General features: G+C 50.1%; 48 protein-coding genes (2 of these 48 running past the window's edge). 28 read left to right on the top strand and 20 right to left on the bottom strand.

Features of this window, described 5'->3' with window-relative positions; translation table 11 throughout:
- The 3 genes from G3M70_08215 to G3M70_08205 form a co-directional block, all read right to left on the bottom strand.
- Nucleotides 1-1836, bottom strand: partial view of an AAA family ATPase gene (locus tag G3M70_08215; protein QPJ61859.1) — the 5' portion only. The gene continues 858 nt to the left of window position 1, outside the view; 1836 of the gene's 2694 nt are visible here — the first part of the coding sequence; its start codon is at nucleotides 1834-1836; its stop codon lies beyond the left edge, outside the window.
- A gap of 3 nt (nucleotides 1837-1839) precedes the next feature.
- Entirely contained in the window at nucleotides 1840-3096 is a 1257-nt protein-coding gene (locus G3M70_08210) for a DNA repair exonuclease (GenBank protein QPJ61858.1), read from the bottom strand.
- An 88-nt stretch (nucleotides 3097-3184) separates the two neighbouring features.
- The gene (locus G3M70_08205) at nucleotides 3185-3595 is read right to left on the bottom strand and encodes a hypothetical protein (protein ID QPJ61857.1); all 411 of its coding nucleotides are present in this window, start codon (nucleotides 3593-3595) and stop codon (nucleotides 3185-3187) included.
- A 56-nt stretch (nucleotides 3596-3651) separates the two neighbouring features.
- Here G3M70_08205 and G3M70_08200 point away from each other — a divergent pair, with 56 nt between their 5' ends.
- Complete coding sequence (locus tag G3M70_08200; protein QPJ63758.1) at nucleotides 3652-4863, top strand: aldo/keto reductase; 1212 nt, start codon at nucleotides 3652-3654, stop codon at nucleotides 4861-4863.
- Between the two features lie 265 nt (nucleotides 4864-5128).
- A complete protein-coding gene (locus tag G3M70_08195) occupies nucleotides 5129-6220 on the top strand; it encodes a response regulator (protein ID QPJ61856.1) in 1092 nt (363 codons plus the stop codon).
- A gap of 9 nt (nucleotides 6221-6229) precedes the next feature.
- On the opposite strand, the gene G3M70_08190 is transcribed toward G3M70_08195, so the two are convergent.
- Entirely contained in the window at nucleotides 6230-9397 is a 3168-nt protein-coding gene (locus tag G3M70_08190; GenBank protein QPJ63757.1) for a tetratricopeptide repeat protein, read from the bottom strand.
- Between the two features lie 327 nt (nucleotides 9398-9724).
- Between G3M70_08190 and G3M70_08185 the strand changes: the two genes are divergently transcribed.
- Nucleotides 9725-10558 carry a hypothetical protein gene (locus G3M70_08185; GenBank protein ID QPJ63756.1) on the top strand — a complete coding sequence of 278 codons (834 nt, stop codon included), beginning with the start codon at nucleotides 9725-9727 and terminating at the stop codon, nucleotides 10556-10558.
- 110 nt (nucleotides 10559-10668) lie between these two features.
- On the opposite strand, the gene G3M70_08180 is transcribed toward G3M70_08185, so the two are convergent.
- Together G3M70_08180 and G3M70_08175 are read right to left on the bottom strand one after the other, a co-directional pair.
- Nucleotides 10669-11022: a hypothetical protein gene (locus G3M70_08180; GenBank protein QPJ61855.1), complete on the bottom strand. Its 354-nt coding sequence runs from the start codon at nucleotides 11020-11022 to the stop codon at nucleotides 10669-10671.
- 107 nt (nucleotides 11023-11129) lie between these two features.
- Nucleotides 11130-11879 (bottom strand): Nif3-like dinuclear metal center hexameric protein, encoded by a 750-nt coding sequence (locus tag G3M70_08175; protein ID QPJ63755.1) that lies wholly within the window; start codon nucleotides 11877-11879, stop codon nucleotides 11130-11132.
- 41 nt (nucleotides 11880-11920) lie between these two features.
- Between G3M70_08175 and G3M70_08170 the strand changes: the two genes are divergently transcribed.
- The 3 genes from G3M70_08170 (at nucleotide 11921) to G3M70_08160 (ending at nucleotide 15913) form a co-directional block, all read left to right on the top strand.
- The gene (locus tag G3M70_08170) at nucleotides 11921-12880 is read left to right on the top strand and encodes an ABC transporter permease (protein QPJ61854.1); all 960 of its coding nucleotides are present in this window, start codon (nucleotides 11921-11923) and stop codon (nucleotides 12878-12880) included.
- A gap of 2 nt (nucleotides 12881-12882) precedes the next feature.
- On the top strand, nucleotides 12883-13857 hold the full coding sequence (locus tag G3M70_08165; GenBank protein QPJ61853.1) for an ABC transporter permease: 975 nt from the start codon (nucleotides 12883-12885) through the stop codon (nucleotides 13855-13857).
- A 109-nt stretch (nucleotides 13858-13966) separates the two neighbouring features.
- A complete protein-coding gene (locus tag G3M70_08160) occupies nucleotides 13967-15913 on the top strand; it encodes an ATP-binding cassette domain-containing protein (GenBank protein QPJ61852.1) in 1947 nt (648 codons plus the stop codon).
- 12 nt (nucleotides 15914-15925) lie between these two features.
- On the opposite strand, the gene G3M70_08155 is transcribed toward G3M70_08160, so the two are convergent.
- On the bottom strand, nucleotides 15926-17851 hold the full coding sequence (locus G3M70_08155; GenBank protein ID QPJ61851.1) for an SH3 domain-containing protein: 1926 nt from the start codon (nucleotides 17849-17851) through the stop codon (nucleotides 15926-15928).
- Nucleotides 17852-18188: 337 nt separating this feature from the next.
- Here G3M70_08155 and G3M70_08150 point away from each other — a divergent pair, with 337 nt between their 5' ends.
- The 4 genes from G3M70_08150 to pepF all read left to right on the top strand — a co-directional run bounded on the left by G3M70_08150 (nucleotide 18189) and on the right by pepF (nucleotide 25309).
- Entirely contained in the window at nucleotides 18189-18482 is a 294-nt protein-coding gene (locus G3M70_08150) for an XRE family transcriptional regulator (protein ID QPJ61850.1), read from the top strand.
- Between the two features lie 372 nt (nucleotides 18483-18854).
- Nucleotides 18855-20291, top strand: coding sequence for a response regulator (locus G3M70_08145; protein QPJ61849.1), 1437 nt, complete (start codon nucleotides 18855-18857; stop codon nucleotides 20289-20291).
- A 216-nt stretch (nucleotides 20292-20507) separates the two neighbouring features.
- Complete coding sequence (locus G3M70_08140; GenBank protein ID QPJ61848.1) at nucleotides 20508-23165, top strand: valine--tRNA ligase; 2658 nt, start codon at nucleotides 20508-20510, stop codon at nucleotides 23163-23165.
- Between the two features lie 335 nt (nucleotides 23166-23500).
- Complete coding sequence (gene pepF / locus G3M70_08135) at nucleotides 23501-25309, top strand: oligoendopeptidase F (GenBank protein QPJ61847.1); 1809 nt, start codon at nucleotides 23501-23503, stop codon at nucleotides 25307-25309.
- On the opposite strand, the gene G3M70_08130 is transcribed toward pepF, so the two are convergent.
- On the bottom strand, nucleotides 25285-25494 hold the full coding sequence (locus tag G3M70_08130; GenBank protein QPJ61846.1) for a hypothetical protein: 210 nt from the start codon (nucleotides 25492-25494) through the stop codon (nucleotides 25285-25287). The two genes, pepF and G3M70_08130, sit on opposite strands and share 25 nt — an antisense overlap.
- Before the next feature lie 26 nt (nucleotides 25495-25520).
- On the opposite strand from G3M70_08130, the gene G3M70_08125 reads away from it, so the two are divergent.
- Complete coding sequence (locus G3M70_08125) at nucleotides 25521-26231, top strand: hypothetical protein (protein QPJ61845.1); 711 nt, start codon at nucleotides 25521-25523, stop codon at nucleotides 26229-26231.
- 43 nt (nucleotides 26232-26274) lie between these two features.
- On the opposite strand, the gene dacB is transcribed toward G3M70_08125, so the two are convergent.
- Nucleotides 26275-27783, bottom strand: a complete 1509-nt coding sequence (gene dacB, locus G3M70_08120; protein ID QPJ61844.1) for a D-alanyl-D-alanine carboxypeptidase/D-alanyl-D-alanine-endopeptidase — start codon at nucleotides 27781-27783, stop codon at nucleotides 26275-26277.
- Between the two features lie 159 nt (nucleotides 27784-27942).
- Between dacB and G3M70_08115 the strand changes: the two genes are divergently transcribed.
- Nucleotides 27943-28944 (top strand): adenosine kinase, encoded by a 1002-nt coding sequence (locus tag G3M70_08115; protein ID QPJ61843.1) that lies wholly within the window; start codon nucleotides 27943-27945, stop codon nucleotides 28942-28944.
- Nucleotides 28945-29016: 72 nt separating this feature from the next.
- Here G3M70_08115 and G3M70_08110 read toward each other — a convergent pair whose 3' ends face one another.
- Nucleotides 29017-30123 carry a hypothetical protein gene (locus G3M70_08110; protein QPJ61842.1) on the bottom strand — a complete coding sequence of 369 codons (1107 nt, stop codon included), beginning with the start codon at nucleotides 30121-30123 and terminating at the stop codon, nucleotides 29017-29019.
- Between G3M70_08110 and G3M70_08105 the strand changes: the two genes are divergently transcribed.
- From G3M70_08105 to G3M70_08065, 9 genes are all read left to right on the top strand, one after another.
- Complete coding sequence (locus G3M70_08105; GenBank protein QPJ61841.1) at nucleotides 30122-30433, top strand: hypothetical protein; 312 nt, start codon at nucleotides 30122-30124, stop codon at nucleotides 30431-30433. The two genes, G3M70_08110 and G3M70_08105, sit on opposite strands and share 2 nt — an antisense overlap.
- A gap of 11 nt (nucleotides 30434-30444) precedes the next feature.
- Nucleotides 30445-31095: an HAD-IA family hydrolase gene (locus G3M70_08100; GenBank protein ID QPJ61840.1), complete on the top strand. Its 651-nt coding sequence runs from the start codon at nucleotides 30445-30447 to the stop codon at nucleotides 31093-31095.
- Between the two features lie 56 nt (nucleotides 31096-31151).
- A complete protein-coding gene (mpl, locus tag G3M70_08095; GenBank protein QPJ61839.1) occupies nucleotides 31152-32573 on the top strand; it encodes a UDP-N-acetylmuramate:L-alanyl-gamma-D-glutamyl-meso-diaminopimelate ligase in 1422 nt (473 codons plus the stop codon).
- Nucleotides 32570-33682, top strand: coding sequence for a hypothetical protein (locus tag G3M70_08090; GenBank protein ID QPJ61838.1), 1113 nt, complete (start codon nucleotides 32570-32572; stop codon nucleotides 33680-33682). Before mpl ends, G3M70_08090 begins: the two co-directional genes overlap by 4 nt.
- Nucleotides 33683-33776: 94 nt before the next feature.
- Nucleotides 33777-34685 carry a radical SAM protein gene (locus G3M70_08085; GenBank protein ID QPJ61837.1) on the top strand — a complete coding sequence of 303 codons (909 nt, stop codon included), beginning with the start codon at nucleotides 33777-33779 and terminating at the stop codon, nucleotides 34683-34685.
- A 112-nt stretch (nucleotides 34686-34797) separates the two neighbouring features.
- Nucleotides 34798-35346, top strand: a complete 549-nt coding sequence (locus tag G3M70_08080; protein QPJ61836.1) for a thioredoxin family protein — start codon at nucleotides 34798-34800, stop codon at nucleotides 35344-35346.
- Nucleotides 35337-38171: a UPF0182 family protein gene (locus tag G3M70_08075; protein ID QPJ61835.1), complete on the top strand. Its 2835-nt coding sequence runs from the start codon at nucleotides 35337-35339 to the stop codon at nucleotides 38169-38171. Before G3M70_08080 ends, G3M70_08075 begins: the two co-directional genes overlap by 10 nt.
- 315 nt (nucleotides 38172-38486) lie before the next feature.
- A complete protein-coding gene (locus G3M70_08070; GenBank protein QPJ61834.1) occupies nucleotides 38487-38924 on the top strand; it encodes a helix-turn-helix domain-containing protein in 438 nt (145 codons plus the stop codon).
- Between the two features lie 118 nt (nucleotides 38925-39042).
- A complete protein-coding gene (locus G3M70_08065) occupies nucleotides 39043-40104 on the top strand; it encodes an IS481 family transposase (GenBank protein QPJ61833.1) in 1062 nt (353 codons plus the stop codon).
- A gap of 148 nt (nucleotides 40105-40252) precedes the next feature.
- On the opposite strand, the gene G3M70_08060 is transcribed toward G3M70_08065, so the two are convergent.
- The 8 genes from G3M70_08060 to purS form a co-directional block, all read right to left on the bottom strand.
- A complete protein-coding gene (locus G3M70_08060) occupies nucleotides 40253-40687 on the bottom strand; it encodes a hypothetical protein (protein ID QPJ61832.1) in 435 nt (144 codons plus the stop codon).
- Complete coding sequence (locus G3M70_08055; GenBank protein QPJ61831.1) at nucleotides 40684-40995, bottom strand: ParB N-terminal domain-containing protein; 312 nt, start codon at nucleotides 40993-40995, stop codon at nucleotides 40684-40686. The genes G3M70_08060 and G3M70_08055 overlap by 4 nt, the downstream gene beginning before the upstream one ends.
- Before the next feature lie 147 nt (nucleotides 40996-41142).
- Nucleotides 41143-41997, bottom strand: coding sequence for an RHS repeat-associated core domain-containing protein (locus G3M70_08050; protein QPJ61830.1), 855 nt, complete (start codon nucleotides 41995-41997; stop codon nucleotides 41143-41145).
- Nucleotides 41998-42253: 256 nt separating this feature from the next.
- A complete protein-coding gene (locus G3M70_08045; protein ID QPJ61829.1) occupies nucleotides 42254-42571 on the bottom strand; it encodes a hypothetical protein in 318 nt (105 codons plus the stop codon).
- Nucleotides 42572-42871: 300 nt separating this feature from the next.
- Nucleotides 42872-44320, bottom strand: a complete 1449-nt coding sequence (locus G3M70_08040) for an amidophosphoribosyltransferase (protein ID QPJ61828.1) — start codon at nucleotides 44318-44320, stop codon at nucleotides 42872-42874.
- Nucleotides 44313-46550: a phosphoribosylformylglycinamidine synthase subunit PurL gene (purL, locus tag G3M70_08035; protein QPJ61827.1), complete on the bottom strand. Its 2238-nt coding sequence runs from the start codon at nucleotides 46548-46550 to the stop codon at nucleotides 44313-44315. The genes G3M70_08040 and purL overlap by 8 nt, the downstream gene beginning before the upstream one ends.
- Before the next feature lie 8 nt (nucleotides 46551-46558).
- A complete protein-coding gene (gene purQ, locus G3M70_08030) occupies nucleotides 46559-47245 on the bottom strand; it encodes a phosphoribosylformylglycinamidine synthase subunit PurQ (protein QPJ61826.1) in 687 nt (228 codons plus the stop codon).
- A 26-nt stretch (nucleotides 47246-47271) separates the two neighbouring features.
- Nucleotides 47272-47514, bottom strand: coding sequence for a phosphoribosylformylglycinamidine synthase subunit PurS (purS, locus tag G3M70_08025; GenBank protein ID QPJ61825.1), 243 nt, complete (start codon nucleotides 47512-47514; stop codon nucleotides 47272-47274).
- Nucleotides 47515-47808: 294 nt separating this feature from the next.
- Here purS and G3M70_08020 point away from each other — a divergent pair, with 294 nt between their 5' ends.
- Nucleotides 47809-49866: a bifunctional aldolase/short-chain dehydrogenase gene (locus G3M70_08020; GenBank protein QPJ63754.1), complete on the top strand. Its 2058-nt coding sequence runs from the start codon at nucleotides 47809-47811 to the stop codon at nucleotides 49864-49866.
- A 43-nt stretch (nucleotides 49867-49909) separates the two neighbouring features.
- On the opposite strand, the gene G3M70_08015 is transcribed toward G3M70_08020, so the two are convergent.
- Both G3M70_08015 and G3M70_08010 read right to left on the bottom strand, forming a co-directional pair.
- Nucleotides 49910-52636 carry an MMPL family transporter gene (locus G3M70_08015; GenBank protein QPJ63753.1) on the bottom strand — a complete coding sequence of 909 codons (2727 nt, stop codon included), beginning with the start codon at nucleotides 52634-52636 and terminating at the stop codon, nucleotides 49910-49912.
- A gap of 216 nt (nucleotides 52637-52852) precedes the next feature.
- Complete coding sequence (locus tag G3M70_08010) at nucleotides 52853-53461, bottom strand: acyloxyacyl hydrolase (GenBank protein QPJ63752.1); 609 nt, start codon at nucleotides 53459-53461, stop codon at nucleotides 52853-52855.
- Between the two features lie 594 nt (nucleotides 53462-54055).
- Between G3M70_08010 and G3M70_08005 the strand changes: the two genes are divergently transcribed.
- From G3M70_08005 to G3M70_07980, 6 genes are all read left to right on the top strand, one after another.
- Entirely contained in the window at nucleotides 54056-54676 is a 621-nt protein-coding gene (locus tag G3M70_08005) for a sigma-70 family RNA polymerase sigma factor (protein ID QPJ61824.1), read from the top strand.
- Nucleotides 54673-54918: a zf-HC2 domain-containing protein gene (locus tag G3M70_08000; protein QPJ61823.1), complete on the top strand. Its 246-nt coding sequence runs from the start codon at nucleotides 54673-54675 to the stop codon at nucleotides 54916-54918. The genes G3M70_08005 and G3M70_08000 overlap by 4 nt, the downstream gene beginning before the upstream one ends.
- A 161-nt stretch (nucleotides 54919-55079) precedes the next feature.
- The gene (locus G3M70_07995) at nucleotides 55080-55568 is read left to right on the top strand and encodes a bifunctional nuclease family protein (GenBank protein ID QPJ61822.1); all 489 of its coding nucleotides are present in this window, start codon (nucleotides 55080-55082) and stop codon (nucleotides 55566-55568) included.
- 143 nt (nucleotides 55569-55711) lie between these two features.
- Nucleotides 55712-56593, top strand: a complete 882-nt coding sequence (locus G3M70_07990) for an NAD(+) kinase (protein QPJ61821.1) — start codon at nucleotides 55712-55714, stop codon at nucleotides 56591-56593.
- A 31-nt stretch (nucleotides 56594-56624) separates the two neighbouring features.
- Nucleotides 56625-57518, top strand: coding sequence for an N-acetylmuramyl-L-alanine amidase (locus G3M70_07985; GenBank protein ID QPJ63751.1), 894 nt, complete (start codon nucleotides 56625-56627; stop codon nucleotides 57516-57518).
- Nucleotides 57519-57631: 113 nt separating this feature from the next.
- Nucleotides 57632-57671, top strand: the start of a protein-coding gene (locus G3M70_07980) for an SH3 domain-containing protein (protein ID QPJ61820.1). Its footprint extends 512 nt past the window's final position; only the first 40 of its 552 coding nucleotides appear in the window; the start codon lies at nucleotides 57632-57634; its stop codon lies beyond the right edge, outside the window.

Here is a 57671-nt window from a genome sequence, read left to right as displayed (position 1 = left end):
TTCTTCGAGGCGTGCGATACGACCTGTCTGCTCTTCGATGCGCGACATTAATTGACGACTCTCTTCTTCCCGTCCCCGTGCCTGATCCCAACTCTTGCAGATGAGTGACAGGTTGGCGATCAGGTCGGGTCCCGCCTGGAAATCATCAATGTGCGGTGCAATCCCCTCGACTTTATCCTGGGCTTCGTCGAGGACCTTCTGCATTTCTGCGATCCTGCGTCCGAGGTTTTCCCGGTCGGAAATCCGTCCCTTTATTTCCCGGATTCGGCCCCAGGTCAATTCAATCTTGTGCGGCGCAAGTTGTCGGGATAAGCCTTTTGCTCCAGCCCAGTCGCGCCAGCGTTCGTGTTCTATGTCACGGGCTTCCGTAGCCTGCCGACATTCCATTTCAAGATTCGCTTCGGTTAAGTCTTCGGTTTCAAAATCATCCGAACGTTTTTTAATATTGAATAAGAGCAACCCGGCCAACGCCGCAACCAACACCCCACCCAGCGCCAGACCGATAGAACCGACCACGGCGGCGCCAATGAGAAGTCCCGCCGCAACAGCGGCAAATCCATAAACAAACGAGTTGAGCCATCCGGGGATTTTACTTTTGCCGGACTCTGCGGCAGCTTTTTGCTGACGGTGGTAGTCCAGTCGCGAGGTGGCATCGCGCGCACGTTGTTCCAATGCTTGTAGAGACTGAGCAAAAGCCTCTGCTTCAGAAAGGTCCGAACCGGTGAGCGTGAACTGTTTCACCCTTTCCTCATCCCAATCCGGGTCGAATGTTTTGATATCCGCCTGAATCTGATCCTCGGCGCGGTCCTGATCGTGCTGACAGGTGATGAGGTCTTCCTTTGCAGATTTTACCTGCTCGATTTTCTGCCGCATCCACTCCACGTCATGGGATTTTTCAAGAAAGGCCTGCGGGACCTTGAGACTGCCCAACTGTGTCTGCAATTGATTCAGCCGGCCTTTCTCTTCGGAGATCTGACGCGAAATCCCGGCGAGTTCCTCTACCAGTTTTTCATGATGTTCGCGGGTGTTTTCCCGAAACGAAATTCTCGGACCCAGCGTTTCCAGTTCCCGGTGCGCCTCATCCAGATCCAGATAAACCGGGTACAGTTCGAGACGCAGTTCCAGATCGCGCTTCAGCTTTTCATCGGCAGCCAGTTTTTCTTCCAGCTCGATGCATTGTGTTTCCAGAGTATTCCGTTCTTCAACACAACGATCATAGGCCGGGAGGTTTTCGCTCAAGCCACGGATGTCTTTGGACAAGCCTTCGTATTCTTTATAGAGGGAATTTATTTTAGGTATGCTCCCCTGTTTTTTAAACAAGTCCTCTTTTTCTTTTCCCAGCCCCTCCATCACCTTGCTGAGTGATACCCGATTGAGGCCCATACCCGCGCCGTAAATCCGGTTTTTTACTTCATCCGCCCCTAGCGAATCCAGATCCTGCAATTCATCCAGAGTAAAAGCGTAGACATTGTTGAACAGGTCTTTGGAAGCGTGGCCTAGCAACTGTTTCAGAGCAGGCTCGCCCTCTAAAGATTCATTGCCGAGAGTGATCGTGACCGGTCCCCCGTGCGGGCCTTTGGTTCGTGCGATGACCGCGTTTTTTCCATCGGAGGTTTCAACTGCAAGCCGACCCCCGTAATTTTTCCCTTCAGCCTGATAGGCGTTGTGTTTGGTCGACACCTTATACCCGAACAACACCCGGCGGACAAATTCCATGACGGTCGATTTCCCGTATTCATTGGGGCCGTACAGGACATTGATTCCAGGAGCCAGTCCAGTCAGTTTCAATTCCCGGGTGGCGCCGAAACTGTCGATATGGATTTCGCGCAGTTGCATGGGTCAGCCCACCTCATCGGTCAGGTGGAGGCGGTCGAGCGTCAAATCCCGTGCCTCTTCCAGCAATTCTTTCAAGTCTTCTTCGCTGAGCGAATCCAGCGCAGCTTTGCCTTTCCATTGCGAAAAAAGATCCGCGACTACATCCCTGAGTTCATCTTCCGGTGCTGTGAGGGTTTCATCATAAAGAGAAATCAAATCGGCAAAAAAATCCTTACCCTCGCGCAGAGCCTCCAGATTGTGCAGTCCCCGGGTATGGTCGACCAGCTCAATTGAAAGTTCACGATTGCCGAAGCTATCGGCCAACTCAGAGGCAATATCGGCCAAAGCTCCGTCCTGTTGCCATTCCATGCGTAACCCGGTGCGACCCGTAAGCAACAGACGCAAAACAACGCTCCGGTCCCCGGCTCCATTCATCAGAGTCTGCAGACCATCACGCGCCGCCTGCATCATTTTTTCGAGGTTGGTGATTCCAGTGAGATCCAGATTCAACGTTGAAAACCGTACCGCATCAGTGGCAACAAACTCGATGTCGGGCTCGCTCTTCTCCCGCAGTGTTACCAGACAGCAGCCCTTGGGCTCCGCCTCTTTAAAATGGCGAGCCTGGGAATTTCCGCAATAAACGACCGCCGGATTTGCGGCAGACAAAACTTCGCGTTTATGAATGTGACCCAGAGCCCAGTAATCCATACCATCTGATTTCAAATCGTCGAGGTTGCAGGGAGCATAGCTGTCATGGTCTGTATTACCGCCGACGTTGGCGTGCAGGAGGCCGATGTTGAAACCATCGCGCGGGGTTACCTTAAACCGTTTCGCCAGGTTCTCCTGGACATCGCGCTGAGGAAAGCTGATGCCATAGATCTGCGCCAGGGCGCGCCCATCCTTGATTACCGGAAAACATTCAACCTGCTCTCCGGAAAAAACGGTCACCCCTTCCGGGAAACTGAGGGCTCGTGACCAGGAGTCGAGCGGGTCGTGATTGCCGTTGACAATAAAGGAGGGAATACCCGCCTGGGACAACTGGCTCAACCCTTCGCGGAATTTGAATTGGGCGCGGAGGCTTCGGTCGGCACCATCAAAAATATCACCGGAGATGAAAACCGCATCGACTTTTTCCTTGAGCGCGAGCTTCACAATATTGAGCCAGGCTTTGGAGGTCCCCTCCCTCAATTTAGCTGCAAGGGCAGAGTCTGATTGCATGATCCCTTTGAACGGGCTGTCGATATGCAGGTCAGAGCAATGTATGAAGCGGAATTCGTTCATGAATTATTTCTTTCCAAATATCCTTAAAACTTTTAATCTTCCTGGCTGCGCCTCCCCCTAAATTAGAGGGAAAAAATATCCAATGGTACTAAAACAATTTTTTTTGAATTGCGTGATAGGCATCGTTTAACTCCCGGGTGCGCAGACGTGCCTGTTCCTTTGTTTGCGGGTCGTCCGCATAGTGCCCCATATGAACTTCCTTTAACTTCTGCTTCCAGGCCCGGCGCACCTGATTCAGGTTGGCGGTATGTACCACACCCAGCGCTTCATAACAGGGTGAGAGATCCTCTTCCCGGTTTTCTGGAGGTACCGGGATATCAGTCGACGCCACCTTTGAATCGTGTGCCGTTTCCTTGTCCGGGCTGCTTTCCCTACCCAAAAGATTTTTCAGTGCCTTCCACATAGTCGCATCGTAAAATCTGCCATGGCTCCTGTCAAACCCTGTGACGCAAAATACCTTGTTTTTACATTGACCCACCCCCTGTAAATTGCCTAGCATGTTGGACTATGGACTCCAACCCCTTCACTCCAACATCCCCTGCCGGCACACCACAAATGGAATACCGGCGCTTTGGTAAAACCGGTGAGTCCATATCCGTATTAACTCTGGGAGGAATGCGGTTCACTCACGGATGGGATCCACCTCGAAGCCACCTGCCGAAAACCTCTATTGACAACGCTGTCCAAACGGTTCGTCATGCCTTGGATGTTGGCATTAACCACATTGAAACGGCACATGGGTATATGAAGAGTGAGCATCTGTTCGGTCTCGCGCTGGACGAATTAAAAGTTCCCAGGGAACAATACAAAATGATGACGAAGGGCGCTCCCATGACAGCTGACGATACCTTCAGGCTGGTTGAGGAACAACTGCAAACTCTTCGGTTGGACTATATCGACTTTTATGGATGGCATGGCATTAATAACGAAGAACGCCTGAATGCGGCCTGCAAAGCCGGTGGCCCGGTAGAGGCTCTTTTAAAGCTTCGGGAACAGGGATTGATACGTCACATTGGTTTTTCCACACACGCTCCGCTGAATATTTTGATGAAAGCTATCGAAACCGACCTGTTCAGTTTCGTCAATCTCCATTTCTATTATTTTTTCCAGCACAATCTTCCGGCAGTAAAACTGGCTGGTTCAAAAGATATGGGGATTCTCATCATTTCGCCAAATGACAAAGGGGGGCAGTTGTGGAATCCCTCGCAAAAAGTAGAAGAACTTTGTTCTCCTCAGTCAGCCACTCAATTTAACGGACGGTTTTGCCTGAGTCATCCCGAAGTCACCACCCTCACGCTCGGCATGCATGCTACGGAACATTTTGATTCCAACCTCAGGATGCTTGAAAACCATCAGTATTCAAGTGAGACCGATCAAGAAATCAAGGCACGGTTGGATCAACCTCTTGAGCAATTAAATTCGCGCTGCACTTATTGCCTGGAGTGCCTGCCATGCCCGGAGAACATAAACATCCCGGAAGTACTCCGTTTCCGCAATATGCTGGTTGCGTATGACATGCGCTCTTTTGGAAAGTACCGTTACAACATGCTCGAAAGAAAAGGACACTGGTTTCCCGGCGAGTTTGCATCCCATTGCACTCAATGTGGAGATTGTCTTCCACGATGCCCTGAGAACCTGGATATTCCCCGCCTTTTAAAAGAAACTCACCACAGGCTATTCAATCCCAGGCTTTGGATTAAAAATAAACTATTCGATTGGTTCGGCGGTATCTGGAAAATATTGAAACGAATCCTGAAAAAATACTGATTAAAAAACCAGATTTAAAACCCTCCCTCATCCGAATTTTTTTATCGGAAATATGCTTTTCAGGCCTATAAATAGCCTCAATCGGGAAATGTAATTTTACTTTTCCAATATAAATTTCAATTCAAAAAATTTTAAATAAAAATCTGCTTTGAAATATTGACCGTTGGGCTTTTTCCCCTTTTACTAAAAGTAACAACTATGCATCCAGCAGAAAGACTCTTTAAAAAAATTTTGCCACAACTTTAAAAAAATAATCCATTAAAAAATGTTCTCGCACACCAAAACCTCTTCAAAATTTTTTAGTGCCAAAATTCTCATTGTAGATGACGAAATTGGTAATTTAAAAGTACTGAAACGCATGCTCAACAAGGTTGGGTACCAGAATATTTTAACTGCCCAGGGTGGGCAGGAAGGCGTTGACCTTTATACAAAGGAACAGCCGGACCTGATGGTTCTCGACTTGAAAATGCCGGGTTTAAATGGCATTGAAGTGATGAGTTGTCTTAAGAAAAAGTCTCCGGTAGACAGCTACCACCCCATCCTTGCCCTCACAGCACAACAAGATGAAGAAACCCGATTGGCTGCTTTGGAAAGTGGTGCCAAGGATTTCATCGCAAAACCATTTGACCTGGCCGAAATTCTGGCCCGCATCAACAATATGCTGGAAGTCCGGATGCTGCATAATGAAATACGCGAGCAAAACAAGTCTCTGGAACAAAGGGTTCAGGAACGCGCCCAGGAATTGGAAAAAACCCGTCAGGAAGTTCTGGATCGGCTGGGGAGAGCTTCAGAATACAGGGACAATGAAACCGGTATGCACGTCATCCGCATCGGCCTGTTTACAGAAACCCTGGCTCGGGAGGTAGGGCTACCCGACAGGGAATGCGAACTGTTATTGCAGGCAAGTCCATTACACGATGTTGGTAAAATTGGCATCCCCGACGAAATTCTTCTGAAACCGGGAAAACTGAACCACGAGGAATGGGAGATCATGAAAACCCATTGCAGGATCGGGGCGGAAATTCTTTCGGGAAGCAATTCGGATCTGTTAATGAAAGCTGAAGTGATTGCCCTCAACCATCATGAACGGTGGGCTGGAAATGGTTATCCAAATGGTCTCTCAGCAGAGGAAATTCCTCTGGAAGCCCGGATCGTTTCCATCTGCGATGTATTTGATGCGTTGACCAGTAAACGCCCCCACAGAAAGCCATGGTCCCCAGAGAAGGCAATGGAAGAAATCGAATCAAAAAGCGGAAAGCTGTTTGACCCCAAACTGGTCCAGGCATTTAAAAAGTGCCTGCCAAAGCTGGCTGAAATTGCCGATCAATACTCCGATGAAAACGAGTTTTATCCTTAAGAAGCTGGGCTAGGCGGCTTCCCTGGATTTGCCCTCTGACACACCTGATTTCTCCAGAATTCGTTTGCAATCCCGCAACATTTTGAGCGCTTTTCGATAGGTGTCGTCCTTTTCAATGACCTTTTCGAAATAGGGGATAGCCTTGTCACACTGAAGTGTTTTCGCCAACATTTCAGCCATCAGGTATTGGTAAGTGATATCGTCCGGATTGACCAGCTTGTAGTGAGCCCCAAGGGCCAGAACATCGCGAGGTCTGCCCAACCCCCGGTAACTGAACATTGCGCTTTGCAGGGCCTTTTCATGCAACTGGTCCGAATCCAGAACTTTCTTCGAGAATTCAAGAGCCCGGGTGTAGTCTTCCCGCATATTATAAAACTGCGCTGTGGCCAGGAGGAGTCCCGTATCATCCGGTGATTTACTTTGTTGCTGGAGAAGTTGGATAAAAGCAATTTGTTGCAACACGGAACGCATCTGCCGGGGATCTTTGCGCGTAGCCTCCTTCAGTAACTTCTGCGCTCCCTCATATTGGCCCAATTCCATCATGTTATAACCGAGGTACAGCATCGCGGCCGGATTATCCGGTACCCTTTCCCGTACACGCCTTAATATCATCGCGCTCTTTTCATATTCTCCCAACTGATACCAGGCATGACCCAACTCGACCATAGCTTCCAGGTTTTCTGGATCCTCTTCGATGGCAGCTAACAGTCGCGCCACCTGTTCGGTCCCGGCCTGAAGGTGATAGCGAATCAGTTCGTCATTTTCCACCAGATTGATGGCCTCCAGCAGGATTTTACGATTGCCATACATCACACCCCGTTGATAAAAATCCATTGCCTTGAAATAGTCCTTAAATCGCTGGCGGTTCTCCCTATCCATGTTCCTGATTCGGGACAAAATAGTCTCGCCTGGTGTCCGGTTAAAAATCAGCCGTTCCTGGCTGGCAACACCAATGACCGGGCCTTTATCAAGATAAAACTCCAGGGAGGGGTGGTTATCCGTTATAAGACTCTGGTTTTCAGACAAGCGATGGAGGTCTTCTTCGAAAAACCAGATATTAGATAGAAGAGCCTGCGCGTTTTCGATATACAGGCTGTCGAGGGCCAGCTTGATTACCGGATCATTCATCCGTTGTTGCAGTTTTTTAAAATCAAGCTCGATAGGTTGATCAGAACCCACCAGCATGATCTCGTTGGCAACAGTTAAAAAAGCTATGGTGTGCGGGAAAACGGAAAGGAAAGTAGCAAAATTTTGATCTACTTCAGCTGCACTCTGGCTGTGAAGAGGCACCCACTGCACCATCAGTCCGCCAGGTTTCAAGCGGGCTCTGGCCATTTCGTAGTAATCCTGCGTGTACAAATTGACGGTGAATGCGGTTCTGGGGGGCGGCGGCTCACCGGTGATCACATCGTATTGCTTTCGCGTGGTCAACAGATGATTGCGCCCGTCCTGAATGATGATGTTGACTTTCGGGTTTTGGAGCACATTGTGGTTTTCCTGCCTGAACGCAGAACCCGCCTCGATCACACTTTTGGAAAGTTCCACCACATCGACCTGCCCCACACGCGGATGGAGCCCGGCGGCACCCGCAGTCTGGCCGGTACCAAAACAGATCACCAGCACTTCATCCGGGTTGTCCGACAAAAGCACAGGAACATGCGCTAATAATTTCATGTAGCGAGAGGCGATTTTGTTTGAAGCGGACATTGAAATACCGTTGGTGATCAAACGTTTTGCGTTCGGTTCCACTTGCCCCAGGGGATCCTGAAAAACGGCTACCGTATCGGTAATGCCTTCGGAAAAATGAAGGAGATGTTTAACGTCACGGTTTCCGGTACTGTCGCGCATGAAAAACCCGGTTAACATTTGATCCGGCAAAGCCAGATTCATTAAAAGAATCAAGGCTGCCATTCCAATGGTTAACACGCGGCGCATTTTGTGTGTGGCGTAGCTACCGGTGCGGAACAAAACCGGCACCATGAGGAGGTTGAGCGTGGCCACCAGAACCAGGCTGGCTTCAACGCCAAATCCGGGCAACAGGAAAAACCCGGCGACAAGAGAGCCGAGAATTGCGCCAAGAGTGTTGGCCGCGTAAATCTGCCCGGTACCGACACCAATATTTTTTTGATCACCGGCTGCCAGTTTTATCAGGATCGGAAAACTCATCCCGAGCAACAAGGTTGGTGGCAGCATCAGGGCTGCTGAATCAAAAAAATATGTAGAAAATGTGTTTAATGGTTTCTCCAGATTGTAACTGTTCCAGGGAGGAGACAAAATCTTTTGCATGTTAAATAAAGTCAACAAACTGTAAAACCCGACAAGCCCCTGAATCATAAGTAGTGGAGTCCGCAGGTTCTGCACTCGGTTCATGATTGGAACTGCCAGTCCGCTGCCGAGACTGATCCCGACTAGAAAGACAGCGAGCATAAGGCTGAATGCATACACGGTACTCGAAATACTGAACACCAGAAGCCGGGTCCACAACACCTCATAGGCCAGCGCGGTGAACCCGCAAACAAAACTGACCAACAGCCACAGTTGACTGTCTTTTGTCCATTTCAGTTTGGGAAGTGTGAGCCGTGGAAATTGAATGGTCCCGTTTTTACCCTCAGCTCTTTCCTGATACAACCGCCAGGTGCCCACCCCAATGGCAAGGTTGAGTGCCGCTGCAGCCAGAGCGGTCTCTAAAACACCAAAAGAAGCAATGAAGAAAAATCCGGTCAGCAAACAACCGGCTGCGGCTCCCAGTGTGTTCAGGGAGTAGAGCAATCCCACCTGGGTGTTCATTCGACTGTTATCGGTGACGTAATACCGGCTGATGATCGGGAGGGTGGCTCCCATCAACGCAGTGGGCAGAAAGATCAGGCCAAAAGACAGCACGGCCTTTAAACCATCCAACACCAGAGGAGACTCCGGCAACCAGTTGTGCATCCAACCATAAATAAAGTCAAACTCTGCAAACAATACGGACAACCCAGCCGCCATGATTCCGATACTGAGTTCAATAAAGGCGTAGGTCTTGAGAGCCGCCAGAGGTTCTTTGCCGGCATCCTGTTGATTTATCAAGCGGTCCATCGCATGGCCGAATACGTAGCTTCCAAATCCAAGCCCGGCCATAAAAGCAGAAAGCACCACCGAAACGGAATATACGGTGTGCCCGAATACCAGGGTCAACATCCGCGTCCAGATTATTTCGTAAACCAGGGCCGTAATCCCGGACAGGAAAAAAAACAGGTACATCAGGCGGGAAGAATGCGCTATTTCGGTTTGCCCGGGAAGCGCTTCCGACCCGGTAATTTCGTTGACTTTATCCATGGGTTTCAGTAATTTCTAGGAAGACCTACAACTATTCGGTATTCTGTTTTCAGGAGGTTCAGGACCCTCAACAGGTCCCCTATAGGCTTGTTTGTTTAAAAGATTAACATGTCCCGGGAGCCGGGGACATTATACCCTATCTCCAAATAGAGGATGTCCTCTACTCGGAGGAGATGAATTATGGAAGAAATAGACGAAAAAGCAATTGAAGAATCGGATCGCATTGATCACCCCTATGCAGACGAAAACAACGTCGAATGGACGGTTGAAGCCTGGGAGCGAGTGAAACACGCACCGGAATTCGTGCGTCCCGGTATCAGGAAGCTCATGGTCCAGCGAGCAGTAAAACGCGGCTACAAATATATCACCTCGGACTACCTCACTGAAATCCGCAACGAGTCCATGATGCTGGTTTCGAAACGGGTTAAACAATTCGGTTTCGAAGAATTGTCGATGGGCGCATTCGATGTGGCTAAACAAAAAATGTCTGAAAGTTCACGCAAGGTCGAGGTGATCGAAGAGATTGAAGATTTTCTTGCACTCAGGACAGAAAAGAAAGAAGACATCGTCGACAAGTTCAAAAACTATATGGAATCTGCGCCGACCATGGGGATGCCCTGGACCAAGGAAGCCATGGAGAAAATGGAAAAGGTCCCCCCCTTTGTACTCGGCATGGCCAAGCAGACCATTGAAGGACGCGCCCGGGAGCGCGGTGACAAAATGGTCACACCCGGAATTATCGAAGAAGTGTTCACCAACATCATGCCGGCATCTGCAAAAGAAGCCATGGGCATGGAAGTGACTGAGGAAGACAAGCAACGGGAAGCGCAGGAAGAGAACGCACCCCAGGAAGAACCGACTTTTGAGTTGCAGTGGGATGACGACGCAAAAGCCAAGGTCATGAAAATCCCGATCGCCTTCATCCGCGACATGGGCGTCAAACGTATTGAAGCTGAAGTCAAAAAAGAAAATGCGGACAGGGTGACAATGGAATTATTCGAAAAACATCGATTCACGTTTTAACAGGAGTTCACACATGACACTGCAACTTGATTGGACCATGATTTTGGGAGCATCACTCCTTGCCATCACCAGCCTGCTGATCTTCAACAGCAAACGCCAACCCGCAAAAATCAAACGGGATCATAACCGGCGCTGAATGTCTCAATCCCTGGCTTTTCCAACCGCCAGGGATTCAGTAAATTGTTCCCCCTCAGGGTTAACTCCTCCGCAACCACCTGATGGCCTTTGTGGTTCCAATGGCTGTCTATTGTCCATTTATGCCGTTGCCCTTCCCTGTTCCAGGATTCCTGAAATACCTCGGTTAAATCCAGAAACTCCAGACCAAGCCTCTCCGCTGTCTGTCGGGAATAATCATTGAACCGCGAAATGGATGTTATCGCGCCCTGCGTTTCAATCTGGGAAGGAAACCGCGCCGTGTTCATCACAAACAATAGTTTTGTTGAGGTTGGCTCCGGTTTGTCCAAAGGAAAACGGCGAATAGAACCAGGGAGGGGATTGTGACTAAAAAACTATTTTTGAGAAACTTTATCAAAGGGGTTTAATCGCAGGAAACATTTTTTGAATTTCCTGCTCACATACCGGTCGGATAATCGAGGAATACGGTCTCAACTCCAAATTGTTCTTTAAGGTGACGGCCCACTGCCTTCACACCCCCAGTCTCGGTTGCATAGTGCCCGGCAAACAGGAGCGCACAGCCTGCCTCTTCAGCTTCATGATACTGGTGGTTGGCCCCTTCTCCGGTGATATAACAATCAAGACCCGCTTCCACAGCCTGGTGAATCATGTCACCCGCCCCGCCAGTCACCAGACCGACCGTCTCCACTTCCCCCTGCCCGATCACTTTCACCGGTCCCGAAAGCTGCATCTCGAGTTTCCTGGCGATCTCCTTGACGGACTGCCTTGGAACCCGGCCTTTCAACCCGATCAACTGCCCTTCACATTCGCCAAAGGCTTCCACTTTTTCCAGACCCACCTGATCCGCGAGAGCCCGGTTATTGCCCAGTAAAGGGTGCATGTCCAGCGGCAGATGGGCTGAGTACAGGGCGATATCACCTTTAATCAGCGCTGCTAATTTCTGGTAATGCGGGCCACGTACCGATTGAAGTCCACCCCAGAACAGTCCATGATGCACAAACATCATCTGGCATCCGGCTTCCTTTGCCATTTTGATGGTAGCCAGGCAGGCATCGACGGCAAGCCCGACCTTGCGGATGGTCGCCTTGTTTTCTACTTGCAGCCCGTTGAGCGCTTTCGGATAATCCTTGATAGAATGGATTTCCAATAACCCGTCCAGGTATTGACTGATCTGGTGAATGTCCATGCCAGCCAGTATACCGGACTCCAGCTTCTGACCCAAGACACATGCTCGCGTTCATTCTTCGTAATATTGGCCAGCGTCTCATCCTGCTGGTGATCATTTCCATTCTGGCGCACACCATCGTACATCTGGCACCGGGTGAACCGAGTCTCGTCGACCCATCCAACCCCCGGATGAAAGCAGAGGACATCGAACGCATCCGCGCCGCGTTTCATCTCGATGACCCTTTGCATGTTCAATATTATTACTGGATGCGCGACCTGCTCAGCGGAGAACTGAAATCATTCAAGGACAATCAGCCTGTGCTGGAAAAAATCTGGTCCCGGTTTTTAAACTCTTTACCCTTGTTCATACTGGCAACACTCATCACATGGTGCGTTGCGTTTCCCTTTGGGATAGCCTCTGCCCTGAAACGCGGATCCACTTACGACAAAACCGGCACCTTTCTCTCCTATTTTCTGATTTCTTTTCCCGGTTTCTTCCTGTCGTCCCTGTTGATCATCTATATCGTCCAGACTTTTGATGTCCCCGTCATCAGTATGAGTACCTTTGGGTTGGAGGAAGCCAGCGCCTGGATCCGGATCAACGATCGCCTGTGGCACCTGACACTGCCCGCCATCATGACTGCCATTCTGGGGATCGCCGTGCTGTCGCGCTTTGTGCGTTCGCAGATGCAGGAGGTGGTTCATCATGATTACATTCGAACCGCACGAGCCAAGGGGCTGGATGAAGACACAGTGATTTACAAACACGCCCTGCGCAATGCCCTGCTTCCGTTCATCACCATGTTCGGATTGATGATCCCCGGTCTCATCAGCGGTTCGGTTATTTTCGAACAAATATTTGCATGGCCGGGCATGGGCAGGCTTGGTTACGATGCCATTTTGTCGCGCGATTTTCCGGTCATCCTGACCCTCAATTTAATCGCTGCCGTCCTGACACTGGTGGGGACTCTCGTTTCCGACCTTTTATATGCGCTGGCTGATCCGCGCATCAAGTTTTGAGGATGCCGACCATGGATGCAACCCTGTCTCAGGATGAACTCAAACCACACTTGACTCCAGGAGAAGAGCGCTGGGCCGTGTTCAGCCGAAATCGTTGGGCCCTGTTTAGTGGTTGGTTTCTGATTGCCCTGTTTGTCATCGCATTGCTGGGAAAAGTCCTGACGGCAGGAATGGACCCGGTGGTTGATTCCTCGACGGTACGACTCACACAGAAAATGCTGCCTCCGCTTTCACCCTATAACCCTGAAACCGTTTCAGAAGAAGATGCCCCTCTGTTCGGCATGTACCTCCTCGGCACCGATGATTTTGGCCGCGACCTGTTTGCCCGCATGCTGGAAGGGACCTTCGTTTCGCTCACTGTAGGTTTTGTCGCCGTCGGTATTTCGGTCACTGTCGGTATTTTTCTTGGTGGCCTGGCAGGTTTTTATGGACGTGTAAAACTCGGCTTCCTCACGGTCGACACGATCATCATGCGGTTTGTTGATATCATGCTCTGCTTTCCCACCTTTTTTTTAATCCTGACGGTGGTTGCCCTTTTGCCTCCCAGCATTTATAACATCATGATCGTTATCGGCCTGACAAGCTGGATGCAAACGACTCGTCTGGTGCGGGCGGATTTTCTCGCGCTGCGCGATCAGGATTTTGTTCTGGCGGCGCGTTCGCAAGCCATACCGGAATGGCGCATCATCTTTCTGCATTGTGTGCCGAACGCCATGGCGCCTGTTCTGGTCTCCGCCACTATCGGTGTTGCCACAGCGATCCTGACAGAATCCGCGCTGAGCTATCTGGGATTCGGTGTCCAGCCACCCGATGCCACCTGGGGCAATATTCTTGCCGATGGGAGGCCTCTGATATTCGACGCACCATGGCTGACATTCATTCCCGGCTTCACTATCCTGCTGGTGGTGCTGGCCTTCAATCTGTGCGGAGAAGGACTACGCGAAGCCTTCAATCCGAAACTCAGAGAGTCCCGTTAGCGCTCATTAAACTTTTTGTTTCTCTATTAATTTTATAACAGGCCGGTCGTGGGCCTCTTTTTTACAAGAGCCTCGCATTGGTCTGGAAAAAGGCACAAGGTAATTCTGAATGATAAAACTGAGTAATCTTGAAAAACGATACGGCCCAAAAATCCTGCTGAAGTCTGTCAACTTCCACTTAAGACCGGGCGATCGGGTTGGTCTCATCGGCGAAAATGGTATGGGCAAGACCACCCTGTTCCGCATCCTCACCAATAAGGAATCCTATGACGGCGGAAACGTTTCCCTGCGAAAGGGAGCTCGTATCGCTATGCTGGAACAGGAACTCAAGGATGAGGGCGGTACGGTTTTGGAGCGGGTTGTTCTGGGCGACGACCATTTTCGCAAAGTAAAAGAGGGGCTCGAGCAGTTACAGAACGATACGAAAGCACAGGAACATGATTCAGAAGCCTGGGCTCAGCGTTACGGCAACCTGCAGCATGAATTCGAACGCATGGGCGGCTACCACCGGGAAGCGACAGCCCAAACCATTCTTGCAGGCCTCGCTTTCAAAACAGACCAGATGAATCAACCGCTCGGGGAATTTTCCGGAGGCTGGAGGATGCGGGTTGAACTCGCCCGCCTTCTTCTCCAACAACCTGAAGTGTTGCTGCTGGACGAACCGACCAACCACCTCGACCTTGCCTCGGTGGTGTGGCTTGAATCTTTTTTAAAAAGTTATGAAGGCAGTCTCCTTTTGATTTCCCATGACCGTCGTTTCCTGAACAATCTGGTCACCCGCATCGCAGAACTCGACCGGGGCAACCTGACCCTCTATACCGGCAACTACGACGACTTTGAACGACTCAAGGCGGAACGCGCCGAACAACTGGAATCTCAGGCAGCCAACCAGCAAAGACGAGTGGCCGAGCTTGAACGGTTTATCGAACGCTTTCGAGCCAAGAACACCAAGGCGGCGCAAGCCAAGAGCAAGCAGAAAATCCTCGATAAGATGGAAAAAATTGAAACCACTTCCAGTTCCCGCACCGTCCGGTTCCGGTTTCCGCAACCGCCACGCATAGGTCGGATTGCACTGGACCTCGTAAAGGTTTCCAAATCATACGGAGACCTGACCGTCTATCAGGATTTTTCCATTCAACTGGAACGCGGCAGCAAAGTCGCCCTCGTCGGTGTAAATGGAGCGGGTAAATCCACTTTGATGAAACTGATGGCTGGCGTACTCCAACCCAACAAGGGTGAGGTGATCGAGGGCCACAATGTCACTCGCGCCTATTTTGCCCAGCACAATATGGAAACTCTAAAAGGAGATCGTACGGTAATCGAATCATTGGATGAAGTGGCGGGCAGCATGATGCTGACCAGAAAGCGCAGTATCCTCGGTGCGTTTTTATTCTCCGGCGACGATGTTGAAAAAAAGGTTTCCGTACTGTCTGGCGGTGAGAAAGCCAGACTGGCACTGGCTCGCCTGCTGGTTCATCCGGCACCTCTTCTGCTGGTCGACGAACCGACCAATCATCTCGATATCCGGTCCTGTGAAGTGTTGGCGGCGGCTCTTGCCGATTTCGACGGCACACTGGTCGCCATCTCACATGACCGGTTTTTCCTGGATGGCATCATTAATCAAGTGTGGGAAGTGGATGCGGGGAAAGTTCGTATCTATCACGGCAACTACACGGATTACGAGAGAGAAAAATCCAAACAGGCGGCAGCACAATCAAAGATCGATAAACAGGCCCGTGAAGCCAACAAATCAAAAGCCAAACAGGACAAACAAAGAAAACGCCGGGAAGCGGAAGAACGCAACAACCGCCACCGCAAACTGAAGCCCCTGAAAAAACGCCTGCTGGAAATCGAACCGCGACTGGAAAAGGTTCTTAAAGAAAAGGAAGATATCGAGAACAAACTCGGCGCATCCGATATCTATGACAATGAAAGAAAAGCAGACCTCAACACCCTGCTGGAAAAACAGGGGCAACTGACCAAGGAAGAACAAAAATTAATGCAGGAGTGGGACCAGTTGACCGCTGAAATCGAACCTCTCGAAGCCACGAGTTGATAGGTAAACCCTCTATCCCGCGTCTTTCAGGAAACCGGACCAGACGTAACCTTCCTTACCATCCTTTTTCACGATCACCCAGGGTTTGCCACTCAGCATAATCGTGGTTTCGCGCACCAGTTGCAGAGGTTCATCCCTCTCTGCTTTCGCAACCAGGGGAAACTTGGAACCCGGGCCGGATCGGATCGATAACATCTTTAGCCGGGTCATCACGGTTTTTCCTGTTGAGGTCTTCTGTGGTTCTGCAACGGGTTTCGGGGACTTCATAACAGGTTTCTCTGGAGCTTTGGCTTCAGGGGTTTCAACCTTCGGTTTCCGAACCTTTGCCACTTTCTCCGGCACCGTTGGTGCTGCCGGTTTCGATGGAGAAGGTATTTCCGGCTCGGCCAACTTCGGGGCACCTGGCTCTGCGGGCATTTTCACTCCCGCCGCTACTTTCTTCTCTGTAATTTCGGCAACCTGGTTTTCTATAAAAGGTCCCGATTGAAATTTTACAAAGACCGGATTCGACAAAAGCCGTCCGCCTTCCTCGGCCTCAATTTCCAGACGATAATAAACCGGTTCATTCAAATCGACTTCGAGGTCCCGCCATTTCCCCTGATAGGGCAGCGAAACCGTTTCCTGTTTTGCCAGCATCCCACTTCGAATAATATTGATTTTTGCCGCAGTTTCCTTGCCTCCTGTGGAGCTGATAGCCATGGAAATTTCCGGAAAATCGCCCGAGATCAGGGTGCCACCTGCACCCACCTGTCGTCCGCGGGTTCCGTCGGCGACAACGAACGCATCCAGAGACAACCGGCTCGATTCATTGGGTTGCGTCACCGCATACATCTGGCCGAGGCGCATGGCTTTTAAGACCGACGCCGTATCCTTGGTATCGACCTGAACCACGGTCCGTACTTCGCCCAGCTTATGTCCTTCCTGATCCTCGCAATGGTAATCGTTGGCACCGTAGCCCCAAACCGGATGTGCCCTTTGGTCGTCCAGATACTGGGTCAACGTCTGATCCCATTCCTTCCCAGGGGCGCTGGCCGGTACCGGCTTGTCATCCAGCGCCTGAAAACCGGTGTAGTTGTGAGTCAACAGCAGATCTTCGGGATGAAGAGGAGTGGACAACTGCATACTGCCTGCTTTGCGTTCACCATTGGCGGCGGGTGATTCCAGATGGTTCCAGAAAATCAAACCTCCAAGCTCATTGGCATAATCAATGGTTTCTTTATAAGGTGCGACCCCTGCATCGCCATGGTAGGCATCGAAAGGAGAGCTCCTGAAAGGATGCGCATTAAATGCCAGAACTCCCATCAACACAGCCGCTGTCATTGAAAGTCTTGGCTTCCTTTTTATGACGAACAGCACCAGGAAGAAAATAGTGCCTCCAACATATGCGAAAAAAGGCCAGTAAAATCTGGAAGCATACCTTGAGGAGGCGTTGCTGTTGAGAGCGGGCAATTGTTCATATTGATCTGGGGAATTGAGCCCGACCACCAGCAGATGCTTGTCCCAGTTGTGCGCCACCAGATTGTTGTCCAGGGGGCTGCCGGTCCAGTAATAAAACGGGGCCGTTTCCACCCCCGGTATGATGAGAACTTTTGGAAAACTTTCATTGACCTGCCGAATTTCAGCCAGGTACGTGGTCGCCCCACTTTCCAGAATCGAGGGACCGCTTTCCTTTTTTTTCAGAATTCGTTCCAGTGGTGGGAAACCATATTCCAGCGAAACCTGATCATGATCGGCAATCACCATCCCCTGGATGCCACGATGCTGGGCCAACTCAGCCAGATTCTCGATCGACAAACACCCGTCGCTGAACTTGGATTTCACATCTATCACCAGATCAAGCGGAATAGCCTGTGCTTTAACAGGCAGGATCAGCATTACGGCGACGAGTAACCCGACAATTGAAACCGGTATTTTTAACCTGGGACTGTTACGGATCATTTTTGGCGGCAGGAGATTGAATTTTTTATCGTTCGTGCAACACCGGAATGGCGCCACAAGGAATAGATCTCTATGTTAGCATTTTCTAAAGGTTGCGGCTAACAGGTTGCTGAAAAAGTCTTTATTGCGAGTTCTTCCCTGATTGTCTCATTCAAGAACGCGAATAGAGGTTCTTGAGAAGGCGTGACAAGCAGTTCTTGCAAAACCTCTCAAACTTGAAAGCCTTTATTAGGATTGGGCCTTGAAAATTGAATCGCTGTGTCATATATGGCACATTCGAATATGGTCCGGCCTAAAAAGAAAATCATTGCCGAATTAAAAAAACACTTAAAGACGAATGAGCAAAAAACCCAAAAACAAGCAAATCGGATCATCTTTCGATGATTTCCTTGGAGAGCAGGGAATTCTTGAAGAATGCGAGCACCAGGCCATTAAAGAAATTCTGGCCGATCAGGTACGCAAAGCCATGGAAGAAAACCGAATTTCCAAAACGGCCATGGCCGATCGCATGCAAACCAGTCGGCGGCAGTTGGACCGTTTACTGGACCCGGAAACGCCTAATGTGACACTTGCCACCATGGCGAAAGCCGCTCGGGCTGTTGGCCGGGAACTTCACATAGCACTGGTGTAGATTCAATATTATGGGGTCACCCATTAGCAGTATCCGTATCAAGGAATGAGCATGTCCCTTAGCTTCCAACAGACCATTCTACTGAAGTTGTTTTCTTTTAAATAAGCCGGAGTTTTTTATTACGCGTTCTGGTTCTTGTTCTGATGGATGTCGTTCCTTTCAGGAAACGCATTAGCCACCCATCTGGATCAAATCTGATGGTAAGTAAAGACCAACCCCTTCGCGAACTAACTGCCGTATCCCATTACAAAAAGTCTCAGGCAGAGCAGTATGGGTTTGCAAATCACCGCTTTTCGGATATGGCAATTCGTATGTTATAATTCAAATGGTTAAGTAGCAGCATCTATCTTTCCCATCAATGCCCAAACCCTTATGACATCCAGAATCCTGGTCGCTGACGACAGCCCCACCATCCAGAAGATTGTTGCCCTGGCATTTGAAAACGAGGACATGGAAGTGAAGGGCGCTGCAAATGGACAGGAAGCCTGGGGAATGCTGGACCAGTTTAATCCCGATATTGTGATGGCGGATGTTGAGCTTCCCGGAATTACCGGCTTTGAACTCAGCCGAAAAATCAAAAGCTCTGCGGACCATCAAAAGCGATGGGTTATTCTGCTCTCCAGCGATTTCGAAGAATTCGATGAAAAGGCGTTTGAAGCCTGCGCTGCCGAAGACCATCTTTCAAAACCTTTCAAATCTGAAGACATCGTTTCAAAGGTCCAGCAGATGTTGTCGGGTGAAGGCATCCCAAATACTTTGGACGTCGTTGAAGAAGAATCAAACACCTCGGCCAATGAATCTGCCCCATTGAACCTTTCCGCCGAAGATATGGAGGGTTACCAGGAGCCGGTTGCTTTATCAGCGGATGATATGGAAAGCCAGGCAGAGGAAGAAGCAATCGGATTGTCTCCCGATGACCTTATCGATGAACTTTTAGAAGAAACACCAGAGCGGAAAGAACCTGAAACTGAAACGGAAACCGTACCTGAACCCGAGCCGGAACCCGAACCCGTTATTGAATTGAGTGCTGAAGACATCGCCACTGAAAATGAAGAACCCATTGTCGAACCCGTGGCTTTGTCCGAGGAAGACCTCTCGGAACCTGAGGAGACCGACACCCCACCATCGGAAACTGTAGAAGATGTAGTAGAAGAAGAAACGGAAAGTGTTTACTCCTATCGACTAACTGACGATCAGATGACCGATTTTGACGAATCCAGAATGCCGCCTGATACCGTTCCGACATCGAACCCCGAGCCCGAGGCCGTTGAACCCATGGCAACTGAAACAGAGGATCCAGATCCTGCTGAAAGCCCGCCGGAGGAACAGGAAGCAGGCGACACGACTTCACCTGAGTTTATTCTGGGAGAACCGCGTCGAGATCCGGACCCTGTTGAAGACCTTGAACAGGCATTTCAATCTGTCAGCGAAGTCAATCGTGAATCAATTCAGCAGACACCTTCACCAGTAGCGGAAACCGCCTCCACCGACGCAACACCTGACCTTATCAGGGAAAGCCAGGCCTTTCTGGCTGAACAAATGGGAACGGAGCCCGCAGCAAAAACAACTAAAAAATCGCCCCCTGTTCCGCCGGGTTTTGGTGAAGAACAAATGACGGAGGCCATGGTCCAGCACGCCGCCCGGGTATTAGAGGCCGGCCTCGACCGTAACCTGAAAAAAGAGCTTTCCGGTATTTCCGAACAGGTCAACAAGGTTGTGCGGGATGTGGTTCAGGAAATGGCTCCGGACATTATCCGCGAAGTCATCCGTCAGGAAATCCAGGAAATCCGTAAAACGCACCAGACTTGAACACTGCTTATAGACAAGGGAACGTTGAATCCCCTTCGCAGCAGGGATCAGGGAAAAAAATATTTGTTTGCTGTCCGGGTAGACCGCTGTACAATGCGCCCCTGCTCAATATCGAATTGAAATAAGAATTCGCCTCTCAATTTCTAAATTCACCCAGTTAACGGTTTTAGAAATATCAGGCATTTAAAGAGTCTTCGACTCCAAGCTAAATAATCAATGATCCAGTTGGACAAACAATACAATCCGGAAAACGTCGAGGAACGGTGGATACAGTTCTGGGACGAAAAGGGTCTGGCAAAGGGAGATGAAACCCGGCCTGGCGAAACTTTTTCCATGGCGATCCCCCCGCCAAACATCACAGGCTCGCTTCATATCGGTCACGCCTTCAACAACACGCTGCAGGATATTCTGGCCCGCTGGAAACGAATGTCCGGTTTCAGCACTCTTTGGCAACCGGGTACGGACCATGCCGGAATCGCCACGCAAAACGTGGTCGAACGCCAATTAAAAGCAGAGGGTACCAACCGTCATGATATTGGACGTGAGCAATTTATTGAGCGGGTCTGGAAATGGCGCGATGAATCCGGCGGGACTATAACCAAACAACTCAGGCGAATGGGGTGCACTCTCGACTGGGAACGCGACCGCTTCACCATGGACGAGGGTTTATCAAAAGCAGTCCGTGAAGTTTTTGTCACCCTCTATGAACAGGGTCTGATCTATAAAGGCGATTACATCATCAACTGGTGTCCGCGCTGCCACACGGCCTTATCAGACCTTGAAGTCGAGCACGAAGAAAAACCGGGAAAGCTGTATCACATCCGGTACAAGTTTAAAGAAGGAGAAGGCGAACTGGTTGTCGCCACCACACGTCCGGAGACTCTGCTCGGTGATACTGCGGTTGCAGTCAACCCGGATGATGACCGGCATCAGGCTCATCACGGAAAAAGCGTTGTTCTTCCTTTGCTCAACCGTGAAATTCCGATCATTCTTGATGATTATGTCGACACCGAGTTTGGAACCGGTGCTTTGAAGGTGACCCCGGCTCATGACCCGAACGATTTTGAAATTGGGAAACGACACGAACTTCCATCCATCAATGTCATGGACATCGACGCCCGGATCAATGCCGAGGGCGGCCCTTATAAAGGGCAGGACCGGATGGAAGCACGGGACAATATTGTTAAAGATCTTGAAACCGCTGGACTGCTCGTCACAATTGAGGACCATGTTCACAAGGTCGGGCATTGCTACCGATGTCGAACAGTCGTAGAACCCTATCTATCCAAACAGTGGTTTGTGAAAACCAAACCCCTTGCAGAGCCTGCGATTGAAGCTGTCAAAAGTAAACGCATCACCATCACTCCACAGTTCTGGGAGAACACCTACTTCGACTGGATGGAAAACATCCGCGACTGGTGTATTTCCCGCCAGATCTGGTGGGGACATCAAATTCCAGCATGGCACTGTAAACAATGCGACCAATTTACCGTCACGCGTGAAGACCCGACTGCTTGCAGCGGCTGTGGTTCAAAAGAAATCACCCGTGAAACAGATGTTCTCGACACGTGGTTCAGTTCCGCCTTGTGGCCCTTTTCCACCCTTGGCTGGCCCGACCAGACGGAATCCCTCAAAAAGTTTTACCCGACTACCGTGATGTGCACGGGATTCGACATCCTGTTTTTCTGGGTAGCCCGGATGATCATGATGGGTTTGAAATTCATGGACGACATCCCCTTCGAGCATGTTTATATCCACGCACTGATCCGGGATGCAGAGGGTGCCAAGATGAGCAAGACCAAGGGAAACGTAATTGATCCTTTGGTGATGATGGAGCGCTACGGTACCGATGCCCTCCGATTCACACTGGCTGCCTTTGCTGCACAGGGTCGTGATATCAAACTGGCTGAAGACCGTATTGATGGGTATCGAAATTTTTGCAACAAACTCTGGAACGCCTCACGGTTCGCATTCATGAATCTGGAAGGCTACAACGGGACCTGCGCCCTGGAAAAATCCGATAATTGGACATTGGCTGATCGCTGGATCCTGAGTCGTCTCAATGCCACTGTTCATGAAGTTGATCGCACCTTGACCCAGTTCAAATTCAATGAAGCCGCTCATGCGATCTACAAGTTTATCTGGAACGAGTTTTGCGACTGGTACATTGAGCTTTCTAAATCCCGATTGCTCTCCGATGGTCCTGAAAAACGCATTGCACAAAATGTTCTGATCCATGTGTTGGAAGCCAGCTTGAAACTGCTGCATCCCTTCATGCCGTTCATCACTGAAGAGATCTGGCAAAAGCTTCCAGCAGAGGGCGACAGCATCATGATCGCCCCATATCCGGTGCCTGACCTGAATGCAACTTCTGCCGAGGCGGAATCCCGGATGAATATTTTGATGGCTGTGATTAATGGAGTTCGGAATATTCGAGGCGAAATGAATCTGAGTCCGAAACAGAAACTGAATGTAACTGTTCAATGCGAAAACCCGGACACTATTTCGGAGATTGAAAAATCTGCACGCTATATCAAGGAGTTAGCCAGGGTTGAGGAACTCCACCTGGGTGCCGACAAGGAAAAACCAAAGGTTGCGGCCACCTTTGTTGATGGTAACCTGCAAGGGCATGTCGACCTTGAAGGGTTGATGGATTTTGAGGAAGAAAAGAAACGCCTAGAAAAAGAGTTGAAAAAAATCGAAAAAGACTTCATAAATATTAGTAAGAAACTATCGAACCCGGAGTTCATTAAAAAGGCACCTCCCGAAGTTATTGAGAAAGACCGAAAGCGACAGGATTCACTGTCCGAGAAGCGAGCCAAACTCCAAACACATTTAGAAACGATTGAACAGGCAATTTCCTCACTGTCCTGAGTGACGTTATTCCAACCTATCGAAATTGAAATTGCCGCAGATTATCCGGGGCGCCAAAAGATGGCTATGACCCACGGACCTTTTGGCCGGCAGGTAGCCGACTAATCAAATTAGCTTACTAAACCTGAGGGAACAGAAATCCTGCTCGTATTTTCACCTCTTGCGTGTAAGCCGCCCGAAAAGGGCCAAATTGCCCAGAAGCAAAAGATTGCAGGGCACCTGAAAAAATTAATTTTGACAACGAGTTCTCCTGTAGATTTCAGGAGAAAGCGCGTTGCCAGTAATGAAAGTTTTGAATTATCTGAGACTCTTTTAAAAATGGTTTTCTTAATTTAATGAGCACTTCAACAGAACCCCTTACTCGAGATCAGGTCCGGGAACAAAACACGTGGGACCTGGATGGGTTGTACGCTTCCTCCCAGGCATGGGAAGCAGACCTGAGTTCCCTGGACTCACAGCTTAAGGATTATGCTGCCTACCAGGGAACCCTTGGAGAATCCGCAGCCAACCTCAAGGCTTGCCTTGAATTCGATATGAACTATTCCCGCATCCTGGACAAGGTATACACCTTTGCTCATTTACGGTCCGATGAAGACAAGACCAATGCGTTGCAACAGGGCAACCTGGAAAAATCAATGACGCTTCTCACCAGGTATCAACAGGCCCGAAGCTTCATAATGTCGGAAATCATGGCCATACCTGAAGATACCATCTCATCCTATCTTCAAGATCCAGAGCTTGAATTCTACCGTTTGTACCTTGAACGGCAATTACGATATCGAGAACACACCTTGTCGACAAAAGAAGAAGCGCTTCTGGCAGGTGCTTCTGAAATTGGCCGTACCCCTGGAAATGTCTTCAGCATGCTCGACAATGCCGACATGACTTTCGACAGCATCAAGGATGAGGATGGAAGCGATATCACCATCACTCATGGAAATTTCATGAGCCTGCTCCAACGGCAGGATCGTGCCGTTCGCAAAAATGCTTTTGAAACGTTCTACCAATCGTACGATTCCCATCGTCACACGCTGGCCAGCCTGCTCGGCGGAAGCCTCAAAAAGGATACCTTTTTTACCCACGCCCGAAATTTCAAGACTTCCCGTGAGCGAGCCCTGTTTGGAGAGGATATTCCGGTATCGGTTTATGATAATCTGATCGAAGCCGTTCACCGCAAACTATCGCCCTTGTATCGATATTTTGAATTGAGAAAACGCGTTCTTGATCTTGACGAACTTCATACCTATGACACCCATGTATCGCTGGTAAAAGATTGCCAATGGAATATGCCTTTTGAGGAAGCAGTCGATGAAATCACTGCGGCCCTCCATCCGCTGGGTGGAGAATACGGGGCTATCGTTCGTCAGGGTTTACTTGATGACCGCTGGGTCGACCGTTACGAAAACTCCGGCAAACGCAGTGGTGCCTACTCCTCGGGTTGTTATGATTCAAACCCGTTTATCCTGATGAATTATGTGGACGACAATATCAACAGCGTGTACACGCTGGCGCACGAAGCGGGTCACTCGATGCACTCACATTTTTCGAGGACCCACCAGACTTACCTGTATGCGGATTACACTGTTTTCGTAGCAGAAGTTGCCTCAACGTTTAATGAGGCCCTGTTGACCCGGCACCTCCTGAGCCAGGACATCAGTAAAGATATGCGCATCTATCTTGTCTGCCGGGAAATCGATAATTTCCGCGGAACACTCATCCGGCAAACCATGTTTGCGGAATTCGAATATCAAATTTATGCCGCGGCAGAAGCGGGGCAACCGCTTACCGCCGATGCCTTTCAGGAGCTTTACCATCAATTGCTGGAGCGGTATTTTGGACCGGGTGTGAAGCTGGACCCTCAGCTTGACCTGGAATGTTTCCGCATCCCGCATTTTTATTTCGGGTTTTATGTCTATAAGTACGCGACGGGAATTTCCGCTGCTTACGCCCTGGCCCAAAGGGTCCTGGATGGCGGAGCTGCGGAACAGGAAGCCTACCTGAACTTCCTCAAAAGCGGTGGGTCAAAATTTCCCATCGATCTTTTAAAAGACGCCGGTGTCGATATGAGCACACCGGATCCCGTCGAAACGGCGCTGGACACATTCACCGGACTGGTCGATCAGTTGGAAACGCTGCTCAATTGACACTGTCCCAACCATGCATTATCCACGTCGAGTTTTTTAACCCCCACGTATAAAGGATCGCGTTTTGAAAAAGCCATCTCATTCCAACAATGGCCGCCGCAGGTCTCACCAACCCCGTAAACCGCAGAACCGTACTGCGAATCCACCCACACAGCAAAACCGGCACCGGAGTCAGAACGGTTCACAAAACAAACAAGCGACTGAAATGTGGATGAAACCCACTTCAGACACATTGACGTCCCATATTCCCATGGGGAGTAAACCGGGACAACGCGAAAACAGCAACCAGAACCAGAACAGCCGCCGCCCGGGTCAGGGACAAAGCAACGGTCGGTCGCGTCCGGGACAACAACAGAACCGGTTTGGAGGATCGCGCAATTCTTCGAATGAACGCCAGTTCAAAAGCAAACCGTACACACCGCCTCCTGCCCCTTCTGCTTCACCTGCTAATGGAAACGGAAATGGGTCAGCTCCCGCAGAAAAAACTCCGGCAGCTAAAACCAGTCACAGCAATTCTCTTCCTGAAGTGGCTCCCGATATTCCACGTCCAGCAGGACTCAAAAGGCTCACAGCAGACATCGAACCTTTTGAACTGTTCTGTGCTTATCATCTGGGCATCACGCAAGACCGGGGCTACAAGCCATCTAACATTAATGAAGTTGCCAGACGTTTTCGCACGGACCCCGCCACAATAAAACAGGCTCTCAAGGAGTACAGCATGGATCCTGCGGCTCTCATGGACCGTGATTTTGACATGGCTCTGGGACAACTGGATATCCAGGTTGCGCCTGAAGGAGTCGACCGCAAGGAACTGGCAAAAAACATTTACCAGGAGTTTCTTGAGTCTGAGGTCATCAAACGGGATTGGGGAAAAATTCTGGAGGAAGACCGCAAAGAGAATCAGAAAATTTTCAAGGACTGAATAAAATATATAACTGTCAGGTTGCTTTAAAAAGATAGCCTTACTAGTTCAAATCACCTTTATTGGTTTCGGGAGCACTGTCTTCCTTTCGGGAAAACTTGAGCGCTTCTGCCATGATAGAATTTTGCAGCCGGTGCGCCCGGCCGTTGGAACACTTTAAACCGTTCATCAAAATTGAAAAGGCGAAAGCCTCACCGTCCTGGGATTGGAAAAACCCTGACAGACTGCTGACGTGATTGAGCGTCCCGGTCTTGGCGCGTATTGTCTGCGCCCTGCTGTTTCGAACCATGCGGTCTTCTACGGTTCCATCGAGCCCCATGATTGCCATGGCCGATACAAATTCAGGAAACACCGACCAGTCCCCATGGACATCTTTCAACACAGCAATCAACTGTTCCGGCGACAACCGGTTCTGTCGGGAAAGGCCGGAACCGTCTGAAATGGAAAATGCATTTTCTGCAAATCCCAGCGACTTCAAATAATCCCGTACCAGTTGCACTCCTTTCTTGGTTGTGCCCGGGGCACCAAATTCCCGTGCAGCAAGGGTCCGGACAATCTGCTCTGCAATAAAGTTATTGCTGTACTTGTTCAATCCCTGAAGAATATCTGAAAATGGCAGGCTCTTGTGCTCGTGCAGCTCCAGAGCCCCTTGAGGTACCGTACCCACCTTCACCTTCCCGGTTACCTCCACACCCGCCTGACCCAGCATTTTTTTAAAAACGGCGCCTGTGTATTCAAGTGGGTGGGTGATGTTCAGGTAATACGTTTTGCGTCCAACGTTCAGAGGTATGGAACCGGAGACGGTGACCACATCCTGCCCACCCTGATGATGACGGTTCACAATAAGTCGTCCACGCCGAGCCTTTTTTTTGGTAACGGCAGAAACTTCAAGCCGGGTATAGGGAGTGGACGGATCTATCACCACAACAGGAGCATCTCCCGACCTTTTTCCCGGAGCAATGTGTACGGCGATTGTATTGAAGTTGAAGGACAGGGCGCTGAGCGGAGCGAGATAAGCTTCCGGCCCGTTGTAACCTTTCCAACTGGCCACCTTGAGACCTCCTCCAAAATAGGATCCATCCATGATGAGGTCCCCTTCTATTTTATCCAGCGGCAGGTTCTTAATTTCATTGACCAATAGCCACATGCGTTCTGTAACCAGAAAGGGGTCCCCAAATCCTTTAAGAAACATATCCCCCTTGAGCGTGTTTTTGGAAATCGGGGCGGTGCCATACACTTTGGTGGGGAAATAATAGTCCGGTCCCAGTTTGCGCAAAGCCGCCGCGGTTGTCACCATCTTCATATTCGAGGCGGGAACAAACAACTGGCTGGAGTTTTTTTCGTAGAGGGTTTTGTTTGAGGTGAGGGATACGATCTTCACTCCGGCACGCGCTCTTCGGGAACACCGGTGGGAAAACAGGTCATCGATTTTCTTCCTGAATTTACTGGCGGAAGGGCTGTCGTCGAGTGGCTGCGCGAGGAGGAGACCGGGTACCAGCATTAAAATCAACACCAGAAGGCCCGTCACCTTATGCAATACGGGGCGTCTCATTAACTACGAGTGTACAAATTCACAGCCTCCAATTCAAATCTGATTTTACAAGGATTCCTCTGCGGTTCTTATCAGGTTCAGTTGACTTGACGGTTTCCACGCGGTTGGTATAGTGTCACTTTCAATACTAAAACCCCTTTTCCTTAGTAGGAGCGGACAATGGAATTCGATGTGGTGGGAATCGGAAATGCGCTGGTCGATATTGAGGTCCGCGTTGAAGACGATTTTATCGAGTCACTGGGAGTGGTTAAAGGTGGCATGACCCTGTCAACAGTGGACGATCAGAAAAAAATCCTGAAGGCTGTGACCGACAAACCCAAAAAAGTTTCCTCCGGCGGCTCGGCTGCGAACACGGTGCACGGCATCGGCGCTATGGGAGCCAAAGGCTATTACCTGGGACGGGTAGCAGACGACGATTATGGACGACATTACACAGAAGACATGCGGACCTGTGGCGTTGGGTTTCCTGGTCCCGATGGAGCCCCCGATGGAACCGGCACCTGTGTAGTACTGATCACCCCCGACTCAGAACGCACCATGTTCACCCACCTGGGTATTTCTTCCCAACTGCATCCGGACAACGTCGATGAGGCTATCATCGACAAGTGCGGCACGGTCTACATTGAAGGCTATTTGTGGACGGGAGAAGAAACAAAACAGGCAGCGGAAAAAATGGCCGATATCGCAAAAAAAGCAAGCGTTCCGGTTTCTTTTACCCTGAGCGACGCGTTCATCGCCAACAGTTACCGCGACGCTCTAATCGACTTCATCCGTTGGAAAGTCGATATCCTGTTCTGCAACGATGTGGAAGCCTGCGCCATGTTCCAGACGGACGACACCGAATACGCCTTCCAGCAACTCAGGGGAATGGTCGATACCCTGTTTCTCACGCGGGGTAAAGAAGGGGCCTGGGCATCCAATCTGGAAAATGAAAAAGTGGTTATTGGTTCGTTCCCAGTCGACGCGGTCGACACCACTGGTGCAGGCGATTTGTTTGCCGGCGGTGCACTTTTTGGCCTCGCCCGTTTCCTGCCTTTAAAAGATGCGGCAATTCTCGGTTCCTACTGTGCAGCCCAGGTGGTTCGACACATGGGTGCCCGTCTGCCATCCAGCGCCATTGCTTCAGTCGAGCACATCCTCAACCGTTACCCCGGCCCCTGAACAGGGAAACAATGGCGTTAATACCTGATTCACTTTCATCCCAACCTGGATCAGGCCAAGTCATACGAAAAACTATTTCGGAGGCTTATGGGTCAGATGAAAATCTGTCCAGGCTGCACAGTGACTCAGTGCATAGGCCTCAAATCCCATCATCCTGGGTTTCCATACCGGTTTTAACCGGTTATAACAATCCCGCGCCACCGCCTGGTGATAGGAATCGACAATGACCAGCGGGTCACGGGACTTTGTGGAACCTGCCGCTTCCTGAAAACGAACTGATTTCATGGCGCTGACATTTGCTTTGCGCGAGTCATAATAATATCGCAACAGTTGGCGCAGCTCATCTTTGGTTCCCGTACGCGGCCCCCGCCCCGAAAGCCAGGCGGAAAATTCCAGTTTCGATGCCCGCTGCACACCCAGGACCTGACCATAAAGATCCACCGTCTCAAAGCGAGGACCCGGAAGAGCCCGGGCCCCACCAATACCTGCAAACATCATCACATTTTCCTTTGGTAGATGGATGATGGTGTTGCCAAAGCCATGGCCGCGCCCCGGATAGATCAAATCGATTTTTTTACCACCAAAATTCAGTGTGTAGTTCTTTCGAAATGCCAGTAGCGGGACGGGCCGGGCAGTATCCTGATATCGCCTCAACAGGTACTGTGCTGATTCATGGGCAATAATCTGGGAGCCCTCTGCAAACAAGTGCGCATCCCCTATCCGGTCGAGGCCTGCACTGGAGTAAATCAGGAATTTCACCGGCAACTTCGTCACGGAAGCAATTGCCTTTTGTATGAGCGGACCTGCCCCCCGCACCGGGTCGGCGAGTATCACACCACCCGTTGTAACCATAAACAGAGTGTTGTAATGTCCAGTTGAAAAAAAATAGACATCATCCGCAAGTTTTTTTAAAAAATAACCTGAAGCAGGTAGCGCAGGCAACATTTCAACATACCCATCGCTCACTACGGGGGCACCAGACACAGTAGTTCCGCTCATCGAACCAGTTGGCGAGGTTGTAGAAGGGATGCCAGTGCCCGGTTGTTGGCCGGGAGGGGTATTACAGGCGCTCAAAAAAAGAAGTAAACCTGCCAAAAGACAGGGGATGATGGATTTGGTACACTGGGTTCCCCTCTCGCCGATATAGGCGTAGAACCCTTTTTGCTCAGGAGGTCTCATGAAAAACCTCTGGCGTTTTGGTTGTGTCGCCGCTTTGCTATTGGTTTGCATAGGTTGTGGCTCGTTTGGGAAAGACTTTGATTCGGACATGGTCAAGGAGATCAAGAACAGGCAAACTTCTAAAACGGAAATCCTCAACTGGTTCGGAGTGCCTTTCAAGGAAGGCAATGAAAACGGACTGGAAATGTGGACTTACCAATACGATCAATATTCCATGGGAAAATCAAATTCCAAGGACCTCGTTATTTTGTTTGATAAAACCGGCCTGGTCAAGGCTTACCGTTTCACATCCAGTTTTGACAAGGAATAATAAAGCCTTTAATGACACCACACCGCTTTCGCCTGCTGGCTTACGATTTTGATGGCACCCTGGTTGACACCAAGGAAGATATTGCACTTTCGGTCAATCTCGCTTTACAAGAACTCGGTCTCCAGGTGCGGGAGCAAGAGGAAATTTATTCCTTCGTCGGCCACGGTGTGTTCAACCTGATGAAAAAGGCACTCGGGGAATCCAACCGGTGTGATATCGACTTTGCTGTTGATGTTTTCCGCAAACACTACCGTGTCCATGTGTTGGACCGTACGAAGTTTTACCCGGATTGCGAACCCATCCTTGATCATTTCAATTCAAAGCTGCAGGCCATCGTCTCCAACAAACCGGTGGAGTTTGTTGAACTGATTCTAGCTGGTCTCAACCGGCGGGACAGCTTCATCAGTGTTTACGGAGGGGACAGTGTTGAAAATAAAAAACCCGATCCTGAAATGGTGGTTCATCTCCTCAAAAAGCACGACATACTTTCGAAAGACGCGCTCATCATTGGAGACAGTCCTCAGGATATAGAGGCCGGGCGTCGTGCCGGGGTGGCCACCTGCGGCGTGACCTGGGGCTTAAGACCGCGTTTCGAGATCGAAAATGCCCGCCCGGATTTTCTTATTCACAATATAAATGAACTGAAGCAACTGGTGATTTAAAAACTGCGCCCCAAGATTGACAAGTCCCAGGCTTGCCCCTACAATTGTCCGATCGAATGAATCCCAACGAAATCAAAAACTTCCACCTGATCGCCGTGTGCGGCACTGGTATGGCCTCTCTGGCAGGGCTGCTCAAGCAGGCCGGTCACAATGTTGCCGGATCGGACGCCAACATCTACCCGCCCATGAGTACCCTTTTGCAGGATTTGAATATCCCGGTAAAACCCGGCTACAAGGCCGGGAATATCACTTCCGACATCGACATAGCGGTCATCGGTAACGCGGTCTCAAAAAACAACGAAGAAGTGCAAGCGGTCCAACAGCAAAACATCCGTTACCTCTCTTTTCCTGAAACCCTGTCACAGTTTTTTCTTGAAGGAAAAAAATCCCTGGTGGTCACTGGCACTCATGGCAAAACGACCACCACCTCACTACTGGCCTGGACTCTTTATCACGCTAAACGCGATCCCGGTTTTATGGTGGGCGGCTGGCTCAAAAATTTTGACAGCAACCACCGCTATGGAAATGGCGAACACTTCGTCGTTGAAGGCGATGAATACGATACGGCTTTTTTCGACAAGGGTCCGAAATTCCTGCACTATCAGCCCCACGCAGCCATAATGACCGGCATCGAGTTTGACCATGCTGATATTTTTGACAACCTGGACCAGATCAAGGACGCCTTCTTAAAGTTTATCGCCATCATCGATCCTGACGGATTTTTACTGGTGGCCCACGGCGACCAGAACGTTCAGGATGTGATCGGCAATGCCCCCTGCAATATTGAAACCTACGGATTTTCAAAAGATGCTGACTGGGCGATAGCAGATTATCAATGGAACCGCGGTACAGGCAGCTTTAACCTTCTTCACAAGGGCGAAAAAGCAGGTGAGTTTTCTTTGCCCATGACGGGCCGACAGAACGCGTTAAATTCAGCTGCTGTCGCTGCACTGTGCCTGCGACTCGGGCTGAAGGCTGAAGAAATTGCAGCCGCTTTCAAAAATTTTGAAGGCATCAAACGCCGGCAGGAAGTGGTCGGGATAGAAAATGAGATTACGGTCATTGACGATTTTGCACATCACCCCACTGCTATCGACCTGACTCTGGCAGGAATAAAAGAGGCCTGGCCCGAGGGCCGCCTCTGGGCTGTATTCGAGCCTCGTTCAGCCACCTCGCGCCGCAACGTATTTCAGGAGGCTCTCCCTAAAAGTTTCGGGCCTGCCGACCGGGTAGTGATCGCCGCCCCGTTTGCCTCAGAAAAAGTCCCGGAGGAGGAACGGCTCGATCCCCAGGCCCTGGTGAATTCAATCAGGTCCCTTGGCAAGGAAGCCTGGCACATTCCGGATGTTCAAGCCATCGTCGATCATCTTGGCCGCGAATGCCGACCAGGGGATGTCGTCATGATCATGTCGTCCGGCGGATTCGACGGAATCCACCGACGCCTGCTTGAACTTTTGAAAAAGGTGAGTGGACAATGACCCCGTTCGGCCAACTCAAACTGGAAGTGATGGCACGTGGTGTGATTCCCGACGAAGGAGTACGCCGGGCCGCTGTCCAGGGTATTGAGGGATCTGCGGAGTTAAAAGAAATCTCCTTTGTATTAGCCGAAGATCTTTTTGTTTCCTCCCACATTGGGAATGTCGGTGGCGATGCTTTCCCCTTGAGTTGGCAAAACGATCACCCGGTTTTATACGCGCACGACAAACAGCACAGTGTTAGTCTGTTGCCGCGTCCCAGGTTTTTCCGACAGCTTCAAACTCCTTCCGGTGCCGTAACGGGAGATATCAGCATAGACGGCTATTGCCTCAATATTTATATCAAGGCCCTCCCGCAGGAGAAAAAACTAAGTCGCGCGGAAAGCCAGGTGTTGTCCTGGGTACGATCCGCATTCGATGAAGGTTCCGCTTGCTTCATCCAGATCAATATGGACTACTGCGAATCAGCAGACCGTGGGTTCCACTTTCTGGAACCTCTGGTTCGAGCCATCAAGAAAAACTTCCGCACTTTTGTTGCCCTCCGCGGCTTTGCACCAGAAGACCTCACGGGTCTGGATCGTGTCTACGCTTCCGGTGTTGATGTCCTGATTTTGCCTCTTGAAGGGTTTTCCCGATCCGCGCAACTGGAAGAAATCATGCCATCCGAACACGGTCACCGGGCACTGGAATATGCGGCGGGTGTGTTCCCCCAGGGCTCTGTCATGACCGAATTAAATTACGATGCGAGCAAACTGGACCTGCTGTACAACAAGATCGATTTACTCACTCAAAAAAATATTCTGCCTCTGATGATCCTGCCAACGGATGGAATAACGGGAGACGATTTCGAGTCGTTCCGGGATGTGGTGGATCAACTGGAACAATCGGCCGCCCGACAGCGACTCCCTTTAAAATGGCTGTTTCCTTCCGTGCGCCACGCTTCCGCTCTGGATGCCAGTTTTTATACGGACGCTCCGGCAAAAGCAAAACTGGCCCTTCGGCCAATTTATAAATCGACCCTGGGTAAAACCGCATCGGAAGGCTTTGCCGCCCTGCGGCGTGCACTTCGCGTCAAAAACATCAGCGACTCTTACGAATCCTCAGGCCTCTGATCCTCCTGTAAGGGTTTCTTCCGCCAGACGACAGATCCTTATATAGTGCAAGGTTTCTGTTTTACCCCTGCTCCCTTTTTGCTAGGCTGAACTCATGGATTTTGTACCAAGACAACCCATTCCAGAAACCGCTCCCGTGGTGGAACGCATTCCCGAGGTTCCTTTCACAGGACTCCAGACCCTGTGGCTGCAGGTCGGAGGCACGCTCTGCAACCTGTCGTGCAACCATTGTTTCATCAGCTGCCATCCTGAAAACCACAACATTCCCATGATGACTCTCGGCAAGGTTCGGGCTCATCTGGAAGAAGCAAAGGCTCAAGGTGTGCAGGACATTTACATCACTGGCGGAGAAGTGTTCCTGAATCCCCAGATCATGGAAATCCTGGAAGCCATTCTGGAATACGGACCCTGCCACGCACTCACCAACGGCACCACCCTGAACAAAAAACGGGTAGAACAACTTAAAGAGATTCAAGCCCGCAGCCGCCATCCGCTCCACTTCAGAGTCAGCCTGGACAGTCTGGACGAAAAAGAAAACGATTCCGTGCGTGGTGAAAACTCATTTCGACAGGCCACCGAAGGTATCCGCAATTTGTCGGCGGCCGGATTTCCCACTCATTTGACACTGGTGAGGAGCTGGGATGAAGACGATGACCCGATCATGGAAAAGAAAACGCTGCAGTTTTTGAGCGATCTGGGTGCCCCCAACGGCCAGGCAAAATTCCTGCCAGGGTTCCTGATGGGTGAGCTGGAAAAAACAGCACGTGAATACCATGCGCATGAACGGGTAACCGAAGCCTGTTTCGAAAACTGGCCGATTACCAACCTCCAATGTTCGTCTTCCCGCATGGCAACTGAAGATGGCGTGTATGTATGTCCGATTCTGGTGGAAGAACCTTCCGCACGAATGGGAGCCAATATCAGCGACACTTTACGACCCTATCCCCTGAGCCATTCCGCGTGTTACACCTGCCGGATTTCCGGCATGTCCTGTAAAAGTTAAGCGGACATCCCTCCATTGCGGTAGCGTTATCCCCGTGATAGCATGTGTTTTATATCCAGCGCATTCCAACTCCAGTCTGTCCCAGACACAACTAAATTTACGAGATCATGATATGGCATTGATGCATTCCAATATGGCTCCTCTTGGAACCACAGCACACGATTTCAATCTTCCCGACCCGGATGGCAAACGTTACACTCTTGAAGATTTCAAGGACGCGAAAATCCTTGTTGTGATATTCATGTGCAATCATTGTCCATACGTCAAAGCAATACTGGACCGCCTGGTCTCTTTAGCGCGTCATTTTGAAAATTCCGGAGTTCAGTTTGTCGGGATCAATCCCAACGATGCCGAAAAATATCCAGACGATTCGCCCGAGTGCATGAAGCAACTCGCCGAAGAAAAAGGAATGACCTTCCCCTACCTGATCGATGACTCACAGGAAGTGGCGCGGCAATACGATGCAGTTTGCACACCTGATTTTTTTGTCTATGATCAGGATCGCAAGCTGGCCTACCGTGGGCGACTGGATGACAACTGGCAGGAACCTGAAAAAGTTACTAGTGAAGAACTGAAAGCTGCATTGAAAGAGCTGGTCGCGGGCCGTCCCGCTCCGGAAAAACAAACACCATCCATGGGCTGTTCAATCAAATGGAAATAAAACCACCACCGCCACCACGCGTCAAAGGTCCTGGGAAAATATGGTTCCTGCTGGCCGCGATCATTGTCATCGCGCTGATCTCTGCCGACCAGATCATCGAATTCTATTTCGACCTGCTCTGGTTCGAACAATACGGGTTTCTCTCCGTCATATGGACCATGCTGGGGGCGCAAACAGGACTTGGCCTCCTCGCCGGAAGCGCTTTTTTCATCATCACCTATGGAACGCTGAAAACCACCTATAAAAAATCGGCGCACCTTCCAGTCGTGTTATCGGACCGTGTGCGCCGCGATGCACCGTTTTTACAGCTCATGGCAGACAATCTGAAACCGCTGGTGCTGTTTATTCCCCTGGTACTCGCCATCATGACGGGACTGATTTTTGCGCAGCAATGGGATGTGGTCATGAAGTTTCTGAACCAGGTCCCGTTCGGCAAAAGCGATCCCATCTTTGAAAAGGATTATTCCTTTTACCTGTTCACACTACCACTCTGGTCGATGGCAAAAGGACTGGCCTGGCAGGCATTTGTTGTGATCGCCATTGGTATGACCCTGATACATTTCTTCAAGCAACACATCACGTTCACCACGAACGGAATCGTCACCTACCCTGAAGGCCGCCGTGCCTTGTCCTGGCTGTTTTTCTTCGGCTTTCTGTTTTTTGCGATGGACGTGTACATGAGACGGTTTGGACTGGTAGTCGATGGACGTACCAGTGTCGTAACCGGAGTCAGTTATGCCAATGATTATGGTCGACTGCCCGCGATGGGCCTCGCCATCATCATGAGCCTGATCGGGGCCGTGGTCAGTGTTCTAAATCGAAACAGTACCAGCCTGCGTCGCCCTATATACATCCTGATCGGTACCATCGTGGTTTTGGTTGGCGGAAACGGTTATTCCAACTTGTTACAAAAGTTCGTTGTCGATCCAAACGAACTCATCAAGGAAACTCCCTACATCGAACATTCCATCGCCGGAACACGCATCGGGTATGGGCTGGATCAGGTAGAAGAAAATGTGCTCACCGGTTCAAACAGCCTCAGCCGGGAAAGCATCGAACGCAACGATGTCACCATAGAAAATATCCGCCTTTGGGATCAGGAACCCCTGCTCGACACGCTCGGACAGATCCAGGAAATCCGCACCTATTACCAGTTCCAGTCAGTGGACAACGACCGCTACACTATTAACGGACGTTACCAGCAGACTCTTTTGTCACCGCGTGAACTGCTTTCGACCAATCTACCCAACCGGACCTGGATCAACGAGCACCTCACCTTCACCCACGGTTACGGTGTCTCCCTCAGCCCGGTGAATCTGATGAGCCCACAGGGCCTTCCTGTGCTGCACATCAAGGACATTCCGCCGAGATCGAGCGTTGACCTGCAGGTGACTCGTCCGGAAATTTATTATGGCGAACTGTCCAACGACCACGTGTTCGTCAATACGGGCACCAAGGAATTTGATTACCCGGAAGGGGAGAAAAACGTTTACAAAAATTACGAAGGGTCGGGAGGCGTTGAAATCGGCTCCTGGTTCCGCAAGTTGCTGTTGGCGGCGCGTTTCAAAACAATGAAAATACTGTTCTCTGAGGACATCAAAAATGACAGTCGACTCCTGTTCTACCGAAACATCAAGGAACGTGTCAGCAAAATAGCGCCCTTCCTCAAATACGACGGCGACCCCTATATGGTGATCACCGATGCGGGACGGCTGGTGTGGATGGTCGATGCCTATACGGTGAGTGACCGGTTACCCTACTCCGTCCGCGTGCGAGACACAGACATGCTCGGCGGCACCGCCAATTACATTCGAAACTCCGTCAAGGTCACCGTCGATGCCTATGAAGGCACCATCACGTATTACGTAGCCGACGAAAAAGACCCGATCATCCAGACCTACCGGCAGGTATTTCCGAAAATGTTTCGCGAACTGAAAGACATGCCGGCAGATTTACGAAGTCACATCCGTTATCCATCGGACCTGTTCTCCCTGCAAACGCTTGTTTACACGCAGTACCACATGAAAACCCCGCAGGTGTTTTACAACAAGGAAGATGAATGGGATATCCCGGAAATCGACGCCAAGAAAATGCAGCCGTATTACACCATCATGAAACTGCCGGGGAAAGAGAAAGAAGAGTACATCCTGATGCTGCCCTTCACGCCCAAGGGCAAGCAGAACATGGCGGCCTGGATGGTGGCCCGAAGCGACGGCGCGGATTACGGCAAACTCGTGCTCTACACATTCCCCAAACAGAAACTGATTTACGGTCCCAGCCAGATTGTGGCGCGTATCAACCAGGAAGCCGAAATCTCACGCCAGATCAGCATGTGGGACCAGCGTGGATCGCAGGTAATCCAGGGCAACCTGCTGGTGATCCCGATTGAAGAATCACTGATCTTTGTGAGACCGCTTTACCTGAAAGCAGACACCGGCAAGATTCCCGAACTCAAACGGGTCATTGTCGGGTATGAAAACAAGATCGCTATGGAACAGACGCTGGAAAAAGCCCTGGCCAAAATATTTGAAGGGATACAATTAAAATCGCCGACCATCGCACCCGATTCTGGAACCTCTTCCATGCCTTCTGATGTGGGAGTTGACGGTGTAGTGCTGAGTCAGGCCGATTACGAAAAGATCAAAACGTTCTTTGACCGCGCCGTGTCATCACAGAAAAAAATCGATGCAGCGGTGAGCGGTTACCAGCAAGACCTCGACGCGTTAGGCCAGGCGTTGAGTGCCGCCAAACCCGTTAAACCCACTCCCCCTGCTCCAGCGACAGAACCAATCGCTACAGAGTCTTCCCCCGCCAAAGTTCAGTAAGAAATCAGCGAAACAAAAAAATCCAAGGCGAGATTCTTCACTACACTTTGTTTCGCTCAGAATGACAAGATGGTGATGGTTCCTCCTGATTTTAAGAATCAGTGAGCCGTTCTGAAAAATTTCCAACAATGGTTTTTAAACTCTAGATCCGACGAATGCATGTCATTCTGAGAAGCCGCAAGGCGACGAAGAATCTCGCCTTGGATTTTGACCTCAATCATTTTTGAATGCATCTACCCTTCGTCATTGCTTTGAAACTCACGAGATAGGTTGACAGGTTTTGGTCGTATTGAACCTTTTTAACCGGAGGTCGTGATGACACCTGAAGAACGAGATATTAGTCGAAAACTGAGAGTTTTAGCCCACGCCAGGGAAACTAAAAACGTTTCTAAAACCTGCCGCTATTTTGGGATTTCAAGGACCACTTTCTATGAGTGGAAACGAGCCTATGAAGAAAGGGGAGAGCCTGGCCTGATCAATCGAAGCCCAGGACCTTCCTATGGAAATGCGCCGCACCTATACCCGGATGAGGTTTATGAAAAAATCCTTTACCTTCGCAAGACCTATCACATGGGTCCGCAACGAATCGTCTGGTATCTGGAACGCTATCATGACATCCGGATTTCCTCAGGAGCCGCCCGTAACACCCTCCTGCGGCATGGTTTAATCAAACTACCCCAGAATGCCAGAAAGCGATCGGTTGTTACCAAGCGGTATGAGAAACAAGTCCCCGGCCATCATGTTCAGGTCTGAAGGTTGCCAGTAATTGACTAACAGTTGATCATTTTTGAAAAGAAAGTGGTCATTGGCCCTTGATTGGGTAAATTGTAAGTGTCTAACGCTTACAAACTTACTCGACAAGGAGAATCCAATGACCACCAGGAACAAGGTAGCACGAAGAAAACTGTCCATGCTAGAGCTGGCAGGTGAACTGGGTAACGTCAGCAAAGCCTGCAAGATTATGGGGTATTCCCGCACCCAGTTCTACGAGATTCGCAGGAACTACCAGACCTATGGAGCCGATGGGTTGATTGACCGTCTGCCCGGTGCCAAAAGTCCTCATCCCAACCGGGTTTCTGAAACAGTAGAACAGGCGGTTCTCGATTATTCCCTGAAACATCCTTCCCATGGATGTCTTAGAGTTGCCCAGGACCTGGTCCTTACAGGAATCAACGTTTCCTCGGGCGGCGTCCGGGGTGTGTGGAGCCGTCACAACCTCTTGCAGAAACATCAACGATTCCTGAGGCTGGAACAATCGATCAAGAGCAAGAAGATCGACCTGACCGAAGATCAGATACGCGCGTTAGAAAGGTTCAGTCCGGAGTTCCGTGAACGCCATATCGAAACCCGGCACACCGGTGACCTGGTGGCGGTGGACACCTTCATGGTCGGAACCTTGAAAGGCGTAGGCCGTGTGTACCTGCAAAGTGTCATCGATTGCTACAGCCGATACGCCTGGGGAAGGCTCTACACCAGCAAGTTGCCGATCACCGCAGTCCAGACGCTTAACAACGAGGTACTCCCGTTCTTTGAATCTCACGATGCCAGGATCGCGACCATCTTGAGTGACAACGGCAGAGAGTTTTGTGGACGAAAAGACCGCCACCCTTACGAACTGTTTTTGCAGTTAGAACAGATCGAACACCGCACCACAAAAGTCCGTCGCCCCCAAAGTAACGGCTTTGTCGAACGTCTCCATCGAACACTACTCGATGAACACTTCCGGATCATGGGTAGAAAGAAATGGTACGAGTCTGTCGACGAAATGCAGAAGGACCTCGACACCTACTTCATCCACTACAACACCAAGCGTCCTCATCAGGGCAGAAATATGAACGGCAGGACACCGGAAACAGTCTTCAAGGAAGGTCTTCCAAAACCAGATAAAATACAGGAGCAAAAACAAAAAAAGACAGCTAAAATAGCCGCATAAATCACATACCCAACAAGGGCCACTGTTCGGCAAATACTAGCTTTGTACATTCAGCGCATCGTAATCAAACGTCTCGGTGAGAGGATCGCTGTTACCATCAAGTTGACGGTGGTCACGACGCTCTGTTTCTTAATAGAAGAATGTAATACTAGTGGATGATCCTTTTATCAATTGCGCTGGTGAAATAGTATAAATTGCAATGAGGATGGTCCAGTTTCGCTATTGCACCATCTTCAATAGCATGTTCAAAATCTATTTTAAGTTTTTCTTTGTCTTGATATTCGGGATATTTTTCAGGACAACTTTCTATATATTGACCAAGACGCCAAAGATCAAATCCATCGTAGCGCCCTTCCGGTCCGAAGTCGAAATTTATTTCATGATCGGGAAAAATTAAAAAACATCCAATCCCATGAAATTGATACTCAACCTGATTCGATAACTTTCCCTGATGAGGGATCATTTTTTCTCTCCAAGCTTTTAAGGGGCGAGTATCCCCAATTTTATCCTTGAATAATTCAATCCCTACTTCTACTTGCTTTAGATAGTCGTCAATAAGGGTTTTTAAACTTATTTCAATCACCTTGTAAGCCTCCCCTTCCTATCTCTCAATCTATCAAAGCCCACGTTTTTCGCTGAATCTAGGACATCGTCAATGTTATTAAAACTACTATTGTGTCCTGCAATATCATCAATCACATTTATTTTTACACCAGTTCCGGTCCTGCGCGCTGCAGCAGCTCGATGGTGCCCATCAATAATAAATTTTTGGCCATTGTGCTCTACAACATCAATACCTTCACCCACAAACCCATCTTTACGCATACTTTCAGCTAGTGCATTTACATCTTTTGACGATTTATTCCCTTGAAGAGCATGAGTCCGATGCAAGGTATTTACATCTATTAATCCAGTGGTATCATCCCCGATTCCTCCACCTTTTCCAAAGCGGAGAATACCTTTGCCCAGCCCACCCAGAAACCTTAAGAATTTTAACTCTATGCCTTGTGGAGTGAATTCACTGCCAATTTCAACTCCTCATACTATTTTATCAAAAGTTGAGCAACCCTTACATTTCAGACCTAAGAAATCATCGTCAAATGGATTTGGTGCTTCCCCACCTTCAGCATATATGTCAAATAACGGTTGCTCGTTATAGATACCTCTTCCAGTTGCAAAAATCCCTCCGCCTCTTAGAGAACCGAATCGGCCGCCTGGAATGAAAACACTATTTCCATTTACTTCCTGAGCAGAACCAACAGCAAACAATCCATTTGTAGAAAATTGCGCCTGCTGGATTGTAGTGATGTTCGTTCCTTGAAGACCATTAAATTCGAAACCAAATCCTCCAAAATCAATTCCACCTACTGAGAAGTCACTTCCAAACAGAAAATCGTACAGGGAGCCAAAAGCCGCACCCTGAGTATACTGGGAATTAATCGCTAAAATAGTTGTCCCCAACATAAACCCGCTCGGGTCGGTGAAGGACAGGGGATTGTTGTTGATGTAGGTGTAGCGGTTGAAGGATTGCAGGTTTTCAGGGAACTGCACGAACGGATCGGCGGAGAGGAAGCGACCGAGGATCGGATCCTGCACGCGACCATTCATGTGAATCAATCCCACATGATCGAGATGCTCGTGGCCGGTGAAACCGCGCTGTGTGGTCGCGGGGGATGTAACGGATGCACCGTAGTCCACCCAATCCGTGTTGTTACGCCTTCTGCCGTGCGCGTCGTAAGACAATTCATCCACAGCGACGCCCGCATCATCCGTGATCACCACCACAGAACCCAGATGATCCCGGTGCAGGTAGAACGTGCCGACTGGCGTTGTGCTATTGCCAATGACCTCCGTCGTCTTGTAAATGGCAACGGTGCCACCACTGCCCGGCAAATAATGCGTGTGGGTGAAGGTCGTTACGCCCGGATCGATCTCTTTCTCGTACAAACTACCCGCGTAATGGATTTCACGCCCCGCTCCGTCTTTCTGATAAACCCTGGCCCGGTCTGCTCCATAATCAAAAGTAGAGGCATTGGTCGTGTTCGAATTTATATAGATGGGCTTATCAAAGGAATTGCATTTATCGGTTGAATTCGCGGCAAACCTTCAACCTAAATGCAATTAAGGACTTTGCCTTATACAAACTGTGTTATCGTTCGATCAGTGAACCATAAATTGTTTTTGTTTTGGGGTCGGTAAAAAAAAATAAATGCTTAGAGTTTAAATCAAATGTATGAATTTTAATTTTTTCATCCGAAAGCTTGGGTAGTAAATTTATTAATTCCGAAAAGCCATCATAGTCATTCCCTGCCGTTTCAAATCTTCTCGTGTAAATTTCTGTCACATATCTCCCTGATAACCCAGTCGTCACCTCATAATTTTCAATTTCTTTTAAATTGTTTAAATTAGGCAAGCTTGAGGTTTCAGAAAGTAGTTTTATTAATCGTTTTTTATCAAGAAATTTCATGGTTTTGTAACTTTTGCTCCTCTAAAACCACCCCTTATTAATACTTCTGCTTCATTAAATTTATCAGGTGATGTGGTTAACCCAGAACGAGGAATTCGTTTTTCAAGTACCACCCCATCCCGACCAGAAAAGCGTTTTGCAACGTTTCGGTTTGTGGACGCGATCAGCTCTTCGCTGGTCGGGGTGTCGATACCATATAAATAAAGGGGTCAAATCTTTATTTGACTATATATTCAAAGTTTATACTCGTTTGCACAAAATAGAATAAAAACAGGCCTCAGCATAGGGATTGAGTACAGCTCAAGAAACCGGCTTTGGAACTTCTTCTTCGGGCACGACGGTCTCTCCGCCGAATAAGGGCAACTGGGTGGTCTGCGGTTCCTGATCCGATTTCACCGGATAGTCGCCGCTGAAACACGCAGTGCAGAAATGATCGTTGTCATCTTCCATCACCTCCAGCATACGGTTGAGGTCGAGGTACTCCAGCGTATCCGCCGTGAGGAATTTTCGCGTTTCTTCCAGGTTGTGGCTGGACGCGATCAGCTCTTCGCTGGTCGGGGTGTCGATACCATAAAAACAGGGGAACAGGCTGGGCGGTGAGCTGATGCGCACATGCACTTCGGTCGCCCCGGCTTCCCGCATCATCTTCACTATCTTGCGGCTGGTGGTGCCGCGCACAATCGAATCATCGATGATGATCACCCGTTTGCCCGCGATCAATTCCCTCACCGCATTCAGTTTGACCCGGACTCCAAAATGGCGGATTTGCGACTGCGGTTCGATGAACGTGCGCCCCACATAATGGTTGCGGATCAACGCCATCTCGAACGGTATGCCCGAAGCTTCGGCGTAACCGAGCGCCGACAGGTTGCCGGAGTCTGGGACCGGCACCACGATATCCGCGTCTACCGGTGCCTGTTCCGAGAGCGTCTTGCCCATCCGCTTGCGCACGTTGTAGACGTACTCACCAAACAGGACGCTGTCCGGTCGTGCAAAATAGATATGTTCAAAAATACATTTTTTGGGTTCCACACTTGGAAAGGGGAAGTAGGAGGTGACCCCCTTATCATTAATCAGCAGCATTTCACCGGGCTCCACCTCACGAATATATTTCGCACCGATGAGATCCATGACACAGGACTCTGACGATACCACCGGAGCTCCGTCAATTTCTCCCAGTACCAGCGGACGAAACCCGTGCGGATCGCGCGCGGCAACGATTTCATTCTCGGACATCAGCACCAGCGAATACGCACCCTGCACCTTACTGAGCGCTTCGATAACGCGCTCAACAAAATCTTCTGCGTGAGACCTGGCAATGAGATGGAGGACTACTTCACTGTCGTTGGTCGACTGGAAAATAGACCCCTCTTCCACCAGTTGTTCGCGAATCCCGTCGGCATTGACCAGGTTTCCGTTGTGGGCCAGGGCCAGTGATCCGTGCGAATATTTGATCACGCAGGGCTGTGCGTTTTTTACGTGGCTCTCCCCGGCTGTGGAGTAACGGTTGTGGCCGATCGCCATATTGCCCGGCAACCGTTCCAGACATTGTTGCGTGAAAACGTCTGCGACCAGTCCCATCCCCACTTCAACATTGACATTTCCCTTATCGACAGAAGCAATACCCGCACTTTCCTGTCCGCGGTGCTGTAAGGAATAAAGCCCAAGGTACGCCAGGTTGGCCGCCTCGGAGTTGCCGTAGATACCGACCACACCGCACTCGTCGTGAAATTTGTCCGAATCAGCCAACACGGTTCGCGTACTCCTCCAGAGATGAGGTCCACACACGGTTCAATTCGTTAATCGCCTCGTCCACCACAACAGCCCCATTCAGTTGCAACTTTAATTGGGAGCCGCCCACCGTTCCGATCACTTTGAAGGGCACTCCGGCTTCACTTGCCCGTTTATTCAACTGGCCTTCCTCATCCGGGGAAAACGACACCACAATACGAGACTGCGTTTCCCCAAACCACAAGGCATCCGGACGCAAGGTGGATTCCATTTCTACATCAGCACCAACAGGACTGCCGTTAGCGGACATACAGGATTCCGCCAGTGCTACCGCCAGGCCGCCTTCAGCACAATCGTGTGCTGATTTAAGGAACCCGTTTCTGATCCAGTCCAGGCACAGGTTCTGAACACTTTTTTCGATAGCCTGATCCAGTTGGGGCGGTTTGCCTCTCACTTCGGAAGTGACCAGTTTCAGATATTCACTGCCACCCAGCTCTTCCAGACTCTGCCCGATTAAGCCAATCCGGTCACCTGCTCGCTTAAAACCCTGTGTACAGTGCCGGTCGATGTTATCGATCAGCCCCACCACTGCAATGGTTGGGGTCGGATAGATGGCTTCGCCCTTGGTTTCATTATAGAGACTGACATTCCCGCTGACTACCGGAATGTCGTTGAAACGGCACCAATCGCCCAGCCCGCGCACCGCCTGCTCGAACTGCCACATGATCTCAGGATTCTCAGGATTGCCAAAATTAAGGCAATTCGATACACCAATAGGTTCTGCACCGGAACACACCACGTTTCGGCAGGCTTCCGCAGCAGCGATCTGTCCACCGGTGAAAGCGTCCAGATACCCGTAGCGGCTGTTGCAATCGACCGAGATGGCCAGCCCTTTTTTCGTATCTGGAACGCGCAGAACGGCGGCATCCGATCCCGGCAACACGCACGTGTTGAGGCGCACCATATGGTCGTATTGTTGAAAAACAAACCCCTTGTGGGCGATGGTCGGCGAAGCCAGTAATCGTTTCAGCATGGCTCCCGTCTCTGGAATTTCGATAGACGTGATATCGAGCTCCTGAAGGTCATCAAGACCCGCTGGTCGTTTTGTCGGGCGGTTGACTGCCAATCCACCTTCCACGACCGCCTTGACTGGGAGGTCCAGCACCGTTTTTCCATGATGAGAGATGGTCATGCGGTCGCCTTCGACAACACGACCGATCACTTCGGCATCCAGGTCCCATTTGCGGAAGGTGGTGAGGGCGTCATCTTCACGCCCCGCCTTGACCACAAACAGCATACGTTCCTGCGATTCCGACAACATCACTTCGTAAGCGTTCATCCCTTCTTCGCGCATGGGCACATCGTCAATACTCATCTCCAGCCCGAGACCGGCGCGGTCTGCCATTTCAAAGGCCGATGAAGTGAGACCCGCCGCACCCATGTCCTGCACACCAATGATCCAGTCCTCTTTCATACTTTCGAGGCAGGCCTCGAGCAGCAGCTTTTCAGTGAAAGGATCGCCAACCTGAACGGTCGGTCGCTTTTCTTCGGTCTTGTCGTCAAACTCGGCGGAGGCCATGGAAGCGCCGTGAATCCCGTCGCGTCCGGTTTTTGACCCGACATAAACCACCGCGTTGCCCACACCAGATGCGTTGCCGAGGAAAATCCGGTCGGCCTGCGCCAGGCCCAGGCAGAAGGCGTTGACCAGGATGTTGCCGTTGTAACAGGCATCGAAATAGATTTCACCGCCGACGGTGGGAACGCCGATGCAATTGCCGTAGCCGGCAATACCACTGACCACTCCGTTTAACAGGTACCGTGTTTTCGGATGAGAAGGTTCGCCAAAACGCAGGGAATTGAGGAGGGCGATTGGCCGTGCACCCATCGTAAAAATATCGCGCAGGATTCCACCGACTCCCGTGGCCGCGCCCTGATAGGGCTCGATGAATGAAGGATGGTTGTGACTTTCGATCTTGAACACAACGGCCTGCCCATCCCCGATATCAACAACACCTGCGTTTTCACCGGGACCCTGAATGACACGCGGACCCTCGGTAGGCAGGGTTTTGAGATGTGGCTTGGAACTTTTATAGCTGCAGTGCTCGCTCCACATGGCGGAGAACACCCCGAGTTCCACCCAGTTCGGTTCGCGTCCGATAAGCTCGACGATACGTTTGTATTCTTCTCGACTCAGGTTGTGCTCGTCGAGGAGAGCGTCCGTGATTTCAGGGCAGGCGGTGGGGTCCATGGATTGACTCATACGATTGCGAGCAGGGAGTCGAACAGTTTACGTCCGTCTGAACCAGGAAGCGCGGGATCGGCGGCACGTTCAGGGTGAGGCATCAGGCCCATGACGTTTTTTGTTTCGTTCACGATACCGGCAATATTTCCAACAGAACCGTTGGGGTTTCCCGCATCGTTGACCTGCCCGGAATCATCACAATAGCGCAGGACAACCTGACCGTTGTCTTCCAGTTGTTTTAACGTATCTGCGTCGGCGAAATAGTTTCCATCGGCGTGGGCGATCGGGAGAGACAGGACGTCTCCTTTGGAGCAGGCGGCTGTGAACGGAGTCGCTTCGTTTTCCACTCGAACGTTCAGGAATTTGCAGATAAACCGCTGCGACCGGTTACGCATGAGGGCACCGGGGAGAAGTCCCGACTCGGTCAGCACCTGGAATCCGTTACAGATACCCAGCACCTTGCCACCCCGCCCGGCAAATTCAGATATCGCTTTCATGATGGGAGAATAACAGGCGATGGAACCGGCTCTCAGGTAATCGCCATAGGAAAATCCACCGGGCAACACCAGCAGGTCGAGTCCCTCGAGACTTTTGTCCTTGTGCCACACCCACCGGGTATCCCATCCCATGATGTGCTTGAGGATGTGATAGCAATCGTGGTCACAGTTGGAACCGGGGAACACCACAACACCGCACTTCATATCGCCACCGCAGATTCCTATGGTTGTCAGGGTTCCAGATTGAATCGGTAGGATTCGATAACCGTGTTGGCCAGAAGCCGGTCACACATTTCGCGGACCCGGGTTTCTGCTTCTTCTGTGCTCACCCCGTCGAGTTTCAGCTCGAGGTATTTCCCGACACTGACCTCCTGGACTTCACCAAAACCCAGGTCACCCAACGCATGGTGAACCGCCTTACCCTGTGGGTCTAAAACACCGTTCTTCAAGGTTACGTGTATTTTTGCGAGCATGGGGATAGGGCTGGGGACGGGGGAAACGTTTCGAAATTGTTCGGCAACTTTAGCATAGAACCGGGGTTAATGCATCCGACATTTAATCCCAAGATTTTTTCTGGACTCACCCCCTCCTTAACAAAGGGGGGTACGGAGGAGGCTGTTTTCCTGACCCCTCTCACACCCTTCTCTTGCGAGGGGAGGGACAAACTAAACCGCAAAGGTTTCTGCATATTTTTTCCTCAAAAATATTTTGGGTTGTGACAAAAGACACCCTTTTCTATGCAGCCCAGTTCTGTTATTGTTTCAACCATGCAAAATCGATGGAATGATCAGGAAGCGCAAGCTAATATTGAAAAATACAAGGCCGAGGGAGAAGACCTCGCGTTACGGGTGTATACATCCCGACTGATCGGTGCCGACCCGGCACTGGTCCTCCATGGCGGCGGCAATACCTCTGTAAAGTCGGTCACAAAAGACCGTCTGGGTAACGAGGTTGAGGTTTTATACGTCAAAGGCAGTGGTTGGGATCTCGACACGCTGGAACCCCCAGGGCTTCCAGGAGTTAAACTCGAATACCTGAAAAAACTGAGGGCGCTCGATGAGCTTTCGGATGAAGCGATGGTCAACGACCAGCGCACCAACCTGCTCGATGCCAAATCGCCCAATCCTTCAGTGGAAACGCTGTTGCACGCGTTCCTGCCGCAAAAATTCGTCGATCATTCGCATGCCGATGCAATCCTCACTCTGGCCAACCAGCCGGATGCGGAGAAAGTCTGCCAGGAAGTTTTTGGCGGAGAGCTCGGAATTGTTTCCTACATCATGCCCGGCTTCCTGCTTGCCAAAGCGGCCGCTGAAGCTTATGAGGCCAACCCCAACGTCAAAGGGCTGGTACTGATCAATCACGGGCTGTTCACCTTTGGGGATAACGCGAAAGAAAGCTACGACCGGCATATTGAAGCGGTCACCAAAGCGGAAAACTACATCAAAAGCCATTCCCAAAAATCGTTGACTCCAAAGAGCAATGTCAGTGTTGGATCACCGGACGAAATCCTGGAAGCCATTGCTCCTCTGATCCGCGGACTATTCCACGAACGCACCGGGGCACATTGGCTGGTTCACCACAGGGAATCAGAGTTGGCCCGTGAATTTGCTTCCAGTGAAGAATGCGCCACCTGGTCACAGATCGGAACGGCCACACCGGATCATGTCATCCGTACCAAACAGAAGCCTTTGCTGCTGGACCTGAAAAATACTGAAGACGTGGAAGCGCTGAGAAAAGAAATTGAAACCGCGCTGGAAAGTTTTATTGAGGATTACCACGGTTACTTTAAGAAAAACGTAGACGCCAAAGGTGTGGATAAAAAGGAACTGGATCCGTTGCCAAGAGTGTTGCTGGTTTCGGGGCTAGGACTGGTCACCGTTGGCAAGACCCAGAAGGAAACTCGCATCTCCGCTGACCTTTACGAACACACCATTGAGATTCTGCGCGATTCGTTCTCGGTTAACGCCTACCAGCCACTGGGCGACGATGATCTGTTCGACATGGAATACTGGTCGCTGGAGCAGGCCAAGCTGGGCAAGGCCAAACCTCCTGCGCTTCAGGGGCGCGTTGTTTATGTCACCGGTGCCGGTTCCGGAATAGGTCGCGCCACGGCTGAAACGTTTGCGAAGCAGGGAGCCAATCTGTATCTGGTCGACATTGATGAAGAGCGATTGAAAGTAGCGGCGGAACACATCAAAAAGGTCGCGGGAAGTCCTGTCTGTTATGAAGCGGTAAATGCTGCGGACGAAACCGCTGTCAGAAACTCCTTTGCCAATATGATTAAAAAACTGGGCGGGGTGGATATCATCATCTCTAACGCAGGCAATGCAGTGCAGGGTCGGATGGGAGACATTGACTCCAAATCATTGCGCGCCAGTTTTGACCTGAATTTTTTCGCACATCAAACGGCGGCGCAGGAAGCGGTCAACATATTCCTGAAACAGAATTATGGCGGGGTTCTCCTGTTCAACGCATCAAAAGCCGCGTTCAATCCAGGAAAGGCCTTCGGCCCCTATGCGCTACCCAAAGCCGCAGTGGTGGCCCTGACCAAACAGTACGCACTCGACTACGGCAATGATGGAATTCGCTCGAACGCGATCAACGCAGACCGCATTCGTACCAGCATGTTCACCCCGGATTTTATCGAACAGCGTGCTACGGCGCGCGGACTCACCCCCGATGCCTACTTCAGCGACAATCTGCTGGGCCAGGAAGTGCTCGATACCGATGTCGCACTGGCCTTTTTACATCTGGCGTTATCAGAGAAAACCACCGGCAGTGTTCTCACCGTCGACGGGGGCAACATCGCCGCCAGCCCGAGATAGCTTTACCTGCATTCAATATTTTTCTGGAAAGCAATATTTCCAGCTAAAGGTTCCACCCTTTTTCAGCACAAAATTTCAATAGCGCCGGCAGTAAAGTAATCGATGCCAACAGGCAACTGCCGACTCCGAGTGTCAGCACGAGCCCCAGGCTGTACACGCCCATATGGTCTGCGGCCATCAGGCTGCCGAAACCAATCATCGTCGTTAAAGAACTCAACACCACCGCCTGCCCCGTACTTTTTGACAACACGATGTTATCAGCTCCAGGGTTTTCGCGGTAACGGTGCAGGATGTGCACCCCGTTGACCACACCGATGCCAATGATCAAAGGCAGGATCACCAGATTGGCCATATTGAAGCGGACATCAAAAATTTCCATAAACCCTACGGTCCAGAAAGAGCCAACCAGTGTGGGGATGAGCACCAGCAAGGTGGAGGCCACACTGCGCAGGGACCACAGCAGATAAATGATGATCGCGATCATGGCGTAGATCCCGCCCTGGATATAACCGTTGATCATCAACCGGCTCGACTCAAACATATGGACTGCGTTGCCGGTCACTTCAGGGTCGATGGCCCGCATTTCTTTCAGGAACTGCTCCATCTGAGGTCGTTCCCAGATGTTGATTCCAGGATATACCAGCAATAAATGTTTTCCATTTTTCCCGATAAAACGTTTGCGCAGAAGATCCGGCATCGAATCCAGATGAATGCGTTCCGGTTTTAACGATTTGTTGAGGTCGCTCACCACCTTGCGATAATCTTCGAAAAGCGTTTTGGAGAAACCTGCCATTCGCTCAGTCGCGGTTGCAGGATCCAACGTATCCAGCTCCTTTCGGATTTCCTCAACCAACTTTGACGCTTCGAATACGTCATCGCGTTTGCCGCTCTTTTCTTTTTTGCGTAGTTTGAAACGGATGTTTTTGATCGTGGACTTCAGCTCTTCCAGGGAAAACTCTTCATCATTTTTTGCGACTGCGAATTCCGGTAACTCCTCAGCAATTTCCCGGATCATTTTTATTTTTTCGTCTTGTTTTTTGGGAAGTGCGGTGAAGATGCTGTCGATCTTTCCGACTGAGGGGAGCTTTCGAATGGCTTCGTATTTTTTACGGGATTCGTCTTCGCTGTCGGAAACCACCGCCACGTACCAGGTCGCGCGTTTGGCGTTCTCGATAATTTTAAGTTCCCATTCAACCGCTTCTGTTCCCTTGGCCTGCAGGTTGAGCAGGTTGTAATCAAAACTGAGACCAAGCGTGCGCCACACCGCCCAGGCGATCATGATCACCGACACAAAAATGATCATTTTGTAACGGTTAAAAATACCGAGCAGCAGTTTTTCTTTTTGCGGCTGGGCCTGCGGCATGGTGTATTGCAAAGAACGCCACCGTTCTTCCAGGCAGACCAGCGCCGGAAGCAGAAGAACCATACTGAGCCAGCACAATAAAATCCCTCCGGCGGCAATCACTCCAAGCTCCGCAATGCCGATGAATTTGGTGAACGCCATCGAACCGAACGCGATCGCTGTGGTGATGGCTCCCGTCAGGTTGCCTCGTCCTGTCCCTCGAAGGGTAGCCAACATGGAAGCGTGGACATCTGCACCCTGCCTGCGTTCTTCACGGTATCGCTCCAAAATATGGATGCCAAAATCGATTCCAAGACCAATCAGAATGGTGGTGAACACCACGGACATGATATTGAGATGACCCACTGAAAGGGTGGTGTAACCCATCGACCAGCCCAGCGCGATCAGCAAAGACACAACCGCAAGCAGGGGTTTGACCATTCCTCGAAAAGCGATGATGAACAGAAGCGCCACACCCGCCAGGGCAATCTTGGAGGCCAGCTCGACATCGTTTCGGGTGGTGTACATTTCATCGGATGAAATCACATCGCTACCGGTCAACCCGACCTTGATATCGGGATGACGTTCATGCACGTCACGGATGACTCCCCGGATCGATTCGATTGCATCCTTTGATCCTGTGAAATCATTCTGCGTTTCTTTTGGACTGAGCAGAACAAACAGCAGGTTCCCGTTTTCAGAAACAAGATACCCTTCATCCTGCAATGACTCCTGGCGGTCGGTCAGAAAAGATCTCCACGGAGATTTATAAAGGGCTTCGCCTTTAAGATGGGCGTTGATCTGTTTGAAAATGGAGATGAGCAGGCTAAGGTCTGCCGTGTCATCGACCTCATCCGATTCTTCATCGTCACCGGTACCCAGAAAATCGGTCAGCAGGGAGTCGACCATCCCTTCCGATATTCCTTTGTTGATATTGACCAGAACCGAGTTCAGTCCGGGGGTCGTATTCACCTCTTGTAAAAAATCCTGATGTTCCTTGAGTTTCTGGGTCAGGTCTTCCAGGCCCTCGAAGTCCATAAATAACAGGGCCCGACTTTTGAAATAGCTGGTGTCTACTTTGTAGAAAATTTCGTGGAAGCTGGACCGGAATTTCTCCAGTTCCTTGACGAGGTCGATGGCGAAGGCCTTCATCGGGTCCTGCTTTTCGCTCTCGACAACGATGATCATCCCGTCAAAGTCTTCAAACTCTTCGCGGTATTTTTTATAGAGGATGTCGTAAGGCAGGTCCCGCGAAATAAGGTCCGAACGTTTGGTTTTAAACGTCAGCTGTTCTGCAGTGTACCAAATGGCGAGTCCGGCTATGACACACGAGAACAAAACAACCCACAGTGTGTATTGACGCGCTAGGGTCTCAAAAGATCGGAAAACTTTATCCAACAGGTTTGATTTCTGGGAAGGAGGAGGAATCTGGGGAGTTCCGGGCTTTGTTACCACTTAAGGGGACCTCTAACCATTCTGCAGTGTTATTGAGGAAGCACGCAAGGTACACTCGATGGCTTCCCAAAGTCAATTCCAGAGGGACCAGAAAAGGACGAAAAACAAAAGGGAAGGAAACCCGAATCAGCAAACAATGCTTGCCGGGTTAACAAGAAACATCCTTGAACCCGGGGGTCGAATAAATGTTTAGAAGGAATACCCGACCGTAAATAGATGGGCATTCAATCCGATGTTGGGCCTTTCAATACCGGAGTTTGACAAATGGTACAACCGGTAACCGACAGAGATCGACTTGTTATCTTCAAGAAAATACTCGATTCCGCCCCCAACATTAAGGATAAATTCGAAATCAGTACTGATTTCAATTGCACCGTCATCAAAATCCCCATAGGAAAAACCGGCACCAACAATAATGGTCGGTGCCCAACGCCGGGTTGGCCCCAGAAATTTATACTCGACCTGCACAGGAACAAAACCGAATTGTACGGCAGGTGCTGTATCAGTAGTCGTCAGGGTGGCCGCCCCCGTCACAGGATTCCGAATCACACGGGTTGAATCTGAAACACTGAAAATGGCGCCAGCCTCAGCTACCCAGTACAAGGCACCTCGGTAGAAAGAATCCCCGATAACCCCGGTGAGATTATACTTGAAATGAGGAAACAGGTAGAGAAAGTCTATATTAGTTCGATCCGGAGCCCCAAAATTTGTTGAAGGCAAATCGATTGTATAGCCAAACCCTCCATTAATCCCCCATTGGGTTGTGCCTCTTCCAAAACGGGATTCAAAAGCTCCCATTCCAGATTTCCCCCGCCTGGTTTTTCCAGAAGCCTTTTGGGCCACTTGATCCGGGCTATGCCGTTTGGATCGCCATTTTTTCCTGTCAGAGGCATCCACTTGACCGGCTGTGAGCAACAGAACGCAAAGAGTAAGGGAAATTGCAATAATTCCTGATTTCATCGGGGAAATGCTCCTCAAATTATTTTATGTGGCCTCAAATACTCCCGTTTTTTCGCAATGGAAACGATCGGGAATTTGACATACGTCTCGCTAGCAAAAAAACCCAGGTTTTTGAGAGATTCTGCATGGCCAAAATAATGTAATCGCCGATTGTAACATAACGTCAATACCTTGTTAAACATTTAAATTCATTTGGACTACGGGTTTTGGGATGTTAAGATTCTGACCCGAATAGGTAGCGGGACCAAGGTCTTAAATTCAAGCTTGAATACAGGCTATTTTGTAAAAAAATCCCTCCCAAACTGGTTAAGATTGAAACGTTAGGGCAGCCGGTTGCATCCTAACTTCCGAACCGCCTGATATTGACGGCACAGCCAGGGGAGGTTTTGGAACCCGTACCGGGAAACCCATTTCCCCAAAGGAAATTACGGAATGCCGACAAAGGAAGAGAAGGCTCTAGACGACCGTCTGGTCAAGGAGATGAAAGAAGGCAAACTGGAAGCATTTGACCAGATTGCTCTACTTTACCAGCGAAAAATTTACGCTCTGGCGTTCAATCTGACGCGGAACCAGATGGATGCCCAGGACGTGGCTCAGGAGGTGCTTCTGAGCATTTTTAAGAAAATTCATACGTTCCAGGGTAAATCCGCATTTTCAAGCTGGGTTTACCGGATCACCCTCAACGCTTCTTACATGAAGCTGAGGACTAAGAAAAAAGACCAGTTCGTTTCGCTGGACGATATGCTGCCTTCGTTCAACAACAGCGGATTCCAGCAAGAAAAGTTGCTCGACTGGTCAGACAGCACGGACTCATTACTGTTCTCCAACGAAACCAAGGAGATCATCGAAAAAGCCGTTGCCCAGTTGCCGGAGAAGGAAAAAGTTGTGTTTTTGTTGCGAGACGTGGAAGGACTCTCGACAGAGAAAGTCGGTGAGATTCTTGAACTGTCAATACCAGCAGTAAAGTCGCGCCTGCATCGTGCACGATTATTCTTAAGGAAAAAATTGTCGGGCTATTTTGAAGAGTTCGATACGCGGGGAGCAAAAAAATGATTTGTTGCCGGGAATGTCTGGAACTACTTAACGATTACATTGATGGGTCTTTGGATCCCGAGGTCAAAGAGTCTCTCGAAGAACATCTTAAAGACTGTCCTCCGTGCATTGCCTTTTTGAACACCTACAAATCCACTACCGAGATTACCAGCAAGACTCTTAGTGAAATAGAAATCCCGGCAGTGGTGCAGGAAAAGCTTCGTGAGTTTGTCACCCAGACTCTCAAAGACCAAAAAAAATGATAACCGGAAACCTGCCCCAGGCGCGAAATGCGGGATTGACAAATTTTCTTACTCTTATATCCTGAATAATCAGGAAGGTAAAAAGCGTATTAACCTGCCAACCGTATTGAAGGTTCGTCCACGGACCTTTCAAACGAGTTGAGGAAAAGTCGGGAATTTTTATGGTTGAAATGAAAGTAGAAGGTCTTACGCTCGACCCGTTGACCAATATGCCCATTATAATTTTGAAGGATTCGTCCGGTGAGCGGGCGCTTCCTATATGGGTCGGTTTTTTTGAAGCCAACGCGATCGCGCTCGAAATAGAAAAAATAGCCACGCCAAGGCCCATGACGCATGACTTGATGAAAAACCTGATTTCCGATATGTCAGGTGAAGTTAATCATATTCTGGTTAGCGAGTTAAAGGACAATACCTTTTATGCAGTCATCAATATGGTGAACAATGGCAATACCCTGAATATCGATTCCCGTCCCAGCGATGCCATTGCTCTGGCGTTAAGGGTAAAAGCCCCTATCTATGTCAATGAGACGGTTATTGAAGCAGCCAAAAGTCTCGATCTCCCCGATACCTCCAAGCATAATACCGAGGAAAAGGACCAGTGGAAAAACTGGATCAGTAATATCAAGCCGCAGGATTTCGGCAACCTCTAGCTTTATACCCACGCCGGTATTAAGTTCAGCCTTTCCACTCCCACATATAATTTTTTCAAGTGGTGGTTCCAGCCAGTTCCCGGTATTATCTATCCAGCTCATGACTTTGAAAAGATCTTCCATAAACCAGAATCGTACAAATCATGGCCCCTATCAAACGCGTCGGAATTTTTTGCAAACCCAAATCGACTCTCGGGCGCGAAGTTCTCTCAGAACTCACCGACTGGCTTAGAAAAAAAGAATGCGAAGTCCTGATGCCAACCGAAACGGCAGAGTTGATTGAAGAAACAGCAACTCATAACTGTGAAGACATTCCCGGCCTGGCAGACCTGATTATCGTTCTGGGTGGGGATGGCACCCTGCTCTCTGTAGCGCGGATCACGCACCCGACCCAGGTGCCGATTCTTGCGGTTAATCTCGGCAGCCTTGGTTTCCTGACGGATGTTTCACTGGAGGATTTGTACCCTACCCTTGAAAAAGTTTTCAGTGGAATATCGCGTACTGAACCCCGAATGCTGTTGCAAGCCAGGGTGATCCGGAATCGCCTTGCCATTACTGAAGATTTTGTTCTCAACGATGTGGTGATCCACAAAGGCACACTGGCACGGATCGTCAACCTGGAAGTGCAGGTCAACGACCAGTACATGACCTCCTATCGTGCCGACGGCCTTATCGTGAGCACTCCAACAGGATCGACGGCTTATTCACTCTCCGCTGGTGGGCCCATTCTTCATCCCAGCATGAACGCACTTGTTCTGTCTCCAATATGCCCCTTCACTCTGACCAACCGGTCTATAGTGGTCCCCAGCAACGCGACGATCCAGATCCACCAGACAACATATGAGGAGGTGCGCGTCACTCTCGACGGTCAAACCGGATACGATCTCCTGGCCGACGATCTTCTCGAACTGCGCCCGTCGGATAATCCGGTGAACTTTGTCGAAGTGCCGGGGAAAAACTACTACCAGATCCTCCGTCAGAAACTTCACTGGGGACGGCCGGCTGATGACCGAAAAGGCGGCTGATCTCAACCGGATAAAACCGGACACCCTTTCAATTAACACTTCAATCGTCGCTTGCGGTTTTGAAACTGATATTGAAACCCCCGTGCTTCGCTGGGACCAGCCGGGAGGCCTTTCCTGCCCCAACCGTCGCGGCCGTAAATCGTTAAATCACCACAATAAAAAGCTCAACGATGCCCCGACTCGCCCATTTACAGAATATAAGATAAGAAACCCCAAAGCTGCGTATGAAGAGCTGAAACAGAATGTCTACCAGTTCGTCCTGCACTACGATGTCTGTTACAACTCGCAACATTGTCATGAAATCCTTCAAGACAGTTCCTTTAAAGGCAGCCACTTTTATCTCGATCTGGATGGCACGCTCTACCAGACATGCGATCTTTACTGGAAAACCAACACCGCTCCGGCGGATGACCGACTCGGCAACGAACGCGCTGTTCATGTCGAGATGGCAAACCTTTCCTGGCAAGCGCTGAGTTCTGAATCCAGCTTGTACAAATTAAAACAGGATGCCTATGAGGAAACGGGCGAAGGCTGGAAGCTTCGACTCCCCTCATCGCGTCGCAAACAACTTCATCACCGTGGTTTTTTGCCAATGGCAGCCCGGAGCTATGGCAATCGCGGCTATTTCAGTCGTAGGATCAACGGCCGCGTGGTTAGAATGTGGGATTTCACAGAACCACAGTATCAAACCCTCATCCGCCTGTGTTTTGGGATAAACCGACTGCTGCCCAGGGTGAAACTCAAGGTACCGATCGATTCAAAAACAGGCCGTACTCCCCTTGACCGTTTAAAAAACTTTGCCCGTTTTGAGGGTATTTTAGGCCACGCCCATGTCCAGGCCGGAAAAACCGAGGGAGTCACCTGTAAATACGATCCCGGATCAGCTTTCAATTGGGCGCGGCTTCGTCGGGCTCTAAGTCGATAACCAGGGTTATTTCAAAGATTTATTTCAATAAAATTCATCGTTTTTCTTATCGCCGAAAAAGCGGTTGACCTGCCTCTCCTTTTAAGGGTAGCTTGTTAAGGAGACCTTAAAAGTTGAATAATTGTCTAACCTCATTGCAGGATATCAAGATGC

The organism is Candidatus Nitronauta litoralis, from assembly GCA_015698285.1.
Lineage (GTDB): Bacteria > Nitrospinota > Nitrospinia > Nitrospinales > Nitrospinaceae > Nitronauta > Nitronauta litoralis.
This window is presented reverse-complemented; position numbering and strand designations above follow the sequence as displayed.

Coding starts and splice junctions, on each gene's coding strand:
- G3M70_08210 (QPJ61858.1), bottom strand. CDS start 3,096: ATGAACGAATTCCGCTTCATACATTGCTCTGACCTGCATATCGACAGC.
- G3M70_08205 (QPJ61857.1), bottom strand. CDS start 3,595: ATGCTAGGCAATTTACAGGGGGTGGGTCAATGTAAAAACAAGGTATTT.
- G3M70_08200 (QPJ63758.1), top strand. CDS start 3,652: ATGGAATACCGGCGCTTTGGTAAAACCGGTGAGTCCATATCCGTATTA.
- G3M70_08195 (QPJ61856.1), top strand. CDS start 5,129: ATGTTCTCGCACACCAAAACCTCTTCAAAATTTTTTAGTGCCAAAATT.
- G3M70_08190 (QPJ63757.1), bottom strand. CDS start 9,397: ATGTTGACCCTGGTATTCGGGCACACCGTATATTCCGTTTCGGTGGTG.
- G3M70_08175 (QPJ63755.1), bottom strand. CDS start 11,879: ATGGACATTCACCAGATCAGTCAATACCTGGACGGGTTATTGGAAATC.
- G3M70_08170 (QPJ61854.1), top strand. CDS start 11,921: ATGCTCGCGTTCATTCTTCGTAATATTGGCCAGCGTCTCATCCTGCTG.
- G3M70_08165 (QPJ61853.1), top strand. CDS start 12,883: ATGCCGACCATGGATGCAACCCTGTCTCAGGATGAACTCAAACCACAC.
- G3M70_08160 (QPJ61852.1), top strand. CDS start 13,967: ATGATAAAACTGAGTAATCTTGAAAAACGATACGGCCCAAAAATCCTG.
- G3M70_08155 (QPJ61851.1), bottom strand. CDS start 17,851: ATGATCCGTAACAGTCCCAGGTTAAAAATACCGGTTTCAATTGTCGGG.
- G3M70_08150 (QPJ61850.1), top strand. CDS start 18,189: ATGAGCAAAAAACCCAAAAACAAGCAAATCGGATCATCTTTCGATGAT.
- G3M70_08145 (QPJ61849.1), top strand. CDS start 18,855: ATGACATCCAGAATCCTGGTCGCTGACGACAGCCCCACCATCCAGAAG.
- G3M70_08140 (QPJ61848.1), top strand. CDS start 20,508: ATGATCCAGTTGGACAAACAATACAATCCGGAAAACGTCGAGGAACGG.
- pepF (QPJ61847.1), top strand. CDS start 23,501: ATGAGCACTTCAACAGAACCCCTTACTCGAGATCAGGTCCGGGAACAA.
- G3M70_08125 (QPJ61845.1), top strand. CDS start 25,521: ATGAAACCCACTTCAGACACATTGACGTCCCATATTCCCATGGGGAGT.
- dacB (QPJ61844.1), bottom strand. CDS start 27,783: ATGAGACGCCCCGTATTGCATAAGGTGACGGGCCTTCTGGTGTTGATT.
- G3M70_08115 (QPJ61843.1), top strand. CDS start 27,943: ATGGAATTCGATGTGGTGGGAATCGGAAATGCGCTGGTCGATATTGAG.
- G3M70_08105 (QPJ61841.1), top strand. CDS start 30,122: ATGAAAAACCTCTGGCGTTTTGGTTGTGTCGCCGCTTTGCTATTGGTT.
- G3M70_08110 (QPJ61842.1), bottom strand. CDS start 30,123: ATGAGACCTCCTGAGCAAAAAGGGTTCTACGCCTATATCGGCGAGAGG.
- G3M70_08100 (QPJ61840.1), top strand. CDS start 30,445: ATGACACCACACCGCTTTCGCCTGCTGGCTTACGATTTTGATGGCACC.
- mpl (QPJ61839.1), top strand. CDS start 31,152: ATGAATCCCAACGAAATCAAAAACTTCCACCTGATCGCCGTGTGCGGC.
- G3M70_08090 (QPJ61838.1), top strand. CDS start 32,570: ATGACCCCGTTCGGCCAACTCAAACTGGAAGTGATGGCACGTGGTGTG.
- G3M70_08085 (QPJ61837.1), top strand. CDS start 33,777: ATGGATTTTGTACCAAGACAACCCATTCCAGAAACCGCTCCCGTGGTG.
- G3M70_08080 (QPJ61836.1), top strand. CDS start 34,798: ATGGCATTGATGCATTCCAATATGGCTCCTCTTGGAACCACAGCACAC.
- G3M70_08075 (QPJ61835.1), top strand. CDS start 35,337: ATGGAAATAAAACCACCACCGCCACCACGCGTCAAAGGTCCTGGGAAA.
- G3M70_08070 (QPJ61834.1), top strand. CDS start 38,487: ATGACACCTGAAGAACGAGATATTAGTCGAAAACTGAGAGTTTTAGCC.
- G3M70_08065 (QPJ61833.1), top strand. CDS start 39,043: ATGACCACCAGGAACAAGGTAGCACGAAGAAAACTGTCCATGCTAGAG.
- G3M70_08045 (QPJ61829.1), bottom strand. CDS start 42,571: ATGAAATTTCTTGATAAAAAACGATTAATAAAACTACTTTCTGAAACC.
- purL (QPJ61827.1), bottom strand. CDS start 46,550: ATGGACCCCACCGCCTGCCCTGAAATCACGGACGCTCTCCTCGACGAG.
- purQ (QPJ61826.1), bottom strand. CDS start 47,245: ATGAAGTGCGGTGTTGTGGTGTTCCCCGGTTCCAACTGTGACCACGAT.
- purS (QPJ61825.1), bottom strand. CDS start 47,514: ATGCTCGCAAAAATACACGTAACCTTGAAGAACGGTGTTTTAGACCCA.
- G3M70_08020 (QPJ63754.1), top strand. CDS start 47,809: ATGCAAAATCGATGGAATGATCAGGAAGCGCAAGCTAATATTGAAAAA.
- G3M70_08010 (QPJ63752.1), bottom strand. CDS start 53,461: ATGGGAGCTTTTGAATCCCGTTTTGGAAGAGGCACAACCCAATGGGGG.
- G3M70_08005 (QPJ61824.1), top strand. CDS start 54,056: ATGCCGACAAAGGAAGAGAAGGCTCTAGACGACCGTCTGGTCAAGGAG.
- G3M70_08000 (QPJ61823.1), top strand. CDS start 54,673: ATGATTTGTTGCCGGGAATGTCTGGAACTACTTAACGATTACATTGAT.
- G3M70_07995 (QPJ61822.1), top strand. CDS start 55,080: ATGGTTGAAATGAAAGTAGAAGGTCTTACGCTCGACCCGTTGACCAAT.
- G3M70_07990 (QPJ61821.1), top strand. CDS start 55,712: ATGGCCCCTATCAAACGCGTCGGAATTTTTTGCAAACCCAAATCGACT.